This window comes from Sphingomonas sp. PP-CE-3A-406 (assembly GCF_003688625.1).
GTDB lineage: Bacteria > Pseudomonadota > Alphaproteobacteria > Sphingomonadales > Sphingomonadaceae > Sphingomonas.
Genome location: NZ_RCWY01000002.1, coordinates 339734 through 396441, shown reverse-complemented (window position 1 = coordinate 396441; position 56708 = coordinate 339734). Strand labels below are relative to the sequence as shown.

General features: G+C 66.5%; 55 protein-coding genes and 1 tRNA gene (2 of these 56 running past the window's edge). 25 read left to right on the top strand and 31 right to left on the bottom strand.

Going from position 1 to position 56708, the window contains the following annotated elements; translation table 11 throughout:
• Window positions 1-11, bottom strand: the 5' portion of a protein-coding gene (gene ubiB, locus C8J44_RS08310; protein WP_121904143.1) for a 2-polyprenylphenol 6-hydroxylase. Its footprint begins 1522 nt before the window's first position; the window shows 11 of its 1533 coding nt (coding positions 1-11); the start codon lies at window positions 9-11; the stop codon falls past the left edge of the window.
• A gap of 292 nt (window positions 12-303) precedes the next feature.
• Entirely contained in the window at window positions 304-1068 is a 765-nt protein-coding gene (locus tag C8J44_RS08305) for a class I SAM-dependent methyltransferase (RefSeq protein ID WP_121904142.1), read from the bottom strand.
• Between the two features lie 56 nt (window positions 1069-1124).
• On the opposite strand from C8J44_RS08305, the gene mutM reads away from it, so the two are divergent.
• The 3 genes from mutM (at window position 1125) to dnaA (ending at window position 4254) form a co-directional block, all read left to right on the top strand.
• Window positions 1125-1940 (top strand): bifunctional DNA-formamidopyrimidine glycosylase/DNA-(apurinic or apyrimidinic site) lyase, encoded by an 816-nt coding sequence (gene mutM, locus C8J44_RS08300; RefSeq protein WP_121904141.1) that lies wholly within the window; start codon window positions 1125-1127, stop codon window positions 1938-1940.
• Window positions 1941-2047: 107 nt separating this feature from the next.
• Complete coding sequence (rpsT, locus tag C8J44_RS08295) at window positions 2048-2311, top strand: 30S ribosomal protein S20 (protein WP_031394736.1); 264 nt, start codon at window positions 2048-2050, stop codon at window positions 2309-2311.
• Between the two features lie 449 nt (window positions 2312-2760).
• A complete protein-coding gene (gene dnaA / locus C8J44_RS08290) occupies window positions 2761-4254 on the top strand; it encodes a chromosomal replication initiator protein DnaA (protein WP_121904140.1) in 1494 nt (497 codons plus the stop codon).
• Window positions 4255-4499: 245 nt separating this feature from the next.
• Here dnaA and trpS read toward each other — a convergent pair whose 3' ends face one another.
• The 3 genes from trpS to secB are packed head-to-tail and all read right to left on the bottom strand — an operon-like array spanning window position 4500 to window position 7620.
• Window positions 4500-5507, bottom strand: a complete 1008-nt coding sequence (gene trpS / locus C8J44_RS08285; protein ID WP_121904139.1) for a tryptophan--tRNA ligase — start codon at window positions 5505-5507, stop codon at window positions 4500-4502.
• A 9-nt stretch (window positions 5508-5516) separates the two neighbouring features.
• Window positions 5517-7082 carry a murein biosynthesis integral membrane protein MurJ gene (gene murJ, locus C8J44_RS08280; protein ID WP_060526750.1) on the bottom strand — a complete coding sequence of 522 codons (1566 nt, stop codon included), beginning with the start codon at window positions 7080-7082 and terminating at the stop codon, window positions 5517-5519.
• A gap of 25 nt (window positions 7083-7107) precedes the next feature.
• Entirely contained in the window at window positions 7108-7620 is a 513-nt protein-coding gene (secB, locus tag C8J44_RS08275) for a protein-export chaperone SecB (RefSeq protein WP_056051217.1), read from the bottom strand.
• A gap of 174 nt (window positions 7621-7794) precedes the next feature.
• Between secB and C8J44_RS08270 the strand changes: the two genes are divergently transcribed.
• The 3 genes from C8J44_RS08270 to C8J44_RS08260 are packed head-to-tail and all read left to right on the top strand — an operon-like array spanning window position 7795 to window position 10413.
• A complete protein-coding gene (locus tag C8J44_RS08270; RefSeq protein ID WP_133030444.1) occupies window positions 7795-8439 on the top strand; it encodes a Tim44/TimA family putative adaptor protein in 645 nt (214 codons plus the stop codon).
• Window positions 8439-9800 carry a murein transglycosylase A gene (locus tag C8J44_RS08265; protein WP_121904138.1) on the top strand — a complete coding sequence of 454 codons (1362 nt, stop codon included), beginning with the start codon at window positions 8439-8441 and terminating at the stop codon, window positions 9798-9800. Before C8J44_RS08270 ends, C8J44_RS08265 begins: the two co-directional genes overlap by 1 nt.
• A 25-nt stretch (window positions 9801-9825) precedes the next feature.
• Window positions 9826-10413: a Smr/MutS family protein gene (locus C8J44_RS08260; protein ID WP_259466780.1), complete on the top strand. Its 588-nt coding sequence runs from the start codon at window positions 9826-9828 to the stop codon at window positions 10411-10413.
• 51 nt (window positions 10414-10464) lie between these two features.
• Here the strand turns inward: C8J44_RS08260 and dapE are convergent, their stop codons facing one another.
• The 10 genes from dapE to C8J44_RS08210 all read right to left on the bottom strand — a co-directional run bounded on the left by dapE (window position 10465) and on the right by C8J44_RS08210 (window position 18725).
• Window positions 10465-11589 carry a succinyl-diaminopimelate desuccinylase gene (gene dapE, locus C8J44_RS08255; protein ID WP_121904137.1) on the bottom strand — a complete coding sequence of 375 codons (1125 nt, stop codon included), beginning with the start codon at window positions 11587-11589 and terminating at the stop codon, window positions 10465-10467.
• Complete coding sequence (locus tag C8J44_RS08250; protein WP_121904136.1) at window positions 11586-12257, bottom strand: glutathione S-transferase; 672 nt, start codon at window positions 12255-12257, stop codon at window positions 11586-11588. The genes dapE and C8J44_RS08250 overlap by 4 nt, the downstream gene beginning before the upstream one ends.
• Before the next feature lie 10 nt (window positions 12258-12267).
• Window positions 12268-13281, bottom strand: a complete 1014-nt coding sequence (locus tag C8J44_RS08245; RefSeq protein ID WP_121904135.1) for a phosphatase PAP2 family protein — start codon at window positions 13279-13281, stop codon at window positions 12268-12270.
• A 153-nt stretch (window positions 13282-13434) separates the two neighbouring features.
• Window positions 13435-14868, bottom strand: a complete 1434-nt coding sequence (locus C8J44_RS08240) for a S41 family peptidase (protein ID WP_259466779.1) — start codon at window positions 14866-14868, stop codon at window positions 13435-13437.
• 85 nt (window positions 14869-14953) lie between these two features.
• Window positions 14954-15571 (bottom strand): ribosome biogenesis GTP-binding protein YihA/YsxC, encoded by a 618-nt coding sequence (gene yihA / locus C8J44_RS08235; protein WP_121904646.1) that lies wholly within the window; start codon window positions 15569-15571, stop codon window positions 14954-14956.
• Window positions 15572-15642: 71 nt separating this feature from the next.
• A complete protein-coding gene (gene yidC / locus C8J44_RS08230) occupies window positions 15643-17349 on the bottom strand; it encodes a membrane protein insertase YidC (protein WP_121904133.1) in 1707 nt (568 codons plus the stop codon).
• On the bottom strand, window positions 17346-17603 hold the full coding sequence (gene yidD, locus C8J44_RS08225; protein WP_121904132.1) for a membrane protein insertion efficiency factor YidD: 258 nt from the start codon (window positions 17601-17603) through the stop codon (window positions 17346-17348). The genes yidC and yidD overlap by 4 nt, the downstream gene beginning before the upstream one ends.
• Before the next feature lie 202 nt (window positions 17604-17805).
• Window positions 17806-18144, bottom strand: coding sequence for a ribonuclease P protein component (rnpA, locus tag C8J44_RS08220; RefSeq protein WP_404969191.1), 339 nt, complete (start codon window positions 18142-18144; stop codon window positions 17806-17808).
• 56 nt (window positions 18145-18200) lie between these two features.
• On the bottom strand, window positions 18201-18335 hold the full coding sequence (rpmH, locus tag C8J44_RS08215) for a 50S ribosomal protein L34 (protein ID WP_031393806.1): 135 nt from the start codon (window positions 18333-18335) through the stop codon (window positions 18201-18203).
• Window positions 18336-18422: 87 nt separating this feature from the next.
• Window positions 18423-18725, bottom strand: a complete 303-nt coding sequence (locus C8J44_RS08210) for a hypothetical protein (RefSeq protein WP_259466778.1) — start codon at window positions 18723-18725, stop codon at window positions 18423-18425.
• A gap of 124 nt (window positions 18726-18849) precedes the next feature.
• Between C8J44_RS08210 and C8J44_RS08205 the strand changes: the two genes are divergently transcribed.
• The 4 genes from C8J44_RS08205 (at window position 18850) to C8J44_RS08190 (ending at window position 21842) form a co-directional block, all read left to right on the top strand.
• The gene (locus C8J44_RS08205; RefSeq protein ID WP_121904130.1) at window positions 18850-20358 is read left to right on the top strand and encodes a YifB family Mg chelatase-like AAA ATPase; all 1509 of its coding nucleotides are present in this window, start codon (window positions 18850-18852) and stop codon (window positions 20356-20358) included.
• Between the two features lie 66 nt (window positions 20359-20424).
• Window positions 20425-20509: transfer RNA gene (locus tag C8J44_RS08200), tRNA-Leu, on the top strand.
• An 86-nt stretch (window positions 20510-20595) separates the two neighbouring features.
• Window positions 20596-21267 (top strand): cell wall hydrolase, encoded by a 672-nt coding sequence (locus C8J44_RS08195; protein WP_121904129.1) that lies wholly within the window; start codon window positions 20596-20598, stop codon window positions 21265-21267.
• A gap of 5 nt (window positions 21268-21272) precedes the next feature.
• Entirely contained in the window at window positions 21273-21842 is a 570-nt protein-coding gene (locus C8J44_RS08190; protein WP_259466777.1) for a septal ring lytic transglycosylase RlpA family protein, read from the top strand.
• 11 nt (window positions 21843-21853) lie between these two features.
• Here the strand turns inward: C8J44_RS08190 and C8J44_RS08185 are convergent, their stop codons facing one another.
• The 3 genes from C8J44_RS08185 to C8J44_RS08175 are packed head-to-tail and all read right to left on the bottom strand — an operon-like array spanning window position 21854 to window position 26152.
• Complete coding sequence (locus tag C8J44_RS08185; protein WP_121904127.1) at window positions 21854-22924, bottom strand: lipocalin-like domain-containing protein; 1071 nt, start codon at window positions 22922-22924, stop codon at window positions 21854-21856.
• On the bottom strand, window positions 22924-25476 hold the full coding sequence (locus C8J44_RS08180) for an FtsX-like permease family protein (RefSeq protein ID WP_259466776.1): 2553 nt from the start codon (window positions 25474-25476) through the stop codon (window positions 22924-22926). Before C8J44_RS08180 ends, C8J44_RS08185 begins: the two co-directional genes overlap by 1 nt.
• On the bottom strand, window positions 25466-26152 hold the full coding sequence (locus C8J44_RS08175) for an ABC transporter ATP-binding protein (protein ID WP_121904125.1): 687 nt from the start codon (window positions 26150-26152) through the stop codon (window positions 25466-25468). The genes C8J44_RS08180 and C8J44_RS08175 overlap by 11 nt, the downstream gene beginning before the upstream one ends.
• 170 nt (window positions 26153-26322) lie before the next feature.
• Between C8J44_RS08175 and C8J44_RS08170 the strand changes: the two genes are divergently transcribed.
• Window positions 26323-27489 carry an alpha-hydroxy-acid oxidizing protein gene (locus C8J44_RS08170; RefSeq protein WP_121904124.1) on the top strand — a complete coding sequence of 389 codons (1167 nt, stop codon included), beginning with the start codon at window positions 26323-26325 and terminating at the stop codon, window positions 27487-27489.
• A gap of 5 nt (window positions 27490-27494) precedes the next feature.
• Here C8J44_RS08170 and C8J44_RS08165 read toward each other — a convergent pair whose 3' ends face one another.
• Window positions 27495-28082: a DUF1989 domain-containing protein gene (locus C8J44_RS08165; protein ID WP_056051138.1), complete on the bottom strand. Its 588-nt coding sequence runs from the start codon at window positions 28080-28082 to the stop codon at window positions 27495-27497.
• Window positions 28075-28761 (bottom strand): guanitoxin biosynthesis heme-dependent pre-guanitoxin N-hydroxylase GntA, encoded by a 687-nt coding sequence (gene gntA, locus C8J44_RS08160; protein ID WP_121904123.1) that lies wholly within the window; start codon window positions 28759-28761, stop codon window positions 28075-28077. The genes C8J44_RS08165 and gntA overlap by 8 nt, the downstream gene beginning before the upstream one ends.
• Before the next feature lie 146 nt (window positions 28762-28907).
• Between gntA and C8J44_RS08155 the strand changes: the two genes are divergently transcribed.
• From C8J44_RS08155 to C8J44_RS08145, 3 genes are all read left to right on the top strand, one after another.
• The gene (locus C8J44_RS08155; protein WP_056051132.1) at window positions 28908-29627 is read left to right on the top strand and encodes a Crp/Fnr family transcriptional regulator; all 720 of its coding nucleotides are present in this window, start codon (window positions 28908-28910) and stop codon (window positions 29625-29627) included.
• Between the two features lie 107 nt (window positions 29628-29734).
• Window positions 29735-31876, top strand: a complete 2142-nt coding sequence (locus C8J44_RS08150; RefSeq protein ID WP_121904122.1) for a M3 family metallopeptidase — start codon at window positions 29735-29737, stop codon at window positions 31874-31876.
• Window positions 31876-33171, top strand: a complete 1296-nt coding sequence (locus C8J44_RS08145) for an MFS transporter (RefSeq protein ID WP_121904121.1) — start codon at window positions 31876-31878, stop codon at window positions 33169-33171. The genes C8J44_RS08150 and C8J44_RS08145 overlap by 1 nt, the downstream gene beginning before the upstream one ends.
• 121 nt (window positions 33172-33292) lie before the next feature.
• Here the strand turns inward: C8J44_RS08145 and C8J44_RS08140 are convergent, their stop codons facing one another.
• The 5 genes from C8J44_RS08140 to C8J44_RS08120 form a co-directional block, all read right to left on the bottom strand.
• A complete protein-coding gene (locus C8J44_RS08140) occupies window positions 33293-34666 on the bottom strand; it encodes a HAMP domain-containing sensor histidine kinase (protein WP_259466774.1) in 1374 nt (457 codons plus the stop codon).
• Between the two features lie 38 nt (window positions 34667-34704).
• Window positions 34705-35424 carry a response regulator gene (locus C8J44_RS08135; RefSeq protein ID WP_056051122.1) on the bottom strand — a complete coding sequence of 240 codons (720 nt, stop codon included), beginning with the start codon at window positions 35422-35424 and terminating at the stop codon, window positions 34705-34707.
• 69 nt (window positions 35425-35493) lie between these two features.
• Window positions 35494-36018, bottom strand: a complete 525-nt coding sequence (locus C8J44_RS08130; RefSeq protein WP_121904120.1) for an EF-hand domain-containing protein — start codon at window positions 36016-36018, stop codon at window positions 35494-35496.
• 110 nt (window positions 36019-36128) lie between these two features.
• Complete coding sequence (locus C8J44_RS08125; protein WP_121904119.1) at window positions 36129-36905, bottom strand: thioesterase family protein; 777 nt, start codon at window positions 36903-36905, stop codon at window positions 36129-36131.
• A gap of 90 nt (window positions 36906-36995) precedes the next feature.
• A complete protein-coding gene (locus tag C8J44_RS08120; protein ID WP_121904118.1) occupies window positions 36996-38579 on the bottom strand; it encodes a class I adenylate-forming enzyme family protein in 1584 nt (527 codons plus the stop codon).
• Here C8J44_RS08120 and C8J44_RS08115 point away from each other — a divergent pair.
• The 3 genes from C8J44_RS08115 (at window position 38560) to C8J44_RS08105 (ending at window position 41815) form a co-directional block, all read left to right on the top strand.
• Window positions 38560-39267, top strand: coding sequence for a glutathione S-transferase family protein (locus C8J44_RS08115; RefSeq protein WP_121904117.1), 708 nt, complete (start codon window positions 38560-38562; stop codon window positions 39265-39267). The genes C8J44_RS08120 and C8J44_RS08115 overlap by 20 nt on opposite strands.
• A 107-nt stretch (window positions 39268-39374) precedes the next feature.
• Window positions 39375-40121 (top strand): hypothetical protein, encoded by a 747-nt coding sequence (locus C8J44_RS08110; RefSeq protein WP_147453160.1) that lies wholly within the window; start codon window positions 39375-39377, stop codon window positions 40119-40121.
• A gap of 392 nt (window positions 40122-40513) precedes the next feature.
• On the top strand, window positions 40514-41815 hold the full coding sequence (locus tag C8J44_RS08105; RefSeq protein ID WP_121904115.1) for an MFS transporter: 1302 nt from the start codon (window positions 40514-40516) through the stop codon (window positions 41813-41815).
• Between the two features lie 11 nt (window positions 41816-41826).
• On the opposite strand, the gene C8J44_RS08100 is transcribed toward C8J44_RS08105, so the two are convergent.
• Window positions 41827-42231 carry a hypothetical protein gene (locus C8J44_RS08100; protein WP_121904114.1) on the bottom strand — a complete coding sequence of 135 codons (405 nt, stop codon included), beginning with the start codon at window positions 42229-42231 and terminating at the stop codon, window positions 41827-41829.
• A gap of 102 nt (window positions 42232-42333) precedes the next feature.
• On the bottom strand, window positions 42334-43578 hold the full coding sequence (locus tag C8J44_RS08095; protein ID WP_121904113.1) for a TetR/AcrR family transcriptional regulator: 1245 nt from the start codon (window positions 43576-43578) through the stop codon (window positions 42334-42336).
• A gap of 156 nt (window positions 43579-43734) precedes the next feature.
• Here C8J44_RS08095 and C8J44_RS08090 point away from each other — a divergent pair, with 156 nt between their 5' ends.
• From C8J44_RS08090 to C8J44_RS08065, 6 genes are all read left to right on the top strand, one after another.
• A complete protein-coding gene (locus C8J44_RS08090) occupies window positions 43735-45018 on the top strand; it encodes an acyl-CoA dehydrogenase family protein (RefSeq protein ID WP_121904112.1) in 1284 nt (427 codons plus the stop codon).
• Window positions 45019-45154: 136 nt separating this feature from the next.
• Window positions 45155-46237: a Zn-dependent alcohol dehydrogenase gene (locus C8J44_RS08085; protein WP_121904111.1), complete on the top strand. Its 1083-nt coding sequence runs from the start codon at window positions 45155-45157 to the stop codon at window positions 46235-46237.
• A 17-nt stretch (window positions 46238-46254) separates the two neighbouring features.
• Window positions 46255-47298, top strand: a complete 1044-nt coding sequence (locus C8J44_RS08080) for a phosphotransferase family protein (protein WP_121904643.1) — start codon at window positions 46255-46257, stop codon at window positions 47296-47298.
• A 119-nt stretch (window positions 47299-47417) separates the two neighbouring features.
• Entirely contained in the window at window positions 47418-48182 is a 765-nt protein-coding gene (locus tag C8J44_RS08075) for an SDR family oxidoreductase (protein ID WP_121904110.1), read from the top strand.
• Between the two features lie 15 nt (window positions 48183-48197).
• Complete coding sequence (locus tag C8J44_RS08070) at window positions 48198-48995, top strand: SDR family NAD(P)-dependent oxidoreductase (RefSeq protein WP_121904109.1); 798 nt, start codon at window positions 48198-48200, stop codon at window positions 48993-48995.
• A 118-nt stretch (window positions 48996-49113) separates the two neighbouring features.
• The gene (locus tag C8J44_RS08065; protein WP_107952266.1) at window positions 49114-49728 is read left to right on the top strand and encodes a superoxide dismutase; all 615 of its coding nucleotides are present in this window, start codon (window positions 49114-49116) and stop codon (window positions 49726-49728) included.
• A gap of 74 nt (window positions 49729-49802) precedes the next feature.
• Here the strand turns inward: C8J44_RS08065 and C8J44_RS08060 are convergent, their stop codons facing one another.
• The 4 genes from C8J44_RS08060 to C8J44_RS08045 form a co-directional block, all read right to left on the bottom strand.
• Window positions 49803-50414, bottom strand: coding sequence for a septation protein A (locus C8J44_RS08060; protein ID WP_259466773.1), 612 nt, complete (start codon window positions 50412-50414; stop codon window positions 49803-49805).
• Window positions 50415-50533: 119 nt separating this feature from the next.
• On the bottom strand, window positions 50534-51469 hold the full coding sequence (gene ftsY, locus C8J44_RS08055) for a signal recognition particle-docking protein FtsY (RefSeq protein WP_056051078.1): 936 nt from the start codon (window positions 51467-51469) through the stop codon (window positions 50534-50536).
• Window positions 51466-52713, bottom strand: a complete 1248-nt coding sequence (gene mtaB / locus C8J44_RS08050; protein ID WP_121904107.1) for a tRNA (N(6)-L-threonylcarbamoyladenosine(37)-C(2))-methylthiotransferase MtaB — start codon at window positions 52711-52713, stop codon at window positions 51466-51468. The genes ftsY and mtaB overlap by 4 nt, the downstream gene beginning before the upstream one ends.
• 71 nt (window positions 52714-52784) lie before the next feature.
• Window positions 52785-54356, bottom strand: a complete 1572-nt coding sequence (locus C8J44_RS08045; protein WP_121904106.1) for an EAL domain-containing protein — start codon at window positions 54354-54356, stop codon at window positions 52785-52787.
• A 362-nt stretch (window positions 54357-54718) separates the two neighbouring features.
• Between C8J44_RS08045 and ffh the strand changes: the two genes are divergently transcribed.
• Together ffh and rpsP are read left to right on the top strand one after the other, a co-directional pair.
• Window positions 54719-56275: a signal recognition particle protein gene (gene ffh / locus C8J44_RS08040; RefSeq protein ID WP_056051072.1), complete on the top strand. Its 1557-nt coding sequence runs from the start codon at window positions 54719-54721 to the stop codon at window positions 56273-56275.
• Between the two features lie 68 nt (window positions 56276-56343).
• Window positions 56344-56708, top strand: partial view of a 30S ribosomal protein S16 gene (gene rpsP / locus C8J44_RS08035; protein WP_107961785.1) — the 5' portion only. Its footprint extends 82 nt past the window's final position; the window shows 365 of its 447 coding nt (coding positions 1-365); the start codon lies at window positions 56344-56346; its stop codon lies off the right edge, out of view.

Sequence of the window (56708 nt, the reverse complement as noted above, 5' to 3'; positions counted from 1 at the left end):
GACGCGGTCACTGGGCGAACGCGCCTTGAGAAGGGCTTTGTTCACGCGAAGGCGCGAAGGCGCGAAGAGAGATTTGTTCACGCGGAGACGCGGAGACGCGGAGAGAAGGAAGAACTGGTTCGCGCAGAGGCGCAGAGGCGCGGGGGTGTTTGGCTTCGCCGCGGATGCGGCTTTTTATTATTGGCGAATGGCTAGCAAAGCGCTGACGCGCGCAAGACCTGGCGCCTTCGCGCCCACTTACTCTCCGCGTCTCCGCGCCTCCGCGTGAACCACTCTTCGCGCCTTCGCGCCTTCGCGTGATCACTAGATCTTCCAGCCGCTGTGGATCGCGACGAGGCCGCCCAGCAGCGGCTCGACCTTGGTCTGCACGAAACCAGCGTCTGCGATCATGCCCTTGAACTTGGGCATGTCGGGGAAGCGGCGGATCGATTCGATGAGGTAGCGGTAGCTGTCGGCGTCCTGCGCCAGAAGCTGGCCGAGCTTCGGGACCATCTTGTGCGAGTACGCATCGTACACCTCGGCGAACCCGGGCCAGACGGTGGTCGAGAATTCGAGGCAGTAGAAGCGTCCGCCACGGCGCAGGACGCGGTGGGCTTCGCGCAAGGCCTTGGGGATGTCGGTGACGTTACGGATGCCGAACGCGATCGTGTAGGCGTCGAAGAACTTGTCGGGGAAGGTCAGCGTCTCGGCGTTGGCTTCGGTCCAGACAAGACCGTCAATGCCGCGTTTCTGCGCGCGCTGCATGCCGACGTCGAGCATCTGCGGGTTGATGTCGGCGACCGTGATCGAGGCGCCCGACGGCTCCATGCGGAAGGCGATGTCGCCCGTGCCGCCGGCCATGTCGAGGATCTGCTCGCCTTCGCGCGGCTTTACGCGGCGGACGAAGCGGTCTTTCCACAACCGGTGCATGCCGCCCGACATCGCATCGTTCATCAGGTCGTATTTGCCTGCGACGTTCGAGAAGACGCCGCCGACGCGGGCGGTCTTCTCGGTGGCGGGGATGTCTTCGTAGCCGAAGGAGACGGTATCGGGCGTGAGTGCGGGCGCGGGCGCGATCAAGTCGTTCATATCCTGCGCTCTAGCCGCGCCTTGTGGCGCGAGCAAACGCAACCTAGCTGCAAACCGTGCCAGAATTACCAGAAGTCGAAACCACCGTGCGCGGGCTGGAGCCCGTGCTGAAGGGCCAGCGCCTGACCTCGGTCGAGCCGCGCCGCGCCGACCTGCGCAAAGCGATCCCGGTCGACCTGCGCCAGCGAATGACCGGGGCGACCGTGACGCACTTGAGCCGCCGCGCGAAATACGGGCTGATCGATACCGATCGCGGCGATACGCTCGTCTTCCATCTCGGCATGTCGGGGCGCTGGCGAGTCGATCCGAGCGAACTGCTCGCGCATGATCATCTGCTGATCGGCACCGAGGCGGGGCGGACGGTCGCGCTCAACGATCCGCGGCGATTCGGCTTTCTCGATCTGTGGGCGAGCGATGACATCGCCAACTACCCGCCGTTCCTCAGCATGGGGCCGGAGCCGCTCGGACCCGACCTGACGGCGGCGTATCTGCTGGAAGCGCTTGAGGGGCGGGGGGCGTCGATCAAGGCGATGCTGCTCGATCAGCGAATCGTCGCGGGGCTCGGCAATATCTATGTGTGCGAGGCGCTGCACATGGCGAAGATCGCGCCGAGCCGAACGGCGGGGCGGATATCGCTGTTTCGACTCGAGCGACTCGTCGAGGCGATTCGGACGGTGCTGACCGCCGCGATCCTGGCGGGCGGGTCTTCGCTCCGGGATTACGTCCGGCCGGACGGCGAACTCGGCTATTTCTCCAAGCAATGGCGCGTCTATGGGCGTGAAGGGGAGGCGTGCGAATGCGGTGCCGTCGTCAAACGGCGTACTGAGGGCGGGCGCTCGACCTTCTGGTGTGCAAAGTGCCAGCGCGGTTGAGCGTTTCGGTTGACGCACAGGAGCAAAGTGGGTAGGGCCGCGGCTTCGAGAGGGCGTAGGAGCAATCCGGCGCCCCTTTTTATTCATTCGAACATCCAGAGGGCTTCATGGCGAACACGCCGCAGGCGAAAAAGCGTATCCGTCGCAACGACCGTCGCGCGGAAGTGAACGGCAACCGCGTCGGCCGTATCCGTACCTTCATCAAGAAGGTCGAGGCCGCACTGGCTTCGGGCGACAAGGGCGCAGCGACCACCGCACTTGCGGCCGCACAGCCTGAGCTGCAGCGTGGCGTCGCCAAGGGCGTGCTGCACAAGAACACCGCGAGCCGCAAGTTCGCGCGTCTGACCAAGGCCGTGACCGGGCTCGCATAAGCGACCGATCACTGTCGAAAGCGGATCACCCGTCGGGACATTCCCGGCGGGTTTTTTGCGTCTGCGAAGGGAACCAAGTGCGGCGGTGCGTAACCCACGGATTCCCCGCGATTCGAGTGGTCCAAAGTCAAGTCATGGAATGATTGAATTCGCAAAAAATACGTAAACACAGCCACTTATAAAAATATCGACGCATTTCCGCGGCTTGATCAAGTCAACCCGCTTTATTTCGAAAATGTGACGCGTCGGGGTCTTGCCCGGATCGCCGATCGCTTCATAACGGGGCTCACAGCGACGGTGGTTTCCACCGCTGCATCAAACACACAGGGCGAAGATGCCGGATGACCCTTGGGGTCGTCGGGGGACCATTTTCTGTCGGGACTATATCACCCGCGCGAGCAATCTCGCGGGGTCGGAGAAGCGTGCGCGTGACGAAGTGGCAAGGATCAATGACGCACGCGACCGAGGCCGAGAAGGCCTGGGCCCGCGTGCGTGCATCCTTGCGCGAGTCGGCGGGGGCACGCCTGTTCGAGCAGTGGCTGAAACCGATCGAACTCGTTCCGGGTGACGATCGCGACACGATCCGCCTCGCGCTGCCGTCGGCATTCATGACGAATTGGGTCCGCAATCATTATGCCGACCGACTCGTGCTCGAATTCAAGCAGATCCTGCCCCACGTTCGCACCGTCCAGATCGAGACCCGGGCGCCGGGTCGCGCGCCCGTCGTGCTCGCGATCGAGCCGGTCGCCGATGCCATTCCAGCCAAGCCCGTCGCCGATCCGGTGCCGGTCGAGGCCAAGGCGGCTCCCAAGCCCGTCGCCGAGCCTGCGCAGGTTTCGATGAAGTTCGGCGTCGATCCTTCGCTGAAGCCTGCGCCGGCGCCGGTCGTGGCCTCCGCGCCGGTCGGCGTGCCGGCCGAGCGGCCGCCGCTCGACCCGCGCTATACGTTCGTGCGATTCGTCGTCGATCCGTCGAACAAGGTCGCGTTCAACGCGGCCAAGGTGCTCGCCGAGCCGGGCCCGGTCCGGTTCAGCCCGCTGTTCCTCCACAGCGGCACGGGGCAGGGCAAGACCCACCTCATGCACGCGATCGGTCACGCGTTCCTCGAGCATAACCCGAACGCGATCGTGCTGTGCATGTCCGCCGAGCGGTTCATGTACGACTTCGTCGCGTCGATGCGCGCGCGCGATACGCATGCGTTCAAACAGCGGCTGCGCGGTGCCGACCTGCTGCTGATCGATGATCTCCAGTTCATCGCCGGCAAGGATGCGACGCAGGAAGAATTCTTCCACACGGTCAACGAGATCATGGCGGCGGGCAAGCGGCTGGTGATCTCCGCCGATCGCTGCCCGCAGGCGCTCGAAGGTGTCGAGGCGCGGATCGTCAGCCGGATGTCGGTCGGTCTCGTTGCGGACATCAAGGCGCCCGACCTGACGCTGCGCCGGACGATCCTCGACCGGAAACTGGTCGACCTGCCTGACATGCGCGTGCCGACCGACGTGCTCGACCTCCTCGCGGCACGCATCCACGCGAACATCCGCGAGCTGGAGGGCGCGCTGAACCGGGTGGTGGCGTATGCGCAGCTGACCGGGGACACGATCGACCTCGACTTCGCGGTGGCGACGTTGGGCGAGGTTCTCCGTGGCGCGCAGAAGCGCGTGACGATCGACGAGATCCAGAAGCTTGTGTCGGCGCATTTCGAACTGAAGCCGCTCGACCTGATTTCGGCGCGGCGAGCTCGGGCTGTGGCGCGGCCGCGGCAGATCGCGATGTACCTGGCTAAGCGGCTGACGACGCGGTCGTTGCCGGAGATTGGGCGGAAGTTCGGCGGGCGCGATCACTCGACGGTGATTCATGCGGTGCGGAAGATCGAGGAACTGCGTGATTCGGACCGGGATATCGACGCTGCGGTGCGCGTGCTGATGCGTGAGCTGGAAGGCTAGGCTTTCCCTCCGTGTTCTCCCGCGGAGGCGGGAGCCCAGACTGGACCCCCGCCTTCGCGGGGGAACACGCTAGCGCGCGCGATATCGCGGCCTGTAGCCGCGTGGCCCGCCACACCAAAAACGTCCCCGGCACACCAAAAATCGCCGTCATCCTGACGAAAGTCAGGATCCAGAGTTACGGGCGCTGCCCTTTATGGCTCTGGATCCTGACTTTCGTCAGGATGACGGGACGGGGGGAGCGGTCCTTAGACCTGCAATCCCATCGCGTCCTGCGTCTGCTTGAGCACCGGTGCGGCCAGCGCGCGCGCCTTCTCCGCGCCCGCCTGCAACATTGCCGTCACCGCGCCGCGATCGTCGAGTAGCCGCACCATCTCGTCACGGATCGGACCCAGTTTCGCCACCGCGAGATCCGCCAGCGCAGGCTTGAACGCGCCGAAGCCCTTGCCACCGAACTCGCCGAGTACCGTCGCCACGTCGCTATCCGCCAACGCCGCGTAGATCGTCAGCAGGTTGCGCGCCTCGGCCCGGTCGCCCAGTTCGTCGACCGTCGCCGGCAAATTATCCGGATCGGTCTTCGCCTTGCGGAACTTGTCCGCAATCGTGTCGTCGCTGTCGATCAGCTTGACCACCGACTGCTCGGACGGGTTCGACTTCGACATCTTCGCCGACGCATCGCGCAACGACATGATCCGCGGCGCGGCCTTGCTGATCAGGGGGGCGGGGAGCGTGAACAGGTCGACGCCGTAATCGCCGTTGAACTTGGTGGCGATGTCGCGCGCGAGTTCGAGATGCTGCTTCTGGTCCTCGCCGACCGGCACGTGCGTCGCGTTGTAGAGCAGCACGTCGGCCGCCATCAGCACCGGGTAGTCGTACAGCCCGACGCTCGCGCCCTCGCGGTTCTTGCCCGCCTTGTCCTTGAACTGCGTCATCCGGTTGAGCCAGCCGACGCGGGCGACCGTGTTGAGCAGCCACGCCATCTCGCTGTGCGCGGGGACGCGCGCCTGGTTGAACAGGATCGACTTCGCCGGATCGATCCCCGCCGCGATCATCGTCGCCGCGACCTCGATCGTGTGCGACGAGAGCTCTGCCGGCGCGATCCATTCGGTCGGCGCGTGGAGATCGGCGATGAAGAACATCGACTCGCCGCCCTGCGCTGCGACATCGTCCTGCAGCGTCACCCACTGCTTCACCGCCCCCAGGTAATTGCCGAGATGGAGATTACCGGTGGGCTTGATGCCGGAAACGACGCGCATGGAGAAACCTTACTTGGAACGACGCAGAAGCGTGGAGATGTCGCCCAGCCGGAACGCGCCGGTGAGCAGGGTCGCGATCGCATAGACGACGCCACCGGTCGTCACCAGCACGAGCATCGCCCCCCAGCGCTGGATGCTGATGCCCGTCACGAACGGCTGGAACAGGTCGTTGAGGAAATACATCACGACGCCCATGATCAGCGCGGCGACCAGCAGCCGCCACGTCCGCCGGCGCAGCCGCGCGTCGGGCGTGAAGTGCCCGCGACGGACCAGAGTCCGGTACAGCATGGCGACGTTGACCGTGCTGGCGATCGCGGTGGCGAGCGGCGGGCCCATGTGGCCGAGCGGTTTGATGAAGGCGAGGTTGAGCACGAGGTTCACGACCATCGACATCGTCGCATAACGCACCGGCGTCTTGGTGTCGGAGCGCGCGTAATAGCCCGGCGTCAGCACCTTCACGAGGATGTACGAGGGCAGGCCGATCGAGAAGGCGGCAAGCGCCTGCGCGGTCGGCAGCGTCTGCGCGGCGGTGAACTTGCCGTGCTGGAAGAGCGCGGCGATGATCGGCCCGCCGCACACGATCAGCGCGACCGTCGCGGGCAGCGTCAGGAACAGCGCCAGTTCCATGCCGCGGTTCTGCGTGGTCATCGCCTCGGCGTCCTCGCCGCGGCCGAGCTGGCGCGAGATGGTCGGCAGCAGGACGGTCCCGAGCCCGATCCCGATCAGGCCCAGCGGCAGCTGGTTCAGGCGATCGGCGAAATAGATGTACGAGACCGAGCCCGCGGGCAGCAGCGCGGCGGCGAGCGCGGTCGACACGACGAGGTTGATCTGTACCGCGCCTGCCCCGGCGGCGGCGGGCCAGATCAGCGACATGAGCTTCTTCACGTCGGGGTTGAGCTGCGGACGCTTCAGCCGGAGTTTCACCCCGGACGCGCGGCACGCGTAGATCAGCCAGAGCAGCTGCAGCGCGCCCGAGACGGTGACCGCGATCGCCTGGTTGCGGGCGGTCAGCAGCGGCTGGTGTTCGTGGAACAGCAGCAGTGCGGCGATCAGCGTCGCGTTCAGCAGGATCGGCGCGGCCGCGTTGATCCAGAATTTGTGCAGCGAATTGAGGATGCCACCGAGCAGCGACACGAGGCTGATCAGCGGCAGATAGGGGAGCATGATCCGCGACAGATGCACGACATAGTCGAACCGCTCGGCGCTCGCGCCGTTGAAGCCGAAGGTGAGCAGCCACGTCAGCGGCCATGCCGCGATCTCGAAGAGCACGGTCATCAGGATCAGCGTCGGCAGCAGCACCGACAGCGCATCCTCGGCGAACGCGATCCCGTCGGGCAGGCCGCGGCCGGACTTGTCGCCGACCTTCCGGTTGAACATCGGGATGAACGCGGCGGAGAATGCGCCCTCGGCGAACAGCGCGCGGAACATGTTGGGAAGGCGGAACGCGATCAAATACGCGTCCGACGCGAACCCCGCGCCGACGAACCGCGCGAACAGCGAGTCGCGTACCAGCCCCAGGATCCGGCTGGCGAGCGTCAGCCCGCCGACCGATCCCAGCGCCTTGGTAAGGTTCATCGAATAGTGCTCCGCCTCCGGTCGATCAGGCCTGGCCGAAATCGCCGACGTTCGGCTGGACGCCCTGCTGCTCCGACTGCGTCAGGTACAGCTGGCCGAAATCGATCGGCTCGAGCAGCAGCGGCGGGAAGCCACCGTCACGCACCGCATCCGACAGCACGCGGCGCGCGAACGGGAACAGCAGGCGCGGCGCCTCGCCCAGCAGGAACGGCTGGACGTGCTCGGCCGGGATGTTGCGCAGCCCGAACAGGCCGGCATAGGAAAGGTCGACGATGAACGCGACCTGGCCTTCGCTCTCGGCGCGGACGTCGATCTTCAGCACGACCTCGTGCACCTCGTCGCCGACCTGCGCGGCGCCGATGTTGAACTGCACGTCGATCGCCGGCGGGGTCTGGTTCTGGTAGACGGCGGGCGCGTTCGGGTTCTCGAACGACAGGTCCTTGACGTATTGCGAGATCAGCCCGGCGGCGGGGATCGTGTCCTCGCCGTTCGCCAGCATCTGGTCGGGCGTCGTCACGCCGTTATCCTGGTCATCCATTCGTCATGTCCTTGAAGCTATGGCTAGGCCGTAAAATCGGGACCGAACCGGATCGCTGGCGCGTTCCCATCGGTCGAGCCGGTGCGATTAGCAGTGCCGGGGGGGTGTTTCAACGGGCGCGGGTTTGAATAACCACAGCTTTGGCCTATGTTGGACGCAAGATCGGAGGCACCGTTGTTTTACGTAGTTCTTCTCGCGATGGTGGCCGGGTTCCTCGCCATGCGTCTTTACAGCGTGCTTGGTAAGCGAACCGGGCATGAACAGCCGTTGCCGCGTGCGGCCGAAGAGCGTCCGGTGCCCGTGTCGGTGCCGCGGACGATCGATGCCGTCGCCGAGCCGCGCGACGTCGCCAACCGCAATATCGAGCCGCAGGCGGAAGCCGGGCTGCGCGCGATCGTCGCAGGCGAGCCGGGCTTCGACGTCGGCCGCTTCCTCGAAGGGTCGCAGGCCGCGTACCGCATGATCCTCGAGGCGTTCTGGAAGGGCGACGAGGATGCGTTGGCCGATCTCGCGATCGACGACGTCCGCGCCGCGTTCGTCGAGGCGATCGCCGCGCGTCGCGAGGCAGGCGAAGTGCTCGACAACCGGCTGGTGTCGATCGAGCGCGCGGTGATCGCCGATGCGAGCGTTTCCGGGCGCGACGCCCAGATCACGGTACGCTTCGATGCGGACATCGCGGCGGTCACGCGGGACGCGGAGGGCGTCGTCCTCGCCGGCTCGCTGACCGACGCCGTCGAGACGCATGACGTCTGGACGTTCGCGCGGACGCTGAAGAGCAGCGATCCGAACTGGAAGCTCGCGGACACCGACGAAGCCTGATGCGCGATCTCAGGGGGGGCGGGCTCGCGGGCCTGGGACTGGCGCTGCTGTTGAGCGCGTGCGTCGGCGGCGTCGAACCGCCCCGATCCGGGCCGGGGCCGATCGACCGTCCGACTGGGCGGCCAGCGGAGCGACCGAGCGAACCGGTCCGCGTCCATCCCTCGCGCGATACCGGGGCTTCGCCAAATATCCGCGGGATCCAGATGCCGGCGCGGATCGTCGGTGCGGTGCCTATGCTGGCGGCGCCGGTCGTGCCTGCGATCGAGCCCTTGAATGCCGCTGCGGCCGGCGTGGTGCCGGGACCGGCCGTCGCCACGCTGCCGATCGACGACAGCCAGGCGCAGGCGGCACTTGCCGCGTTCGTGACGAGCTGCCCATCGCTGATGCGCCGAAACGATTCCTCGGGTCTGACGCGCGGTACGGATTGGCAACCGGCGTGCGCCGCGGCGGCGTCGACCGATCGTCGCGATGCGCGGGCGTTCTTCGCGCAATGGTTCGAGGCGGCGCAGATCGGTGACGGCAAGGCGTTCGCGACGGGCTATTACGAACCCGAGATCGCCGGGTCGCTGGAGCGCCGCGATGGTTATGCGCCGATCTATGGTCGCCCGAACGACCTGATCGACGTCGATCTCGGCGCGTTCTCGACCGCGCTCAAGGGCAAGAAGGTTCGCGGTCGCGTCGATGGCAGCAACCTCGTGCCCTATTTCGACCGGACCGCGATCGAGCAGGGCGCGATTTCGGGGCGTGCGCCGATTCTCGCCTGGGCGCGCGATCCTGTCGAACTGTTCTTCCTCCAGATTCAGGGGTCCGGGCGGTTGCGGCTGCCCGACGGCGAAATCCTGCGGATCGGCTATGCGACACAGAACGGCCGCGATTATACCGGCATCGGTGCGCTGATGAAGTCGCGCGGGCTGCTCCAGCCGGGGCAGACCTCGATGCAGGGCATCGTCGCGTGGCTGCACGCGCACCCCGCCGACGGGCAGGCGATCATGCGCGAGAACAAGAGCTTCGTGTTCTTCCGCGAACTGGAAGGGGCACCGCTGGGGGCACTCGGCTTGCCCGTCACGGGTCAGGTTAGCGCCGCCGCCGACGTCAAGTTCGTGCCGCTCGGCGCGCCCGTGTTCCTGTCGCTCGATCGTCAGGACGCGAGCGGCCTGTGGATCGCGCAGGATACCGGCGGCGCGATCAAGGGCAGCAATCGTTTCGACACCTTCTGGGGTGCAGGCGCGGCGGCCGAAGCGACCGCTGGCGGCATGGCCGGACGTGGCACCGCGTATCTGCTGCTGCCGATCGGGACGGTCGCGCGGCTGAACGCTCAGGGTAATGGGGCGCGATATGGCGGGCCGACCACTCAACCCTGACGAAGCCCAGCTTTGGGCGAGGGTAATGCAGACTGTGCGACCGATGCGCGTGGTCGCCGTGCGGATTCCCGAGCGCGCGCCGCCTTTGCCGCCCCCGCCCAAGCCGATCATCGGTCCCAACGGCAAGATCGTGCCCGCACCGCCTGCGCCGATGGGGCGCGTGAAGCCGCTCGTTCGCACCGTCGTGACGCCGTACGCGGCAAGGGCGGGGGGCGGTGCGGGGGCCAAGCCTGTCGTCGCGCGGCCGGCGGCCAAACCGATCACCGCCAACACGCTCGATGGCGGCTGGGACAAGCGGCTCACGCGAGGTGTGGTGAGTCCCGACAGTTCGATCGATCTGCATGGGCACACGCTAGCGTCCGCGCATGCGCTCCTCGACGTCGGGCTGGGCCGGGCGATCGCACGTGGCGACCGCGTGTTGCTGCTGGTCACGGGAAAGCCGCCCCGACCCGAAAGCGAACGCCCGCACGCCAGAGGTGCTATCCGGTCCGCGGTCGCCGACTGGCTGGCAGGTTCCCGCCACGCGGATTCGATCGCGGCGGTCCGCGGCGCGCATCCGCGGCACGGCGGGCAGGGCGCGCTGTATATCGTCCTGCGCCGCGGCCGGGAGTAAGCGAGTGCATTGATCCTCCCTGGCCGGAAGGATCGAACGAGAATAGCCGACTTAGGCCAGCGCGCGCGCGATCACGTCCGCATAGATATCCGTCAGCGTCCGCAAATCCTCGACCGCGACCGCCTCGTCGACCTTGTGCATCGTCGCGTTGATCAGCCCGAACTCGACTACCGGGCAGAGCTTCGAGAGGAAGCGCGCATCGGAGGTGCCGCCGGTGGTCGACAGTTCCGGGGTGATCCCGGTTGCGCCCGCAATGGCCTCCGACAACAGCGTCGAGAACGCCCCCGGCGCGGTCAGAAACGCTTCGCCCGACACCTTGCCCGTCACCACGACGCCGGGCGCGTGACGCTCGGCGATCGCGCGGATACGGTCGATCAGGTCCGCCCCGCGGTGGCGGTCGTTGAACCGGATGCTCAGTCGCGCGGATGCCTTGGCGGGAATGACGTTGTGCGCGGGGTTGCCGACGGTGATGTCGGTGACTTCGATGTTCGACGGCTGGAACCAGTCGGTCCCCTCGTCGAGCACAATGGCTTCGATCTCCGCGAGGATCGCGATCAGCCGCGGGATCGGATTGTCGGCGAGATACGGGTAGGCGACGTGACCCTGGCGCCCCGGCACGTCGATCCAGATGTTGACCGAACCGCGCCGCCCGATCTTGACCATGTCGCCGAGGCGCGCGGTCGAGGTCGGTTCGCCGACCAGGCACAGGTCCGGCACGATCCCCCGCGCCGCCATCCGCTCCATCAATGCCACGGTGCCGTAAGTGGCGGGGCCCTCCTCGTCGCCGGTGATGATCAGCGACAGCGTGCCGGCCGCGGTCCGGCTTGCGGCCGCGACGAAGGCGGCGACCGCGCCCTTCATGTCGACCGCGCCGCGTCCGTACAACAGTCCACCGCGAACCTCGCCGGACCAGGGCGACCCGGTCCAGCCTTCGCCGGGCGGGACGACGTCGACATGACCGGCGAAGGCCAGATGGCGAGGGCCGTCGCCGCGCACCGCGAGCAAATTCTCGACCGGACCGTCGGGCGCCTCGCCGCTCATGAAGCGATCGACCGCGAAACCGAGCGGGACGAGCGCGGCTTCCAGCACATCGAAGACGGTGCCGCGCGCGGGCGTGACGCTATCCGCGCGGAGCAGCGCCTGTGTCAGCGCGACCGGGTCGATAGCCCCGTTCATGCAGGCGTCGGGACCGACTGCTCGAATTGCTCGAGGACCCATTCCTCTTCCTGCGCGGCCGCGATCCAGTCCTGCATGAACGGGTGTTCGAACATCGCCTGCATATAGCCCGTTGCAAAGCGTGCGATCGGCAGCTGATAGGTGACGATGCGGGTCACGAGCGGCGCGAACATGATGTCCGCCGCGCCGAACTGGCCGAACAGGAAATCGCCGCCGCCACCGAAGCGTGCGCGCGCCTGCGCCCATAATTCCATGACCCGCTGCAATTCGACCAGCACGTCGTCGTCGGGTTGCTGCGCGGGGAACACCTGGCGGACGTTCATGCTGTGCTTGCGACGCAGCGCGGCAAAGCTCGAATGCATCTCGGCGGCCATCGACCGCGCCATCGCGCGTGCGGCGTCGTCCTCGGGCCAGAAGTGGTCGCGCCCGACCTTGTCGGCGAGATAGTCGACGATCGCCAGGCTGTCCCAGACCACCGCGTCACCGTCCCACAGGATCGGCACCTTGCCCGACGACGGCGCGAACTCGTCGCCCGAGCGGCGCTTTTCCCAATCGGCGTCGTACATCGGCACGACCACCTCTTCGAAGAGCAGCCCGGATTGTTTGCAGGCGAGCCAGCCGCGAAGCGACCAGGACGAATAGGCCTTGTTGCCGATGATCAGTTTCATGGCAGCGGTGCTAGCCGCGTCGGCGGGCGGGGGCAACGTCGGGCGTGGGCACGACGCCAGCGCGTTCAGGCGGCATGATCCGGTGGAGCACAACGATGGCGGCCAGCGCCACGACCGTGCCGAGAATGATATCGATCAGATAATGCGTGCCTTCGACCGGCGTCGACAGCAGCATCGCGGCGTTGATCGCGACGACCGGCCAGCGCAGCCTCGGCAACCGCCATGCGGCGTTGATGTAGAGCGTCGCGGCGGCGGCGTGGAAGCTCGGCGCCGAAACGATGCCGCGCAGGTGCCCGAGATCGACCACGCGCACGCTGTGATCGCGCAGCGCCGGGATCAGTCCCTGCTGCCACTGCTCGCTCTCGGGCATGTAGGCGATCGGGCCGTGCCACAGATACGAGAACGGACCGATCGCCGGCATGAACGCGTAGAGGATCAGCGTGCCGATCGCGGTCAGCCAGAACGTCGCGAGGAAACGGTGCGCGGCCACGCGGTCGCCGGTGAAGGCGAAGGTCGCGAACAGGATGACGGGTGTCAGGTAGATGCTGCGATACGCGGCCAGACCGAGCGATTGCAGGATCGGCGTCGCCGCGACGAGCCGATACCAGGCGAGCCAGTCGAACTGCAGCAGCGCGTCGATCCGCTGCAGCGCGGCGTCGTGGAAACCGTGGGTCATCGCCGCGACCGGATAGCTCGCGACCGCGCCCATCAACGCCAGCAGCGTGAAGACACCGTAATATTCTGCACAGTCGGCGATCGCGCGGGCATGGCGCCAGGGCCGGTCGCGGAGGCCGAAGCGCACGCCAAACAGGCCAATGCCGCTGACGTAGAACGGCATGTTGTCCGCGTCGTACGGATCGATCGAGAGACCGGCGATGCGCATCATCACCGTCAACAGCGCCAGGCTGAGGATCATGCCGCCGCCGATCCACCATCCGTAGTCGGGCAGGCTGGCGTTCGCTGGCACGGTCGTGCGGTACTCGGCGGCGCGCGGCCGGGTGGCTGTAATGGAAACGTCACTCATGGTCGGCGAACGCGTATCACATCGGGAAGAACAAGCGACCCCCGTCGGCCGGATCAGCTTTCGCTTGGCTGAACGGGATCGAGCGGACCCCGGCTCACCGGCGGGACGTCGCCTGTTGCTATGCAGGCGACGGCCCCGGTATGCGCCCCCTTGTTAGAACGAGCCGGGCACCATCCGTTGCGCGGTGGTCGGGGCGGTGGGGATCAGCAGGTCCTTCCGCGTGCTCGCGGTGGTCCGTGCCGATTGCGCGCTGACATCGCTGGTGATCGCCGAGCATGTGCGTCCTGCGAGGAAGTCGAGCGCGCGACGCGTGGAGGCTTCCCGCGAATCGCCGAGCGGATAGCCGATGTCGTCGTCCGCACGGCAGGTCGCCTCGACGGTCGACGCCAGACCGTCGAAATAATTGCCGTTGCGCGCCGCGTTCTGCGTCGCGAACGCGATCACGCGGAGACGATCGTCGCAGGCCGGTTTGTCGAGCGCGATCTGGCCGACCGGCTTGCCATAGGTGTTGGTGCCGATCAGCGCGGCATTGGCGTGGAGATAGGGCGTGAACGCGTTGATCACGAGTTCGCTCGCCGACGCCGTCCCCCCGCTGCCGATGAACGCGATCCGCGTCGGCGCAATCGATTCGGGCTGGGGCGCGAAAAAGCGGGTGGTGTTGTTCGACGCCTTCTCGGTGCGGAACGTCGTGTAGTCGAACACTTCCGACGTCGATCGGCCGCCGCCGAGCAGGTCGCCGAGATACTCGGCGGTCCCGACCAGCCCACCGCCATTGTAGCGCAGATCGACGATGACGTTGGTCACGCCCTTGGCGCGGAAATCGGCGAACGCAGCCTTCAGCGCGGGTTCGGCGGTCGAGATGAAGGTGCGGAGGTTGATGTAGCCGACGCGCTGCCCGTTATCGTCGATGATCTTCGCGCCGTACCGCGTCGACACCGGCAGCAAGGTGAAGTCGGCCTTGGCAACCGTCACGTTCCGGGCTCCCGCAGCATCGGACACGCGGAACACGCGCGCCGTGCCGGTGGTGTCGGGACCCAGGGCCGTGGTCAGTCCTGCGGTGCCTTCGGCGGCAATGATCGCGCTGACCGTACGGAGATTAGCTGCCGTCGTGCCGATCGCCAGGATCTCCGTGCCGCGATCGATTCCAGCCGCAAGTGCGGGCGCCCCCTCGAACGATTCGGTCGCGAACAGCCGCTGGCCGGTCTGGTCGAGCGCGAACCGGATGCCGAACCCCGCACTCGATCCCGACGTATAATAGGCGGTCTCTTCCTTGATCGACGTCAGATACGTGAAATACCGATCCTTGCGCTGCGCCCGCGCGGTGGCGGTCAACGCATCGATGTAATCGTCGACCGTGCTGTACGCCGCGGGGCTCAGGGTTGCGGGCAACGTGTCCGGGAAGAGATACCATTCGCGCAATTGTGCGGCGGCCCAGTCCTGGCGCTCCCGTAACGAGCAGCCCGCAGTCGCGGTTGGCGTCGGCGTCGCGGCTGTACTGCCCCCCGTCGAGACCGAGCCGCTATCGCTACCCCCGCAGCCCGACAGCATAGCCGCCATCGCCAGCATCGCCCCTGCACGCATACGCATCCCGCATTCTCCCCTTTGACGGGGCGTTACGGAGTTTGACGAACGGTGTCAGGCGGAATCAGGCGATCGATCCGCAATCGTTCTTTTAGCTGACCGCTTCGACCACCGCGGCGCGGAGTTCGGCGATACCCATGCCGTATTCGCTCGACGTCACGAGGATGTCGGGATGCGCGGCCGGACGCTTGCGCGCCTCGATTGCGGTGCGTTCGGTGACGTCGACGAGTTCGGACGCCTTGATCTTGTCCGCCTTGGTCAGCACCATGCGGTAGCTGACCGCGGCCTTGTCGAGCATCTCGAGGATCTCGCGGTCGACGTTCTTGATGCCGTGGCGCGAGTCGATCAGCACGAGTGCGCGCTTGAGGACGTCACGCCCGCGCAGGAAGTCGTTGATCAGGAAGCGCCATTTCTTGACGACGTCCTTGGGCGCCTTGGCGAACCCGTAGCCGGGCATGTCGACCAGCCGGAACGCGAGCGGCGCGCCGACGTCGAAGAAGTTCAGCTCCTGCGTGCGGCCCGGCGTGTTGGACGTGCGCGCCATCGAATTGCGCCCGGTGAGCGCGTTCAACAGCGACGACTTGCCGACGTTCGAGCGACCCGCGAACGCCACTTCCGGCACCGACGCGTCGGGCAGGAACTCGAGCGTCGGCGCCGACTTCAGGAAGCCGACATGCCCCGCGAACAATTTGCGCGCATGCTCGAGCATCTCGGGCGTGAACGGTGCGTCGGTCGGCTCCAGGTCGGGGCCTAGGTCCGCGCCGGGGTTCGGTACGTCGTTCACTTGGTCACCGGCACTTTCAGGCCCGGATGGCGGGCGTAGAGCAGCTTCTGCTGGATGATCGTCAGGCAGTTCGAGGTGATCCAGTAGACCTGGAGGCCGACCGCGAACGGCGCCATCACGAACATCAGCACCCATGGCAGCAGCGCGAAGACCTGCTTCTGCGTGTCGTCCATCGGCGTCGGGTTCAGCTTGAACTGGAAGTACATGCTGATGCCGAGGATGATCGGCACGACACCGATCGCGATCATGTGCGGCGGGGTGAAGGCGAGCAGGCCGAACAGGTTGAGCGGCGTCAGCGGATCGGGCGCGGACAGATCCTTGATCCACAGCACGAAATGCTGATGGCGCATTTCGATCGTCAGCATCAGCACCTTGTACAGCGCGTACATGATCGGGATCTGGAGCAACGTCGGGGCGCAACCGGCGAGCGGATTGACGCCCTCGGCCTTGTACAGCGCCATCGTCTCCTGCTGCAGGCGGACCTTGTCGTCCTTGTGCTTTTCCTGGAGCGCCTTGGCCTTGGGCTGGACGGCGCGCATCGCCGCCATCGACTTGAACTGGCGCTGCGCGATCGGGAACAATAGGCCGCGGATCGTCACGGTCAGCAGGATGATCGCGACGCCGAAGTTGCCGATCGTGCGGAACAACAGGTCCAAGTAATAGAAGATCGGCTTCTCGACGATCCGGAACCAGCCCCAGTCGATCGCGTAGTCGAGCTTCGCGACGCCTTCCTTGTCGGTGTAGCGATCGAGCAGCCGGACTTCCTTGGCGCCCGCGAAGAAGCGCGAGGTCTGCGTGATCGCCTGGCCGGGTGCGAGCTGCTTGGGCTGGAGCGCGTAATCGGCCTGGTACGCCTTGTTGGCGCCGGCGCGGAACTGGCCGTCGAACGACTGCGCCTGATCGGGGATGATCGCGGTCAGCCAGTATTTGTCGGTGAAGCCAAGCCAGCCGCCGGTCGTCGTGAACTTCTGCGTGGCGGCGTCGATGTCCTTGTAGTTCGGGCGGTAATGCGCGCCGCCATTGTCGACCGACATCGGCCCGACATGGATCGTCATCGACGACGGATCCTTCGAGATGCCGACGCGGTTGACGAGGCCGTAGGGCGCGACGGGGACGGGCGCGGTGCCGGCGTTGAGGACGGTCTGGCGGACCGTGAACATGTAATCCTGGTCGACAGCGATCTGGATGCGGAAGCGCTGCCCGGTCGCGTTGGTCGCGTCGAGCGTGACCGGTGTGGTCGGCGTCAGCGTGGTCGCGCCCGAGGGCGTCCAGACAGCGTCGGCGGCGGGCGGGGTCAGGCCCTGCGCACGCCAGCCGAAGCTCGCAAAATACGCGTCGGGTGCGCCGGCCGGCGAAAGCAGGCGGATCGGCGGCGAGTTCTTCGCGACCGTCTCGTCATAGCCCTTGAGCACGAGATCATCGATCCGCGCGCCCTTCAGGTTGATCGAGCCCGACACGCGGGGCGTCTCGATACGGATACGCGGCGTCTCGGCGATCACGGCGGCGCGATCGCGGACTGCGGCGGCACCGTCCGCGGCCGGATCGGCGGCGGGATTGGCGACGGCCTTGGTCTTGCCGGCTTCGATCTTCGTGACCGGCGGATTCGCGGTCGGGAAGAACTTGCCCTGGATCATCGGCCATCCGAACAGGATCAGCGCCGCGATCACCGCGAACAGCACGAAATTCTGCTTGTCGTCTTTCACAGGGCGGCGTCTTTCAGTTTCTTGTCGTTATCGGCGACTGGGTCAGGGACCGGGTCAGGTCCGTACCCGCCCCACGGATGGCAACGCGCGATACGCTTCGCCGCCAACCAGCCCCCCTTGAGCGCGCCATAGCGCCCAACAGCCTCGATTGCATAGGCGGAACACGAAGGATCGTAGCGGCAACTCGACGGCAGGACGAGCGAAGGGCCGAGTTGCCATGCGCGGGCGATGAGGATGAGGAGGCGGGCTAGCATGATGTCAACGCCGCCAGATTGCCCTCACATTGTTCTCCCGCGAAGGCGGGGACCCAGTCTGGGCTCCCGCCTTCGCGGGAGAACAAGGAGCGGGCGAGGCGCAGCGAACAACGCTCGTCAGCGGACAATCCCAAACCTGTTACCACCCCGGCGAAGGCCGGGGCCCAATTGGGCGACATCAATAACGAGGCGCGGCCCGTAATCACGGCCGCTTTCCCATTTGGGCCCCGGCCTTCGCCGGGGTGGGGGTTTGCGTCGGTGTGGCATTATCTGGTTGAGGCGTAACCTTGCGGAAAGCCTTGCCGAGCTCGGTCCGCAACAAAGCGTAATCCCGCTCGACGCCGCCGTTGCGCCCGATCAGCACGTGATCAGCCCCAGCAACGCCGCGCTCCGCCAACAGCTCACGCGCCAACGCCCGCAACCGCCGTTTCATGCGGTTCCGGACGACGGCGTTGCCGATCTTCTTGGTGACGGTGAAGCCGATTCGCATCGTCTCGTCACCATCGTCGCGGGGGCGCATGAGCAGGACGAATCCCGGCATCGGTGCGCGCTTCCCCGCATTCGCCGCGAGAAAATCGCGGCGCTTATCTAGAATTGTTAGGCCGACAGCTTCTTGCGACCGCGTGCGCGGCGTGCGTGGATCACTGCCCGGCCGCCGACCGTCGCCATCCGTGCGCGGAAGCCGTGACGGCGTGCGCGTACCAGGTTGCTCGGCTGAAAGGTCCGCTTCATTGGTCATTCCCTAGGTCATCAAATAGAAAACGGCCGCCACGGGGACGGCCTTGATGGCTGGGCGCTTACGGAAAGGGACGCGACAAGTCAATTCACACCGGCCTTGGCAGCCGAGCTTTTAGCCGCCTTCGCCCGCTCGTGCCGGCGCATCGCGCTCTGCCGCCGCATCATCCGATCGACGAAATGCCCGGTCCTAGGCCAGCGCCGCTTCAGCCGCGCCCATTTCAGCCGCGCCCAGCGCGAATTGCGCAACACCAGCACCATTCCGCCGGCGAACAGGAAAATCCCCGCCGGCCCCGGCAGCGGCGCGAGAATCGGCGCACTCAGGATCAGCAGTATCCCGAGCAGCAACTGGCCGAAGCGGAGAACGGGGGAGCGGACTGCTTTCACGGAAGGCATGTGGGTCCGGTGTATTAGGATGGCAAGACGGTGGGGCGATCGGTGCGACCCGTCCTTGCAGACATGGCAAATCGGGTATGAATAAGGCGTGACGTCGTGTCGCGGGGGAGCGGGCATGGCGGCGATCGTAGCGACGGTGGCGTATCTCGGGCTCGAAGCGCGCGCGGTCGAGGTGCAAGTCCAACTGATTCCAGGACTTCCTGCGTTCAACGTCGTGGGCTTAGCCGACAAGGCGGTCGGCGAAAGTCGCGAACGCGTGCGGGGTGCGATCGCCGGGATGGGCCTGTCGCTACCGCCGAAACGCATCGCGGTGAACCTGTCGCCCGCCGATCTGCCGAAAGAAGGATCGCATTTCGATCTTCCTATCGCGCTGGCGTTGCTCGCGGCGATGGGCGTGGTCGATGCCGAAGCGCTGGCGGATTATGTGATCGTCGGCGAGCTTGGCCTCGATGCGCGGATCACCGCATCGCCGGGTGTTCTGCTGGCGGCGCTGCATGCATCGGAAGTGGGGAAGGGGCTCGTCTGTCCGGCGGCGCAAGGATCTGAAGCGGCATGGGCAGGCGAGATCGAGGTCATCGCCGCGCCTGATCTGCTTTCGTTGCTCAACCACTTCAAGGGCCACGGCCTGCTCAGCCCACCCAAGCCCGGCATTGCGGAACAGTCCGATCGCGGTCCGGACCTGCGGCAGGTGAAGGGGCAGGAGACCGCCAAGCGCGCGCTGGAGATCGCTGCGGCCGGATCGCATAATTTGCTGATGGTAGGCCCGCCCGGTTCCGGCAAGTCGCTGATGGCGTCGTGTTTGCCCGGTATCCTGCCACCGCTCGACCCCGCCGAGGCGCTCGAAGTCTCGATGGTGCAATCCGTAGCTGGCACGCTTTCCGGCGGCCGCCTGACCCGCACGCGGCCGTTCCGCGCGCCGCACCATTCCGCATCGATGGCGGCACTTACCGGCGGCGGCCTGAAGGTGAAGCCGGGCGAGGTCAGCCTCGCGCATCTTGGCGTGCTGTTCCTCGACGAACTCCCCGAGTTCCAGCGCGCCGTGCTCGATTCGCTCCGCCAACCGCTGGAGACCGGCACGGTCAGCGTCGCGCGGGCCAACGCGCACGTAACGTTCCCTGCTCGCGTGCAATTGATCGCAGCGATGAACCCGTGCCGATGCGGCCACCTCGGCGATGCGAGCCTGGCCTGCGCGCGCGCCCCGAAATGCGCCGCGGATTATCAGGCGAAGGTCTCCGGTCCGCTACTCGACCGAATTGATCTGCACATCGACGTCCAGGCGGTCAGCGCCGCCGACCTGATCCTCCCGCCGCCGACCGAAGGTTCGGCCGAAGTCGCCGCTCGCGTCGCCGCCGCCCGTGCGATCCAGGCAGACCGGTATCGAGACCACCCGGTTCGCACGAATGCGGAGGCTGACGGCGCATTGCTCGACGCCGTTGCCACGCCCGACGAAGCCGGCCGCAAGCTTCTCGCCCAAGCCGCCGAAGCGATGCGGCTGACCGCGCGGGGCTACACGCGCATCCTCCGTGTCGGCCGCACCATCGCCGATCTCGCCGGCAGCGAGACCGTCGGCCGCATCCACATCGCCGAGGCGCTCAGCTACCGCCGCCAACCGCCGAGAAACTGAACGGCCACAATTCCTCGTCAAGACAGCTTGCGGCGGACGAAAGCTTCGTCTAGCCAACCCGCCGCTGCCCCTGTGGCGAAATTGGTAGACGCGACCGACTCAAAATCGGTTGCCGCAAGGCATGCTGGTTCGATTCCGGCCAGGGGCACCATTTCTTTCTGACGATCACGCTTCGACCCTTGGGCGGGCGTCACACCGGTCGTTCCCTTGCGAAAATTTCGCCGGTAAGGACGCGGGATGGCGAAGCGACCGGTCCGATATGTCTCGTCGCGACGGCGCAAGCGATCCGGGCTGAGGCCATCGTCCGAGCATTGGCTCCTCCTGCTCGGCGCGGTCGTTGCGTTCGCGGTCGTCATCGGATGGCTGACCGATGTGCCCTGGCCGACCGAAACCACCACGGGCAACCGAAAACCGCGGCTGACGATGGCGCAGGCGCGGGCCTCGAATGCGCTCGTCCCGATCGCGACCGCCAAGCGCCGGGCGGCGACGCCATTCCGCTTCCGCGGCGGTCCTGCCGCGCGGCTCCAGGCGACCGAATGCCTCGCGACCGTCGCGCTGTACGAGGCCGGCGACGACCGCGACGCGCAGCGCGCGGTCATCCAGGTCGTGCTCAATCGCGTCGGCGCGGCGGGATTTCCCAAGACGGTGTGCGGCGTCGTCTATCAGGGCGCGAACCGGACGACCGGGTGCCAGTTCTCGTTCAGCTGCGACGGGTCGCGCACGCGGCGGCCCGAACATGACGGCTGGGAGCAGGCGCGTCGCGCCGCGCGTCGTGCGCTGAGCGGCTATGTCTATGCGCCGGTCGGCCGCGCGACGCACTATCATACCGACTGGATGGTGCCGTATTGGCGCAGCTCGCTCGTCAAGGTGGCGACCGTCGAGTCCCATATCTTCTATCAACGGCGATGACCTGCATGCACAGATTTTCGACACCGCTGGCGAGGGTCGCCTGCCTCGCCGTGTTCCTCATGACGGGGTGCGCGGGCGGATCGTACCGCCCGGTCAGCGACGCGCAGGTCAAGCTCGGCGGGCCGTATCGGGTGCGCGGCACGACCTATGTCCCGGCGGCGGACCCGAGCTACGACGTGCTGGGCTATGCGAGCTGGTACGGCAGCGAATCGGGTAACCGGACCGCCAATGGCGAACGTTTCCGTGCCGAGTGGCCGACCGCAGCGCATACCACGCTGCCGCTGCCGACCTATGTCGAGGTCACCGCGCTCGATACCGGGCGGCGGATCATCGTCCGGATCAACGATCGCGGACCGTTTGCCGGTCATGCGCGGATCCTCGATCTGTCGCGCGGCGCCGCCGAACTGCTTGGCGTGCGCGCCAGCGGTCTGGCTGCGGTGCGGGTGCGCCGCGTCGAACCGTCCGAGAAGGATCGCGCGCGGTTGCGCAAGGGGAAGGCGGCACGGGAATTGCCGCCGATTTCCGAGCATGATCGCTTGAGCTTCCGGTCGCAGCTTTCCGCGGCGGGCTTCTAAGGCGCGCGGGGCTACATCGCCAGCGCGCGATCGTAGCCGGTGAGTTCGAGATACCCCCGGCCGCCACGCGTGCGCACCGCACCCTCCCAATAGACCGGCAATCCGCTGCGGCGCGCGTCGAGTTCCTGTGCGGCGAACATCGGCGTCAGGCGCCAGCGCTGGATCCGATCGGCGACACGCACGCTAAGCTCCTGCGCCACCGGATAGGTCGCGCCGGTCGCCTTGCTCCGCCATGTCGCGAGCGGGCGGAACGCGACGTCGTTGGGCCCGAACACCGTCGTCGTGCCATCGGCGCGGCGCAGCGACCCGCCCGTCCACAGGATACCGCCCCCCTTGCGGCGGATCCGGAACGCCATCAGTGCCGAGCCGTCGTCGAAGTTGAGCCCGGTCCAGTCCCACCCTTGCGCGGTCGGGGCGAGATAGTTCGACGACCATTCGCGATCGAGCCACGCCTCGCCGCGCACCGCGACTGCCCGTCCGCCGCGCATCACCTGCCCGGTCACCCGCAGATGCGGGATCGAGTAGTAATAGCTCGCTTCCTCGGGGCGCGGCCCTTTCTGGCTATAGCCGCCGCGACCCTGCGGCAGCGGCGGCTGCGTCGGCTGGAGATCGAGCGCCAGACCGAAACCGTCGGCGGTCACGCGCGTCGTCCAATGCCCGTCCTTCGCGCGCAGCATCTGCCAGTCGCGGATCGCGACGTCGGCATCGCCGGTGCGCGCCTGCGCCAGACCGAAGCCGGCGCGCGCGGCGCGCTCGCCGTGCAGCAGCCGGCCGGTCGCGGGATCGGACAGCGCGGCGTGCGCGAACAGCACCTGGTTCGGCGCGAACCGGCTCGGATTGCGCGCGTTGCCCGGCGGCCGCGTGCGGAAGAAGGTGACCTGAAAGCCGAGATTCTCGCCCGCATCGGTCTTCAGCCAACCGGTGACGTACCACCATTCGGTGCGAAACTGCGGATGCGCGCCGTGATCGGCCGGGAAACGCAGGACGATGCCGGGCCGGACGACGGGGTAGGGCGTCGCAGGCGGCGCGGCGACACCGACAGTCGCGATCAAGCCGACCAACAACGGCAGCGTGCGGCGCATCACCAATCCTCCCGTACCGATTGCACCGCGCTGTTCGCGGTCGCGCGGCGTCCTGCGAGCACGGCGGTGATCGCGGCCGCCCCGGTCAACGCCGCGGCGACCCCGAGCAGCGTCTCGTAGGGAATTCGCGTCGTCATCGTCCAGTTGAACGACTGGGGATTGATGACGTGGATCAGAACCTGCGACAGGATCAGCCCGAGCCCGATCCCGGCGAGCGCACCCGTCAGCCCGACGATCGCGCCTTCGATCGCCAGCATCGCGGTCAACTGGCGCCGCGTCAGCCCCAGATGCCGCAGCATCCCGAACTCGCGTTCACGCGCGATCGTCTGTGCCGACATCGTCGCCGCGACGCCGGCAAGCCCGACCAGAATCGCGACGGCTTCGAGCAGATAGGTCACCGCGAAACTCCGGTCGAAGAGCGTCAGCGCGAGTTTCCTGAGCGTCGCCGGGCGACCGACCTCGACCTGATCGCGCAGGCTTGCGGGCAAGCGCGCGGTCATCGCATCGGCGACCTTGCCGATATCCTCGCCGGGCCTGACCATTGCCGATATCTCGTCGCGGCCATCGTCGCCGGTGAGCCGCTGGTAATCGCCTTCGTCGATCAGGACCGCGCCCGCCTGCCGCCCGTAATCCCGCCAGACGCCTGCGACCACGAACCGCGTCCGCCCTGCGATGGGCAGCGTGATCGTCTCGTCCGGATCCCAGCCGTACAGCCGTTGCGCGGGTTCTGAGACCCAGACGGGTAGCGCGTTGGGGGGCAAGGCCGATCCCTTCGCGATCAGGACCAGCAGCGGATCGCGACCGCCGCGTTCGGGCCGCGCGATCAGGCTGATCGGCGGGCGATCGGGGGCGATGGTCAGCGGGATCTGGCGGCTGAAGGCGAGCCGTGCGACGCCGGGCGTGGTGGCGAGACGCGTCCGTATCGCCGGATCGAAACTCGCGCCCGCGGCCGTGCGCAGATACAGATCGGCACCCAGCACCTGCCCGAGCCATTCGTCGACCGCGCCGCGAAAGCTGGTCACCATCGTCGCCATCGCGATCATCAGCGCGGTCGACGCGACGATCCCGCACAGCGCGGTCGCCGCCTCGCCAGGCGCACCGTGCAGATGGCGGATCGCCAGCATCCCGGGCACGCTGCCGTGCGTGCGCTTCGCCAGCGGGGTGAGCAGCGTGCGCGCGAACCACGGCACGCCGGCGACGCCGCCCGCGAGCATCGCCGCCATCCCGGCGAAACCGAACAGCGGCAGGCCGTCGATCGCTGGGAGCATCGCCACGCCGCCGCCGCCCAGCAACAGCGCGGCGGCGGGCCGCCACGGCACGGCACGGCGCGGGTCGAGAACGTCGCCGGCATTCTTCAACGCGGCGGCGGGCGCGGCGCGGGCGGCGGCACGTGCTGGGAGCGCGCTACCCAGAACAGCGGCGAGTAGCCCGAGTGCGAAGAAGCCGAGCGCCGCTCCCGGCTGGAACACGACGTGCGCCGCGCCGCCGCCGAAATAGCCCGCGCCGAGATCGCCACCGACCCAGTGCAGCGCCGCCCAGGCGAGGCCATAGCCAGCGGCGAGCCCTGCCGATGCGCCGACCAGACCGATTGCCAGCCCTTCGACGACCACCGCCGCGACGATCCCGCCGCGCGGCATGCCGAGCGTCCGCAGCAACGCGAACGCGCGCTGGCGACGGACTACCGACAGCGACTGTGCGGAATAGACGAGGAAGCCGCCGGTCAGGAGCGCCACGAGCGCCAGCATGTCGAGATTGACCCGGTACGCGCGCGACAGCGAGTCGCCCTGCGCGTTCTGCGTCTGCGCGCTGGAGAGGACCGCATCGGCGGGCAGGATCGCGCGCAACGCCGACTCCGCGGCGGGCCGATCCGCCAGCGCCAGGTCGATCCGGTCGACCCGGCCGAGGCGCCCGAACCGCCACTGCGCGGCGGCGATGTCGATCACGGCGACCGCGGTTGCGGCATCGGACGCGGGCAGCGTGCCGGCGATGCGCAGCGGCACCGACCGGCCGTTCGCGGTCACAACGATGCGTTGCCCGACCGCGGTCCGGGCCTGCGTGAGCGCGGCCCGCGACAGGAACACCGAGTCCTCGTCGAACGGGGTGTCGTTGGACTCGTCCTGTCCCGGACCCGGCGGACGCACGCCGATCAGCGACGGCGTCACCATCGCCGCGCGGATCACGTCGACCCCGAGCAGCGTCAGCCGGGTCTTGCTGATCCGGGCATCCAGCGTGACGACCGGGCTCGCATCGGCGACGCCGTCGGCGCGTGCCACGCGCGGATAGAGGTGTTCGTCGATGCCGAGTGGGCTGGTCGCGCGGACCGATAGCTCGGCCGCGCCGCTGACGCCGCGCATCGCCCCATCGAACGCCGCCAGCGCCGATCCGTTGACCAGATGCACCGCGAAGCCGAGCGCCACACCGACCAGAATCGCGACCGCGGTCAGCAGGAAGCGGGCAGGGTGGAACCGCCACTCGCCGCCGATCAGCCAGCCGAGCGCGAGGCGGCTCGAGCGAAGGCCTGGTTCACCCCGTTCGCCTGGCTTAAGCGCCACGATGCTCCACCAGCCCGTCGCGTCCGAGCGTCAGCACGCGGTCTGCGATCGCCGCGGTCGCTGCCGAATGCGTCACCATGATCCCCGCCGCGCCGTTGCCGCGCACCGCGTCGGCGAACAGCGCGAGCACGCGCGCCGCCGTCTCGGGGTCGAGATTGCCGGTCGGCTCGTCGGCGAGGATCAACGCAGGGCGATGGACGAGCGCTCGGGCGATCGCGACGCGCTGCAATTCGCCGCCCGACAGATCGCGCGCATAGCCATCGCCGCGGCCGTCAAGCCCGACCGCGTCGAGCATCGCTTCCGCGCGCGCCTTTGCCGCACCGGCATCGGGCGCAATCAACGCGAGTGGCAGCGCGACGTTCTGCTGCAACGTCACATAGGGCAGGATGTGGAAGGCCTGGAACACGAAGCCGATCCGCTCGCGCCGCAACCGCGTCCGCGCGGTTTCGTCGAGCGGACCGAGCACCACGCCGTCGATCGCGACGCTGCCCTCGTCGGCGTCGTCGAGTCCGGCGAGGATGTTGAGCAAGGTCGACTTGCCGACCCCGGATTCGCCGATGATCGCAACCAACTCGCCGCCCGCGACCTCGAGGTCGAGATGCTCGAACAGCCGCCGCGGCCCCGGCACCGATTTGCCGAGCGCCTTGACCGACAGCAGGGGCGCGGGTTCGCTCATGACCCAAGCCGTGCAGGAGGAGGGCGGGTCGGGCAAGTCCGATTTCGCGGATATCGCTGGATCCTGTTCATCGATGTTACCGCCCCGGTATTTCATGCCGGTATTCCGCCGCTTGCCCGCGCGGCTCCGCTCCTGCACGATCGCCGTAACGAGAAACGCGAGAGGGTCCGATGGCGCAGTACGGTGATTTCCAGAACGCGATCTATGGCGCGGGTCTGCGCGGTGTCGTGCCGAAGCTGCCGGTCGATTTCGCAACGCTCGAACGGCGCGCGAGTGCTGCGCTGCCGCCCGCGGTGCTGTCGTATCTCCAGGGTGGATGTGGCGACGAGTTCACGCAGGACGAGAATGCGCGCGCCTTCAGTCATTGGGGTCTCGTACCGCGGATGATGGTCGATTGCCGGACGCGTGATCTGTCGGTCGAGCTGTTCGGGATGACGCTGCCGACGCCGCTGTTCATGGCTCCGGTCGGGATCAACGGCATCTGCACGCAGGATCAGCACGGCGATCTGGCGGCCGCGCGCGCCTCGGCGACGACCGGCGTGCCGCTGATGGCGTCGACATTGTCGAACGATCCGCTCGAAACCGTGGCGCAGGCGCTGGGCGATACGCCGGGCTTCTTCCAGCTTTACACGCCCAAGGACGTCGGGGTCGCCGAGAGCCTCGTGCACCGCGCCGAGGCGGCGGGGTACAAGGCGATCGTCGTGACGCTCGACACCTGGGTGACAGGCTGGCGGCCGCGCGACCTGAATGCGGCGAACTTCCCGCAGCTACGCGGTCATGTGCTGATGAACTACTTCTCGGACCCCGCCTTCCGCAAGCTGCTCGCCAAACCACCCGAGGAGGATCCGGCGGCGGCGATCGGCGCATGGGCCGCGACGTTCGGGCGCGTGCTGACCTGGGCGGACATGCCGTGGCTGCGCTCGCTTACCAAATTGCCGATCGTGCTGAAGGGCATCTGCCACCCCGACGATGCACGGCGCGCGATCGAAGAGGGCGCGGACGGGATCTACTGCTCCAATCACGGCGGACGCCAGGCGAATGGCGGGATCGCCGCGATCGACATGCTCGCCGATGTCGTCGCTGCCTCGGGCTCGACGCCGGTGCTGTTCGATTCGGGCGTGCGGTCGGGCACCGATGTCGTGAAGGCACTCGCGCTCGGCGCCACCGCGGTCGGGGTGGGCCGCCCCTATACCTACGGTCTGGCGCTCGATGGCGCGGACGGTGCGGCGCATGTCCTGAAGTGCCTGCTCGCCGAGGCCGACCTGCTGATGGCGGTCAACGGATACCCGAGCATCGCCGACGTGCGCGCGGCCGGCGCCGTTCGCCAGCCGCGCTGAGCCGCTCAGTCGATCCGGTACTGGATCGGCTTGAAACTGCCGCCGTTCGATTGCAGCGCCGAGCAGGCGGTCATGCCAATCACCAGGTCCATTGCCGCGCGGAAGACGATCGTGTCACCGGCCTTGCTCAGCGGCGGCTCAACCGTGAACGTGCCCGTCTCGCCATTGATCGGCACGTTCATGAAGCAGTTGAAGGCGACCGGGATCTGGTCGGGCTCGATGTCCCAAGGCGCGAGCGCCTCCGCGAGATTGCCGAAACAGCCGCGATGCGGATCGGTGTCGCCATAGATGATCGCGAACGTTTCCTTCGAGCACGGCGTCAGTAGAAAGTCGTGCCGCCCGACATCGTCCGAAACGATCTCCAGCATCACGTTGCTGCGGTTCGAATAGAGCAGGTCGCCGGTCGTCAGGTACAGCCGGCTCGCATAATCGAGCGTCCGCCCAGACGAGATCGCCTCGCGCACGTCCGCGCGGTTATAGGCGAGCAAGTCCGACACCTGGCGGCCTTCCGGATCGATCACGGTCAGAGTTTGCCCCTTGTCGAGCGTGAACCCTGCCCCCGAGCGCGGCGGGATCGTCTTGATGTCAGCCACGGGCTTCGCCTCTCTTGAAAGGGCATTTCCAGGATTCGTCGACGACGCGTCCGCTATATTGTCGCGCTTCGCTCGATTCGCCGTGGCGCGCCAGCATCGGGTTCATCGAGCCGGCATATTCCAAATCACGCGCGAGGATCGACGAACGCAACTTGTCGTAACGCTGCTGGTCGCGCAGCACCTCGAACTGATCGTGCAGGTTGAACACCATCGCCGGGGTCTCGAACTTGCGCGCCGGACGGCTGGCCTTAGGGTGCAACCCGATCACGAAGAACGCCTCGCCGGCGAAGCTCAGCGAGAAATGCGGGTCTTCGGGATCGCTGCTGACCGACGGATCGGGGCGGTAGCCCAGCCACTCGTCCTTGTCGCTAAGTGACTGAGCGCGGGCCCAAAGATGTGCCTCGAACTCTTCTTCGGACAGCAGGGCGGGCGCCTCGAACAGGATGATGAGCGTCCGGAAGATCGCGCGGTCTTCGCGGTATTTCCGCACCGTTTCACCCAGCGCGGGAGAAATTCTCATGTCATCCCAAGCAGATCGGACGTCCCGGGCGACCAGGATATCCATCTGTCCCTTGGCGAGCGCCGATTTGGCGCCAACGCATGGAAACTGCGGCGCCTGCACCGTTTCGATGAACTTGCGTGCGAGCGGATGATCGTTCTGGAAGATTGGCTGGTACATGGTCGGGGAGGAACCCGCGAACCGCCGCAATGTTTCGCATCCGGCATAACCTTTGATATTGATCAGTACGAATCCCGATCTGTTCTTCTATCGCGCACGGCGGTACGAGGCCGGGCGGTACGAGGCCGGGTGGTGAAGGGGTGTCGATGATCTCGGAAAAGTTTCTCATGGGGCGCGGCCGCCATGAGCTGAGCAACGAAGAAAAGCAGGTGCTGGAAGACGGTATCGAATCCGTGCGGCAGGTGCCCGCGCGCAAGCAGATCGTCCGCGCGGGCGATCTGATCGAGACGAGCACGCTGCTGATCGAGGGCTTCGTGTGCCGCTATATGGACGATCGCGAAGGCCAGCGTCAGCTGGTCGCGGTGCATGTGCCGGGCGATTTCGTCGACCTCCACGCGTTTCCAATGAAGCGGCTCGATCACGACATCGCCACGCTGGGGCCGGTGAAGATCGCCTGTTTCGAACACCGCACGCTCCAGACGATCACCGAACGCTATCCGCACCTGACGAAAAAGCTCTGGTTCAGCACGCTGCTCGATGCGGCGATGCACCGCGAGTGGATCTTCCGGCTCGGGCGGCTCGGCGCCGAAGGGCGGATCGCGCATCTGTTCTGCGAACTGAACGCGCGGCTCGAAATGATCGGGATGGCCGAGGACGGACAGTTCATGCTGCCGATGACGCAGCCGGATCTGGCGGAGGCGACGGGGTTGACGGGAGTCCACGTCAACCGCGTGCTGCGGGTGCTGCGCGAGCGCGAATTGCTGACGTTCAAGGGCGGGCAGGTCTGCATTCTCGACCAGCAGAAACTTGCCAAGCTGGCGGAGTTCGAACCGCAATATCTATACGGCACGCACACGGACGGGTGAACCGGAATAGTGTCGCGGATCGGCGAAGATCGCGCCCGATCCTGCGGCAGGGTTCCGCATTGTGACTTTATCACTATGCTACCCGGGACATCGACCGGGAGATCCATGTGCAGTTTCTATACTTCGCCGCCAGTGCCGTCGCGCTGATGGCGTCTACCTCCGTCGTCGCGCAGCTTGCGCCCGCCGCCCAGCCACCGACGACCCCTGCCACGAACCCCTTGCTCGCGGACTGGACTGGTCCGCTGGGCGGGGTGCCGCCGTGGGACAAGGTTCGCCCCGATCTGTTCCCGCAGGCGTTCGAGACGACGCTGGCCGAACGCGCCGCGGACTACCGCAAGATCGCCGACAATCCGGCCAAGCCGACCTTCGCCAACACGATCGTGCCGATGCAGCTTGCTGGCAAGCGCTACGGTCAGGTGATGACGCTGTTCGGCGTGATGACCGGCAACATGAACACGCCAGCGTATCAGAAGCTTGACCGCGAATGGTCGCCCAAATTCTCCGCGGCATCGGATGCGATCACGTTCGACAAGCCGCTGTTTGCACGCATCCAGGCGATCTACGCAGGCCGCAATTCGAGCGGGTTGAATGCGCAGCAGATCCGGCTCGTGACGCGCATCTACGACAGCTATGTGCGACAGGGCGCAAAGCTGACCGACGCGCAGAAGGCGCAGCTTTCGCAGTATAACCAACAGCTCGCGACCGCGTTCTCGACGTTCGGCGAGAAGCTGCTGGCCGACGAGAGCAAAGCCATTTCGGTCACCGACGAGGCTCAGCTCGCAGGGCTTCCCGACAGCGTGAAGGCAGTGGCAAAGGCCGCTGCGACCGAGCGGAAGCTGCCGGGCTTCGCGATCGTCAACACGCGGTCGGCGGTCGATCCCGTGCTGACCTACGCCACCGATCGCGCGCTCCGTGAGAAGGTGTGGCGCGCGTTCGTCAACCGTGGCGACAATGGCGATGCCAACGACACGAACGCGACGATCGCGCAGATCGTCAAGCTCCGCGCCGACCGCGCGCACCTGCTCGGGTTCAAGACGCATGCCGACTGGCGGATGCAGGACACGATGGCGAAGACCCCCGCCGCGGCGATGAACCTGATGATGCGCGTCTGGCCCGCCGCCAAGGCGCGCGTGGCCGAGGAAGTCGCGGACATGCAGAAGGTCGCCGGCACCTCGCTGACGATCGAGCCGTGGGATTACCGCTTCTACCAGGAGAAGGTGCGTAAAGCCCGGTACGACCTCGATCAGGCGCAGCTGAAGCCGTATTTCGAGCTCGGCAACATCATCCAGGGTTCGCTGTACGCCGCCAACCGGCTGTACGGGCTGAACTTCAAAGAGATCACCGGCACCGTGCCCGTGTTCGAGCCGAACATGCGCGTGTGGAGCGTCACCGACAAGACCGGCAAGGACGTCGGGCTGTTCTACCGCGACGATTTCGCGCGGACCGGCAAGCGATCGGGCGCTTGGGCGAACACGTATCGCGGGCAGCGGGGCTTAGCGCCGGCGCAGCTTGTGCTGTCGTCGAACAACAACAATTTCGCACGAGGTGCGCCCGGCGAGCCGATCCTGATCAGCCTCGACGATGCGCAGACGCTGTTCCACGAGTTCGGCCATGCGATCCACGCGATGCTCCAGAACGTCTATTATCCGGGGCTCGCGGGCACGCCGCGCGACTTCGTGGAATATCCGAGCCAGGTGAACGAGCATTGGCTGCTGACCCGCGACGTGCTCGACAAATATGCGCGGCATTACCAGACCAAGGCGGCGATGCCGCAGGCGTTGCTCGACAAGATCGAGCAGTCGAGCAAGTTCAACGAAGGCTTCAAGACCGCGGAATATCTGTCGTCGGCGATCGTCGACATGAAGATCCACACCGTGCCAGACGGCGTGATCGATCCGGACAAGTTCGAGGCCGCGACGCTCGCCGAGATCGGCATGCCGAAGCAACTGGTGATGCGCCACCGCGTGCCGCAGTTCCAGCACCTGTTCGCGTCGGACAGCTATTCGGCGGGCTATTACAGCTACCTCTGGTCCGAGACGATGGACGCCGACACCTTCGCGGCATTCGAGGAGGCGGGCAGCCCGTGGGACAAGCCGACCGCGGACAGGTTCGCGAAGATCCTGCTGTCGACCGGCAACGAGACCGATCGTGCGGAGGCGTATCGTGCGTTCCGCGGGCGTGATCCCGACGTGAACGCGCTGCTCAAGAAGCGCGGCTTTCCGACACAAGCTCCGCAGGGGACGAAGTAATGGCTAGCAGCACACTCCCGCCGGAAAAGAACCACCGGCTGAAGTCGATCCTCGGCGGGTCGGCGGGCAACCTCGTCGAATGGTTCGACTGGTACGTCTATTCGGCGTTCGGGCTGTATTTCGCACCGGTGTTCTTCCCCAAGGGCAATGCGACCGCGCAGTTGATGAGTGTCGCCGCGGTGTTCGCGGTCGGCTTCCTGATGCGGCCGATCGGCGCTTGGGTGATGGGCATCTATGCCGATCGCCACGGGCGCAAATCGGGGCTGACGCTGTCGGTGACGCTGATGTGCGCGGGCTCGTTCCTGATCGCGATCACGCCGGGCTTCGCGACGATCGGCTGGATTGCGCCGGCGTTGCTGATCCTCGCGCGCCTGATGCAGGGCCTCAGCGTCGGCGGCGAATATGGTGCCAGTGCGGTGTACCTGTCGGAAATGGCGGGCAAGTCGCGGCGCGGCTTCTTCTCCAGCTTCCAGTACGTCACGCTGATCGCGGGGCAGTTGCTCGCGCTCGGTGTGTTGCTGCTGCTGCAGTCTACGCTCGACACGGCGCAGCTCGACGCATGGGGCTGGCGTATCCCGTTCGCGATCGGCGGCGTGCTCGCTCTCGTCGTGTTCCGCATTCGTCGCGGGCTGCTCGAGACCGAGAGCTATCAGAACGCCAAGGCTGACGGCACGCCCAAATCGAGCGGGTGGCTGCTGTTCAGCAAATACCCGCGCGAGGCGTTCACCGTGTTGCTGCTGACCGCGGGCGGTACGCTCGCCTTCTATGCGTACACCACGTACATGCAGAAGTTCCTGGTCAACACGAGCGGGTTCAGCCGCGAATCCGCGACGCTGATCATGACCGCGGCGCTGGCACTGTATGCGGCGTTCCAGCCGGCGGCGGGCGCGTTGTCGGACCGGATCGGGCGTAAACCGCTGATGGTCGGGTTCGGCATCGCCGGCGTGTTGTGCACGGTGCCGATCTTCACCGTGCTGGAGACGGCGACCAACCCGTATCTGGCGTTCGGGCTGGTCGTGGCCTCGCTGTTCATCGTGACGGGCTACACCGCAATCAACGCGGTGGTGAAGGCGGAACTGTTCCCCGCACATGTCCGCGCGCTGGGCGTGGCGTTGCCGTACGCGCTGGCGAACACGATGTTCGGCGGCACCGCCGAGTATGTCGCGCTGTGGCTCAAGAACGAGGGCATGGAGCGCGGCTTCTACTGGTACGTGACCGCGATGATCGGCGTGTCGCTGATCGTGTACCTCCGCATGAAGGACACGCGCACGCACAGCCAGATCATCGAGGATTGAACTTACTGCTCCCTCTCCCCTGCGGGGAGAGGGCTGGGGTGAGGGGCTGTTCCAGGCGCAGCATTGCTTGGCTGCCCCTCACCCCGACCCTCTCCCCGGAGGAGAGAGGGAGCAGAAGAAGTTAGCGGGGCAATTCGATGATCGCGTCGAGGCCGCCGCCAGCCTGATCTGACGGCGCACGGTTCACCAGGCGAATCTCTCCACCGGCCTCGCGCACGATCGCGCGGGCCAGCGCCAGCCCCAGCCCGATTCCCCCCGTCTCCCGGTTGCGCGAGCTCTCAAGCCGCGTGAAGGCGTCGAACACGTCGCCCATCCGGTCCTCGGGAATGCCCGGGCCTTGATCGGCCACCACGATGGCGACGGACCGCGCTCCAGCCTCAACCCGCACCTCCGCCGAGACGCCATACTTCACCGCATTCTCGATCAGGTTGCGCACCGCGCGGCGCATCAGCGACGGCCGCAATCGCATCCGCAAGCGGTCCGCCTCGACGAAGCTCACCTCGCTGCCGATGTCGCGAAAATCCTCGACTACCGCATCGACCAGCGCCGCCAGATCGACATCGGTCGGCGGCTCGCTCGGCCGTCCCAGCCGCGCCAGCGACAGGATGTCGTCGAGCGTCCGGTTCATTTCCGCCACCGTGTCGATCATCTTCGCGCGATCTGTATCGTCCTCGACCGACTCGATCCGCACGCGCAGCGCGGCGAGTGGCGTCCGCAGGTCATGCCCGATCGCGCCGAGCATGCGGTCCTTCTCGTCGAGCATGCCCGTCACGCGCAGCCTGAGCGCATTGAACGCGGTGATCAGCGCGGCGACGTCGTCGGGCCCTTCCGCCGGCATTGGCGCGCCGGGTTCGCCCGGTCGGAACCGCTCTGCCGCAACGCGCAGGTCGCGCAACGGCCGTGACAAGCGGCGGACGATCCACAGCACCGGCAGCAGGACGATGATGTAGAGGATCGCGGTCTGGCTCAGCAACGCGAACAGCAGGCGCGCACCGGGTTGCGGCCACGGCGCGGTGATCGTCAGCCAGCCGCGGCCGGGCTGTTCGACCGCGATCAACAGCGTGGCGCCATCGCGCTCGCCACGGCGGATCCCCGCACGGCGACGATTATCGCGGTCGCTGTCGTCGTCGAGCGTCGAGGGCTGAAGCCCGGTATCGATCCGCCCGACCGTCACGCCCTGATCCGCGAGCTGGCGGCGAAGTTCGGCGGCGACTTCGGGATGGCCCTCGTTTCCGGCGTTTCCGGTCCGTCGGATCGGATCGGCGGGAAGACGGCGGACGCGGCCGCGGTCCGCGGTCAGGGGACGCCCGCCATGCGCCTCGCGGTCGAGCGCATCGGCGATCCGGGTCGCGACGGGGCGGGTCGCCTGTGAAAGACGGAACTCGATCCGATCGCGCAGGACCAGACCGAAGTTGATCGCCTGCGCGACGAACAGCGCGAGCGCGATCAGCAACGCCATCTGCCCGGCCAGATTTCGCGGCCAGGGGCGGGTCATGAGCGTAGGATCACGGGCGGGTAATCACAGGCGGGCGATCACAGACGGGTCACTTCGGCGGCCAGCGTATAGCCGCCACCCCAGACCGTCTTGATCAACTCGGGCGTCTTGGCATCGGTCTCGATCTTGCGCCGCAACCGGCTGACCTGGTTGTCGACCGCGCGATCGAACGCCGCGGCCTCGCGTCCCTGAGTCAGGTCGAGCAACTGGTCGCGGGTCAGCACTTGGCGTGGCCGCGTGACGAGCGCCAGCAGCAGATTATACTCGCCCGTCGACAGTGGCACCGACACGCCCTCGCGGTCGACCAGCGCGCGTTCGCCCGATTTCAGCACCCAGCCGGCAAAGGCATAGGCGTTCGCCTCGGGCGCGTGCTGGCGCGCACCGCCCGCGGTCGCACGCCGCAGGATGACCTTGACCCGCGTCGCCAGCTCACGCGGCGAGAACGGCTTCACCACGTAATCGTCCGCGCCCATTTCGAGCCCGATGATCCGGTCGGTCTCCTCGGTGCGCGCGGTCAGCAGGATCACCGGCACGTCGCTGGTCGCGGCGATATGGCGGCACAGCGACAGCCCGTCCTCGCCCGGCATCATGATGTCGAGGATGACGAGATCGATCGCATACGCCGTCAGCCGCGTCCGCGCGCTCTCCGCATCGCCCGCCTGCGTGACGCGAAACCCCTGTTTGGTGAGGTACGCGGCCAGCGGCTCGCGGATCGAGCGCTCGTCGTCGACGAGCAGCAGATGCGGCATATCTCCCATCGGGGCAGTGTCTAGCATGGCAGCTGTCCAGGGGAAGCACCGGGACCCGATGCCTCCCCCCTTTCCGAATTATTGCGCGGGTGCGGGCGAGGGTGCGGTTGCTGGCGCGGCCGGGGTGACGCCCTCGCGACGTTCGCGGCGGTCGACGTGGCGCATCTCGGCGGCGTTGGCGCGCTCTGTCGCGTCGATCGTGCCGTCGTGATTGGCGTCGATCCGGTCGAAGCGCTTGAGCGCGCGCGCTTCGAACTCCTCGCGGGTGACGCTGCCGTCGCCGTTCGGATCCATCCGCCGACCCATTCCGTCATGCTTGCGACCGCCTGGCGCGGGCACGTCGCGACCGCTGGCTACCATCCGGTCGTGCAGCGCCGCACGATAGGCCTGCATCTCGCCACCGCTCACCCGGCCGTCATGGTCGGTGTCCATCTGCGCGAACCGCGCGTCGGCCTGCGCGATCGCTTCCGCGCGTGTGGCGATGCCGTCGTGGTTCGCATCCTGCCGCATCGGCGGGCGCGAAGGGGCGGGGGCGGTCTGGGCGCTGGCGGCGGACGTGATCGCGCTGGCGGCGAGCATCAGGGTGAGGACGGTCTTGCGCATGTCGGACTCCGGCTGTGGGGGAAGTTCCCATCGAATGCCGTCGGTCTAAACCCCGGTTGTCGCAGGGTTTTGCCGTCGGGCGGCCAATGTGTCGCAAGATGTGCCGGATATCAGGCGAAGATCGCGACGCTCTGCATCTGTTCCGCGACCGGCGTGCCGTCGGCGTTCCAGATCGCCATCTGTTGGCTCGAACTGCCCTGACGCGTGTAATCGGTGGTCGCGCGGAGCAGCCACCAGCCGTCCTGCGTCACCGGCTGCGGCCCGAGGATGTTGAGGAGCCACGTCATCGAACTGAGCGGGGCGGGGCCGCCGAGCAGCTTCAACGCGGCAGGCGGCAGGCAGTCCGCGATCGCGATCAGCTCGACCATCGGATCGAGCCCCTCGCGCTCGACCAGCCGCGCCCAGCGGAGCCACTCGGCGGGCCCGACGCTGTCGTCGCGACGATCGAGCAGGTCGAAATTGCGCGAGAACGCGACCGCGCTGTGGCCGCGGAAGGTCTGCGTGTCAGGCTCCGGCATCGGGAAGTCGGGCGCGCTGCCAGTCTGGTGATCGACGCGCGACTCCACCGCGCGCATGAACACGAACGTCGCGCGCAACCCGAGCCCTGCCTCGCTCTCGACATCGGCCTGGACGAACGCCGCGTTGCGCCCGCGCCGCAACCGCTGCGCCCGGATCGTGATATCGCCCGACAGCGGCCCGATGAACGACACCTGCGCCGACCGCAACGGCGGCAGGTCGACGTCGGATTTCTGCGCGGCGTGGAGCGCCAGCGCCGCGGAGAAGCCGCCATAGGCCGTGCGGCCTTGCGTCCAGTTCTCCGGCACGGTGCCGCGCCAGCCGCCCTCGATCGGCTCGAGCGCGTCGATCGCCTGTTTGAGACTGGTCACTGTAATCCTTTCAGTCTTCGTCATCCTGGGCTCGACCCAGGATCCGGAGCCAAGCATCGCAGCATTCGTGGCTCTGGATCCTGACGTTCGTCAGGATGACGGGAGGGAGGCGGCCAGCCGGTCGCGGAGCTCGCGCTTCAGGACTTTGCCGATCGCACTGCGGGGTAGTTCGTCCGCAACGTGGAGCGCGGACAGCCGCTGCGTCTTGCCGAGTTGACCGTTGACCCAAGCGAGGATCGTCGTTTCGTCCTCAGCCGCGCCAGCTCGGGCCACGTAGAACCCCACCGGCGTTTCGCCCCAAGCCTCCGACGGCACCCCGATTACCGCGCAGTCCGCCACCGCGGGATGCTGGGCGAGCACCGCCTCCAGGTCCGACGGATAGATGTTGAACCCGCCCGAGATGATCAGGTCCTTCTTCCGGTCCATCAGCGTGAGAAACCCGTCCTCGTCGAACCGCGCGACATCGCCGTGGCGGATGTAGCGGTTGCCGTCCGCGTCATGCCATTCGGCGTCGCGCGTCGCCTCCGAGCGGCCGTGATAGCCGTTCATCATCGCCGGGCTGCGGCCGACGACCTCGCCCATTTCGCCTGGCGCGACCTCGCTGCCGTCGTCGTCGATCAGGCGGATCTCGTGGCCCGGCATCGGCTGGCCGACGGTGTGCAGCTTGGTCGGATTGGCGGTCGCGTTCAGCGCGCAGCTCGCGCCGCCCTCGGTCATGCCGTAGAATTCGACGAGTACGCCCGGCCAGCGCGCGACGACGTCGGCCTTCAGCGTCGCGGAGAACGGCGCGCTGGTGCTGGTCTTGAAACGAAACGTCGACAGGTCGAAGGCGTCGAAATCGGGGAGCGCCATGATCCGCTGATATTGTACCGGGACCAGCATCGTATGCGTCGCATGGTAACGCTGCGCGAGTTCGAGATAGGCGCGCGCGTCGAACTTGCCCATCAGCACGACGGTACCGCCCCAGCCGAGCGTTGGCAGGAAGCTGACCAAGGTAGTGTTCGAATAGAGCGGGGTGGCGATCATCGTCACGGCGGTGTCGAACCCGGCGGCGGTATTGCGCGAGATATGCGCCCAGCGCATCGCGTGGCTCTGGACGATGCCCTTCGGCGTGCCGGTGGTGCCGGAGGAATAGATGATGTTGAACGGGTCTTCGGGCGCGATCATGACGGGGGTTGGCTTGATCTCTGGAGGAGTGAGCCACGCATCAAAAGATTGTTCTCCCGCGAAGGCGGGAGCCCAGACTGGGCTCCCGCCTTCGCGGGAGAACAAGACGGGGCGGGCTGCCAGCATTTGCCCTTCCAACGCCCGCGCATTCTCCGCATCGAGGAACACCAGCGGCGCACCACTGTCTGCAATCATCGCCGCGATCGCCGCCGGCGTCGCCGATGGCGCGATCGGCGTCGCGACACACCCCGCACGTACCGCACCAAGGAATACCGCCGCATACTCCGTCGTCGGCGCCGCGACGATCGCCACCGCGGTCCCCGGCGCCATCCCATCACGCTGCAACGCCGCCGCGACCCGGTCCATCATCGCGTCCAGCGTCCGATAGTCGATGCTGCCCTGCGCATCGGCGACGGCGGTACGATCGCCGCGTTCGAGCGCATGCGCACGGATCAGATCGGGCAGGGTGGCAAAGCCGGTGGCGAGCATGTCTGCGGCGGTTGTCATCCGCGCATCGCTAGGCGAACGCGTTCGGCAATGCCATACGGTATATTCGAAAACCGGACTCGAGGAGACGCCGTTGCTGTTCTACGATAGCGCGCTGCCAGCGCCCAATCCGCGCCGCGTCCGCATATTTCTGGCTGAAAAGCATATCCGCGTACCGATGGCGCAGATCTCGATCCCCAAGGCCGAGCACAAGGCGGAAGCGTTCCTGTCGGTCAATGCGCTCGGCCAGACGCCCGCGCTCGCGTTCGACGATGGTCGGGTACTGACCGAAAGCGTTGCGATCTGCCGTTATTTTGAACTGTTGCATCCCGATCCCCCGTTGTTCGGCCACGGCGCGCACAACATCGCCGAGATCGACATGTGGACGCGGCGGATCGAACTCCGGCTGATGACTCCGCTGTCGATGGTCTGGCTGCACACGCATCCCTGGACCGCGCGGGTCGTCCAGCCGCAATATACCGAGTTCGGCGAGAGCCAGCGCCCGCGCGTGCTCGCGGCGATGGCGGAATTCGATCACGCGCTCGACGGTCGCGACTGGCTCGATGGCGAACGCTATACGATCGCCGACATCGTTCTGCTCACGACGATCGACTTCGCCAAGTTCGTCGGCATCGCAATGCCCGACGATCTGGCGCACCTGAAGGTCTGGCATGCGCGTGCGTCGGCGCGCCCCAGTGCGAGTGCGTAGAGCTATCTTGATGCGAACAGGCTGGATTAACCAACTCGTTTGACGAGATCGCAGTCATCGCGACCTAAAACCCTCGGCAGGCTGATTGCACAGTTCGGGGAGCATCGATGAAAGCGGCGTTACTAATGGGAGCGATCTGCGCGCTGCCGACGGCGGCATTGGCCGAAGATGTGCGGCCCGGTGTCGCGTCTGTGACGGTCGCCCCGGTTTCACAGATCGTCGTGCCCGCGCATACCGAGATGATGTTGCGGCTGGACGAGGAAATCGGCTCCGACCGCGCCCGTGTCGGCCAGCCGGTCGCCGTCTCGGTGGCGCGCGATGTCATCGTCGACGGTCTGGTGGTGATCCCACGCGGCACCGCGGGAACGGGCGCCGTGACCTATCGCACCGGCAAGGGCGCGTTCGGCAAATCGGGCAAGGTCGACATCGAGCTAAGGTCGGTCGACGTCGGGGGACGCATGGTCCCGGTGGTCGGTCGCTATCACGCCGCAGGCGACGGCCGGACCGGCGAGACGATCGGTACGATCCTGATTGGCGGCGTCGTCGCCGGCGCCTTCGTCACGGGTCATCACGCGATCTTCGAGGAGGGCCGCGAGTTCACCGCCTTTACCGGCGCCGCGACTCCGATCGCCCGCCCTACCGTTCGGATGGCGCGGTTCGTTCCGCCCGTCACGACGCCCGCTATGCGCAACGCCATGTTCGAGCGGGTGGGGGCGAACGGACCGCTATTTGGGGATGCTGCTCCTAAGGTCGCGCCCGCCTACGTCGCCTATGGAACCTTGGCGCAGCGTCTCGCTGCCGCGCAACCCGTCCGTGGCGGTGATCCGCGTCTGGGGTGGACGATCAGCGACTGACGAGCCGGCAGGCGTCCGGCACGATGCGATCGGTCTGGCCCTTGTGCGAAAAGACCCTTTGCAATCCCGGTTTTCTGTGCGAGGGAGCTGCATACCCGGTATTCAGATTGCCCGGACGGTCCGCTCCATCGTCGATGGACCGACGAGCCCGGCCACGAGGTTGGAGAGGGGATAAGGCGGAAGAGCGACCCACGGAGGTCGCATCTTCCGCCGTCCTTCTTCGTATCCCATCGTTTCGAGCAGACGCGTCAAAACCCCCGCCAGCGGCCCGTGCTTCAGCCCATTTTGCGCGTGCCGTGGTGGTCGCTAGCCACGCCATGATGCAGGTTTAGCTTGTCTGGTACGCGACCAATGCCTTAGCCTCGGGCAATATTCGATGTCGAGGTATCGTAATGGCAGTAGCGTATCAGTCCCATCCCGAGATCGCCGACGCGTTGGCGATGAAGCGACGGGGCCTGACGCTCGCGCTGCTCACCTTCACCTATTTCTTCAGTTACATGGACCGCCAGATCCTCGCGATCCTGCTCGAGCGGATCAAGGCGGACCTGCTGCTGACCGATACGCAGCTCGGGTTGCTGTCCGGACTCGTCTTCGCGATCTTCTATGCGACGCTCGGCATTCCGGTTGCGCGACTCGCGGACCGGACCAGCCGCCGCAACATCATCGCCGCCAGCCTGACGATCTGGAGCGCGATGACCGCGCTGTGCGGGCTCGCGCAAAACTTCACGCAGCTGATGCTCTTCCGGATCGGCGTCGGTATCGGCGAGGCGGGGTCGAGCCCGCCCAGCCATTCGATCATCGCCGACCTCTATCCGCCCGAGAAACGTGCGAGTGCGATGGCGGTGTATTCGCTCGGTGTGGTGCTCGGCGCAGGCTTCGGCACGCTGATCGGCGGCGTTGTCGCTCACTCGTACGGCTGGCGGATCGCGATGATGACCGTTGGCTTGCCGGGGATTGTGCTGGCGCTGCTCGTCCGCCTGTTCATGGTCGAGCCGCGCCGCGGCCTGTCCGACGCTGCCCGCGCGGTGGCAACACCGATGCCGAGCGTCGCGCAAGGGTTCGCGTCGATGTGGGCAAGTGCCCCGGCGCGGCATCTGGTGGTCGGCGTGACGCTCACGTCGATGATCGGTTACGCGCTGACCGGCTGGGGGCCGAGCTACATCCAGCGATCGCTTGGCATCTCGATGCTTGACATCTCGCGGTATATCGCGCTGCCGGGGGCGCTGTTCGGTGCGGTCTCGGCGCTGGCGGGCGGCAAGATCGCCGACGTGCTCGCCAGGCGTCACGGACTCCACGTCCAGGCCTGGGTGGTGCTGGTGATGAAGGGCCTGTCGCTCCCGTTCGCGCTCGCCTTCTACCTGATCGACGCGCCGGTGATCGCAATCGGCAGCTATTTCGTGTCGTTGATTTTCGCGAACTCGTATCTCGGGCCGAGCTTCGCGCTGATCCAGCACCTCGCGCCGTTGCAGATCCGTGCGATGTGGGCGGCGATCACGCTGTTGGTGATCAATCTGGTCGGGCTGGGACTCGGGCCGACGCTGGTCGGCTGGCTCAGCGATCTGCTGAAACCCGGGTTTGGCGAGGATTCGCTGCGGTATGCGCTGATCATCATCGTGCTGATGACGCCGTGGGCGCTGTTCCACTATTGGCGCGCCGGGGTTCTGCTGAAGCGCGCGGAGGATGCTGCGAGGTAACCGCCTCGTCGTCAGGCCGGCGGGGAGGCGGCGGCCGCGGCAGGGTGAGCCAACGCATCCGCCAACAGCCATGTCATCGCGCTTGTCCGGTCATCGAACACCGCCATGTCGTCGCGCACCGCGACGATCCGCTTCACCTGCAGCCGCGCGAGCTTGCCGTCGGTGAACAAGGCGACTTTCCGCGATTTCAGCGGGATGGTCAGAGCCACGCGCTGGAGCATCGCCACCACCTCCTGGGGCTGGATCGCGGACCGCGAGAAATTGCCCAGCAGCATGTGACGCTTGCCGGTCGCCAGCACGCGCCGTGCCTCGCCGTTCAGATCACGGAGGAAGCCCTCGACATGCGGGATCGTCCAGAATCCGGACGCCTCGACCTCGATGATGCCGGTGTCGAGATCGGTCGTGATCGTGTGCATGACGCCCTCCGTGGAGGTGTCGGGATCGGCCGCTCGGCGTTAACGGCGCGTAACCAAACCGTTACGAGTGCGATTGTCGCCGCGCCTGTGACGCCGTGCGGATCAGCCCTTCGCCATCCGGTCGTCGAACAGCCCGAACATAAGCGTGGAGGCGTACATCGCGATCGCCCGCTCGCGTGGCATCGTCGACGCCCATTTGCGCATGTCGAACGCGGCGTTCTGGAGCGCCATCAACGCCTGCGCCGCGATCAGCGCATCGACCGCGCGGATCGAGCCTTCGCCGATCCCGTCCATCATCATGCCGGCATAGCGACGCGCGATGCCGTTCGAGCGATCGACCATCGCGTTGCGCACGCCGACCGGCAGGCCGCTCAGGGCGGTGGTACGCAGCAGCGGCCCGCGCTCGGCGAACTGCACGTCGAGCAACGTCGCAACGGTGCTCGACAGCTTGTGCCAATAGCTCCCGCCCTCGGCCTCGCCGCGGCTCTGCGCATCGGCGATCGTGTCGAAGCTGCGCCGGTAGCACGCGATGACGAGGTCGTCCTTCGCATCGAGATGGTGGTAGAAGCTGCCCTTGGTGACGTTCAGCTCGGACGCGATCTTCTGCACCGATGCGCCGCGATAGCCGAGCTCGTTGATCAGGCGCGTCGCGGCGAGCAGGAACGCCTCGCGTCCCGGCTCCGCCTCGTCATGGCTGAGATCGAGCAGGGTAGGGGACCATTTGGCGTCCTTGCCCGCGATGCCGTGTGCGAACACGTCCATCAGCCGTTCCTCGACCCGGCCGTACTGGTCAGGCTCGTACCGCGTCAGCCAGATCGGCAGCCAGAAGGTGTTTTCCAGAAGCACGTGCGCGCGTGCGCCGTTGAGATCGGTCTGCGCGCGCGACGAAGTCGGCCCCCACAACAGGCGGGTGCGGCGAAACACCTCGCGCCAGCCCGCCATCAGCCGGCCGCGCATCGGCTCCTCGGTGGCGCGCAGATCCGACAGGACCGCGAACGCCTTCTCCTCGCCGCGCTGAATCCGCCCGAGCCGGTCCATGTTGAGCGCGAGATAGCGCCGAACACGGTCCTCCGGCGTCGCTTCTTCCGCCGCGACGTCGAGCATCGCGATCAGCGATTCGAGCGTGTTCTCGAATGCGGCCGCCGCGAGGTCTTCCTTGCGCTTGAAATAATAGGTAACGCTCGTCGTGTTGAGCCCGACGCGCCGCGCGACGTCCGCGAACGTCATGCCCTTGGCACTCTGCTCGTTGATCGCTTCTGCCGCCGCGGCGAGGATCGCGTCACGCTTCGCACGGAAGCGCTTGGTGCCCTGTTCGCTCTCGTCGCTGGCCTCTGCGGGAACCTTCATCGAAACACCCTAACAGCTTCGATTTGAAGATACAGTGCTTTTTAGGCGGTTTCAGGGCGGACTTGAAAACATGCTTTCCGGGGCCCTCCACACGCTTTACCGAATGTGCGGTATGGTCTACCTCGCCTTCAAAGCGATGACGATTGGAGAGCCCGCATGGATTTCAGCTTTAGCGAACGAGAGACGTATTTCCGGGATCGGGTCCGGGATTTCATCGACCAGAATATCCGCCCGCGACAGGCCGATTACGACCAGCAGGCGCATGAGGGCGAGCGCTGGAAGGTGATTCCGGTGATCGAGGAGATGAAGGAGAAGGCCAAGGCGGCGGGCTTGTGGAATTTCTTCATGCCACCGCATTCGGGCCAGACCCACGTCGACGATTCGTTCGAATTCGAAGGCACGCAACTGACCAATCTCGAATATGCGTTATGCGCGGAGGAGATGGGCAAGGTCGGTTGGGCGAGCGAGTGCTTCAACTGTTCGGCGCCCGATACCGGCAACATGGAGGTGTTTCACCGCTATGGCACGCGCGAGCAGAAGGAGGCGTATCTCGGGCCGTTGATGCGCGGCGAGATCCGCTCGGCGTTCCTGATGACCGAGCCTGCGGTGGCGTCGTCGGACGCGACCAACATCGAGACGTCGATGGTTAGGGACGGCGATCATTACGTCATCAACGGGACCAAATGGTGGTCGAGCGGCGTCGGCGATCCGCGCTGCAAGATCGCGATCGTGATGGGCAAGACGAGCTTCGAGGGCTCGCGGCACCAGCAACAGAGCCAGATCCTCGTGCCGATGGATACGCCCGGTGTGACGATCAAGCGGATGCTTTCCGTCTATGGCTATGACCACGCGCCGCATGGGCATGGCGAAGTCGTGCTGGAGAACGTCCGGGTGCCGGTCGAGAACGTGCTGCTCGGCGAGGGGCGCGGGTTCGAGATCGCGCAGGGGCGGCTCGGGCCGGGGCGTATCCACCATTGCATGCGCACCATCGGTGTCGCGGAGACCGCGATCGAGGCCATGGCACGCCGCCTGCTCGACCGGGTCGCGTTCGGCAAGCGGATCGCGGACTTCTCGGTCTGGGAGGAGCGGATCGCGACCGCGCGGATCGACATCGAGATGACCCGGCTGCTCTGCCTCAAGGCGGCGGACATGATGGACAAGGCGGGCAACAAGTCCGCGCAGATCGAGATCTCGATGATCAAGGTCGCCGCGCCGAACATGGCGTTGCGCATCCTCGACGATGCGATCCAGGCGCATGGCGGTGGCGGCGTGTCGGGCGACTTCCGGTTGGCGCACGACTGGGCGGCGATGCGGACGCTGCGGTTCGCGGATGGTCCGGACGAAGTCCACAACCGCTCGATCGCGCGGAACGAGTTCGGGAAATACGGCGACTTCCGCAAGGGTGGCGTGTCGAGTGGGGATGTCGGGGTGAGCCGGTAGACCCATTCCCCCGTTCGCCCTTCTTTCTTCGTCATCCTGGGCTCGACCCAGGACCCAGAGCCACACGGGTGACGCTCTTGGCTCTGGGTCCTGAATTTCGTCAGGATGACGGTCTTGTTTCGGAGCGCACCTACCCATGAAAGCCGCAGTCCTTTTCGAAGCCAACACCCCGCTCAGCATCGAGGATGTCACCATCTCGAAGCCGACGGCGCACGAGGTTCTGATCCGCACGGTCGCGGTCGGCGTGTGCCGGTCCGACCTGCATTTCGTCGACGGCGCCTATCCGCATGCGATGCCGACCATTCCGGGGCACGAGGCTTGCGGCGTAGTCGAGGCGGTCGGCGACGAAGTACGCGGCGTGAAGGTTGGCGACCATGTCGTCACGTGCCTGTCGGCGTTCTGTGGTCATTGCGAGTTCTGCGTCACTGGGCGGATGTCGCTATGTATCGATGCCAGCGTGCGCCGTCCCAAGGGCGCGGCCCCCCGCCTCATGCTCGGCGACCGGCCGATCGCGCATATGCTCAACCTGAGCGCCTACGCCGAAATGATGCTGGTCCACGAACACGCCTGCGTCGCGATCGACCGCGACATGCCGATGGACCGCGCCGCGCTGCTCGGCTGCGCGATTACGACGGGGGCGGGAGCGGTGTTCAACACTACCGACGTGACTCCGGGCGAGACGGTATGCGTGGTCGGCTGCGGCGGGATCGGGCTCGCGGCCGTCAACGCGGCGAAGATCGCCGGTGCGGGGAAAATCATCGCGCTCGATCCAGTCCCCGAAAAGCGTGCGATGGCCGAAAAGCTCGGCGCGACGCACAGCATCGACGCACTGTCGGACACCGCCGCGGACGAGGTCGTCGCGATCACCAAGGGCGGCGTGCACCATGCGATCGAGGCGGTCGGGCGTGCGCAATCGGCTGCAACCGCGGTCAAGGTCCTGCGCCGCGGGGGCACCGCAACGATCCTCGGGATGATGCCGCTCGGCGAGAAGGTCGGGCTGTCGGCGATGGACCTGCTCTCGGGCAAACGGCTGCAGGGCGGCTTCATGGGCTCGAACCGCTTCCCGGTCGACATTCCGCGGCTGGTCGATTTCTACATGCGCGGGTTGCTCGATCTCGACACGATCATTGCCGACCGGATGCCGCTGGAGCGCATCAACGACGCGTTCGACGAACTCCGCCGCGGCGACACCACTCGCAGCGTGATCACCTTCTCGTGAGCGACGCATCGACCAGCATGGTCGGCACGATCGCGGTCGGCGACAAGGACCGCCTCGACCTCGACACGCTTGGCGCGTGGATGACCGCCAACGTGCCCGGCTATGCCGGCCCGCTGAGCTACGCGAAGTTCGCCGGCGGCCAGTCGAACCCGACCTACCGCCTCGACACGCCGGATCGCGCGTACGTGCTGCGCCGGAAACCGTTCGGCCCGATCCTGCCGAGCGCGCACGCCGTCGACCGCGAATATCGTGTGATTGCCGGGCTGCATCCGACCGGCTTTCCCGTGCCGCGCCCCTACGGCCTCTGCGAGGACGCGGCGGTCATCGGCTCGGCGTTCTATGTCATGGAGATGGTCGAAGGCCGGACGATCTGGGACGGCGCGATGCCCGGCGCGACTCCGCCCGAGCGCACTGTGCATTACGAGGCGATGGTCGACACGCTTGCCGCGCTCCACAACACCGATTACGCGGCGGCGGGGCTCGGCGAGTACGGCAAGCCCGGCAATTATTTCGAGCGCCAGGTCGGCCGCTGGACCAAGCAATATCGCGCCGCCGAGACCGAGCATATGGAGTCGGTCGAACGCCTGATCGAGTGGCTGCCGCGGACGCTGCCCGAGCAGACCCGGACATCGATCGTCCACGGCGACTACCGCATCGACAACATGATCTTCGCGCCGTCGGAGCCCAAGGTCATCGCGGTGCTCGACTGGGAATTGTCGACGCTGGGCGATCCGCTGGCGGACTTCTCGTATCTGCTGATGAGCTGGGTGACCGAACCCGAAGGGCGCTCGGGCGTGCTCGGCATGACCGGGCCGGAGACGGGCATTCCGACGATCGAGCAGGTTGTAGACCGCTATTGCGCCGCCACCGGCCGTGATGGCGTCCCCGATCTCAACTGGTATTTCGCCTACAACCTCTTCCGCCTGACCGGCATCGTCCAGGGCATCAAGAAGCGCATCATCGACGGCACTGCGTCGAGTGCGCAGGCGGAGAAGACGGTGGCGAAGATCCACGGTCTGGCGGACGCAGCCTGGGGGTTGGCGGTGAAGGCGGGGGCCTGATTCCTCTCGCGCTTGCGGGAGGGGTTAGGGGAGAGGCTGACCTAGCTCCGGTTTGAAACGTTGCGGAAAGATCGGGCCCTCCCCCGACCCCTCCCGCAAGCGGAAGGGGAGAAGCAAGAATGTCGCAATTCGACCTGACCGGCATGGTCGCTATCGTTACGGGATCGTCGCGCGGAATCGGCCTCGCCTCCGCGCGGGATTTAGCAGAACACGGCGCGAAGATCGTGATATCCAGCCGCAAGCAGGACGCTTGCGACACGGTCGCCGCCGAACTCAACGCCAGGCATGGCGACGGCACCGCGATCGCGGTCGCCGCCAACATCTCCGACAAGGCCGGCCTCCAGCACCTCGTCGACCAGACCCGCGCCCAGTTCGGCCGGATCGACATTCTCGTCTGCAACGCCGCCTCGAACCCTTATTACGGCCCACAAGCCGGCATTGCCGACGACCAGTTCCGCAAGATCCTCGACAACAACATCGTCTCCAATCACTGGCTGATCCAGATGGTCGCGCCCGAGATGCTTGAGCGCCGCAGCGGCAGCATCATCATAATATCCTCGATCGGCGGCCTGCGCGGCTCACCTGTTATCGGCGCCTATTGCATCAGCAAGGCCGCCGACATGCAACTCGCGCGCAACCTCGCCGTCGAGTTCGGCCCGTCCAACGTCCGCGTGAACTGTATCGCGCCGGGCTTGATCAAGACCGACTTCGCACGAGCCTTGTGGGAAGACCCGCAGCGGATCGAGGCAGCGAACACCAGCGTGCCGCTCCGCCGGATCGGTGAGCCGGAAGAGATCGCGGGCGCGGTCGTCTTCCTGGCGTCGTCGGCAAGCAATTTCATGACCGGCCAGACGATGGTCATCGACGGCGGCGTCACGATCTAACCGAAGGACCATGCGATGCGCTTTACCGACAAATCGATCATCGTCACCGGCGCAGGCTCCGGCATAGGCCGCGCCGCCGCGCTCCTGTTCGCGAGCGAAGGGGGCAGGGTCGTCGTCGCCGACAAGACCGAGGGCGCGGACGAGACCGCACACCTGATCACGCAGGCTGGCGGCACGGCGAAGGCGATCCGCATCGACGCCGGGCTCGAAGACGACGTGATCCGCACGATCGCGCTCGCGTGCGACAGCTTCGGCGGGCTCGACGTGATGTTCGCCAACGCGGGCATTTCGGGCGGCATGGCGAACCTGTTCGACACCGACGTCGCGCTCATCACCGAAGTGTTGCGCGTGAACCTGATCGGCCCCTTCCTCGCGATCAAGCACGCCGCACCGCGCATCGCCGAACGCGGGAAGGGCGCCATCGTCCTCACCGCCAGCGTCGCCGGCATCCGCTCCGGCGCCGGCTCGCCCGCCTATTCCGCGTCGAAGGCCGGCGTCATCAACCTAGCCGCCGTCTCGGCGCAACAACTCACCGGCTCGAACGTGCGCGTCAACGCGATCTGTCCGGGGCTGACCGAGACCGGCATGACCAAGCCCGTGTTCGATTACGCGCGCGAGGCGAACAAAATGGACCGCGTCGGCCGCCTCAACCCGCTTCACCGCGGCGCGCAGCCCGAGGAACTCGCCAAGGTCGCGCTGTTCCTCGCCTCCGACGATGCCAGCTACGTCAACGGCCAGGCGATCGCGGTCGACGGCGGTCTCTCGTCCAGCCATCCGGTCACCCGGCAGGAATACGGCAAGACCGCCGCCTGACCGATGATGCTGTCGGGTCGCGGCGTTTCGGCCGCTGGATACGCTTGCGCAACGACTTTTGCGGGACCATTTGCGACGTGCGGACGTTGAGCGTCCGACCCCATAAAGGAGAACCCCCATGGCTTTCGAACTCCCACCGCTGCCGTATGCCTATGACGCGCTTGAGCCGGTGATCGACCAGGAAACGATGAAGTTTCATCACGACAAGCATCACGCGGCGTACACGGCGAAGCTGAACGAAGGCGTCGAGAAGGATTCCGCGTTGGCGGGCAAGTCGATCGAGGACATCCTCGGCATGATCTCGTCGCAGCCGCCGCTGGTCCGCAACAATGGCGGCGGTTTCTGGAACCACGACTTCTTCTGGAAGACGATGGCGGCCAAGAACGGCCAGGCACCGTCGGGCAAGCTCGCCGAGGCGATCGATCGTGACTTCGGCAGCCTCGACAAGCTGAAGGAAGAGTTCAACACCAAGGGTGCGGGGCAGTTCGGCTCGGGCTGGGCGTGGCTGATCGCGGATGCGAGCGGCAAGCTGAAGGTCACGAGCACGCCGAACCAGGACAACCCGCTGATGGACGACGCCAAGGAGCCCGGCACGCCGCTGCTCGGTAACGACGTGTGGGAGCACGCCTATTACCTGACGTACAAGAACGATCGTCCGGGCTATCTGAAGGCGTGGTGGGACATCGTGAACTGGGACGTCGTCGGCGAGCGCTACGCGAAGGTCGCGGGCTGAACCAAGCTAAGATTGTTCCCCCGCGGAGGCGGGGGCCCAGTCTGGACTCCCGCCTTCGCGGGAGAACAAGAAAGTTACCCTTCGGGCGGCAGGTCGGTCACGGCTTTGTCGCCCGTTTGCAATCCGTGCTTCAGCAGCATCGGAATGTTGGCGAACGCGAAGAGCAGCGTCAGCGGGATCGCGCCCCAGAGCTTGAAGCCTACCCAGAAATCCCAGGTCGTGTTGCGCCACACCGCTTCGTTCAGCACCGCCATGAACACGAAGAATACCGCCCAGTTGCGCGTCAGCTTGCGCCAGCCATCGGCGGACAGACCGGGGTAAGCGGTTGCGAGCAGCGACTGGAGCAGCGGGCGACCGGTAACGAGACCGAACGTCAGGATCGCCGCGAACATGGCGTAGATGATCGTCGGCTTCATCTGGATGAAGCGCTGGTCGTGGAAATAGATCGTCAGCCCGCCGAACACGACGATCAGCGCACCCGACAGCCACAGCATCGGCGAGATATGGCCCGCCTTGACCTTCGACACGATCATCGCGGCGATCGTCGCGATGATGAACGCGGTGGTCGCGGCGACGACGCGGACGATCGGCAGGCCGGGGGTGAGAAAGTTCACCGCGAAGAAGACCGCAAGCGGGCCGTAGTCGACCGCCATGCGGAGGCCGGGGGATAGGGGGGGCTTGGTCACTGGAATATCCACGAAATACGGTAAGATGCCGTTCGTGCTGAGCGTAGCCGAAGGACATTGCCACAAGCTGACCAGTCCTTCGACTTCGCTCAGGACGAACGGGGGAGGCGGGGCAGGCGTTACTTTCGAACGCTCTCCACTCCCGCGATGATCCGGCTCACTTCGTTTGCATCGAACGGGCGCAGGTCGGTCATGCCCTCGCCGATGCCGATCGCGTGGATCGGCAGGCCGTATTTTTCCGCCGCCGCGACCAGCACACCACCGCGGGCGGTGCCGTCGAGCTTGGTCATCACGAGGCCGGTGACGCCCGCGACCTCCTTGAAGACCTCGATCTGCTGGAGCGCGTTCTGGCCGGTGGTGGCGTCGAGCACCAGAACGATGTCGTGCGGGCTCTCGGGGTTGATCCGGCCGAGCACGCGGCGGATCTTGGCGAGTTCGTCCATCAGTTCGCGCTTGTTTTGGAGACGGCCGGCGGTGTCGACGATCAGCACGTCGATGCCCGTCTCGGTCGCCTTCTTGACCGCGTCCCATACCACGCCGGCTGCGTCGCCGCCTTCGGGGCCGGTCACGATCGGCACGCCGACACGCTCGGCCCAGGTGCGGAGCTGGCCGATCGCGGCGGCGCGGAAGGTGTCGCCGGCGGCCAGCATCACGCCGTAATCCTGCTCCATCAGCAGATGCGCGAGCTTGGCGATCGTGGTGGTCTTGCCCGAGCCGTTGACGCCGATGACGAGGATCACCTGCGGGCGCGGGAAGGCGTCGATCTCGATCGGTTTCGCGACCGTGGCGAGCACCTTCTCGACCTCCTCCGCGACGATGACGCGGATGCCGAGCTCTTCCATGTTGCGTTCGAAACTGCCTTCGGACAGGCGGCGGCGGATGCGGCCGGCGGTCTCGGGGCCGAGATCCGACGCGATCAGCGCTTCCTCGATGTCGTCGAGCGTCGAATCGTCGAGCCGCGCGCCGCCGAGACCGGCGAGGTTGCCGACCAGCCGGTCGGAGGTACGCTTGAAGCCGCCGATCAGCTTGTCGTGCCAAGTTGGGGTGGTGCTCATGATGGTTCTCGTGTTGCGCTGAGGCGGTCGGACGTGGCGCCGGTGATCGTGATGCGGACGATGTCGCCGGGTATGGCGGGTTCGTCCAGCAGGACTTCTGCGAAATTGCCGATGTGCCCGCGGTCGCCGGGGCGTTCGACGAGCAGATCCTGCGATGTGCCGACCAGCGTTTGCAGCCACCGCGCGCGTGCCGTCTCGCCGGCGTCTCTTAAGAGGGCGGCGCGCTGGCGGCGAACTTCGGGTTCGACCTGCGGCATGCGCGCGGCGGGGGTGCCGGCGCGGGGCGAGTAGGGGAAGATGTGCGGGTGGACGATGTGGCAGTCGTCGATCAGCGCGCGCGTGTTGGCGAACATCGCTGCGTCCTCGGTCGGGAAGCCGGCGATCAGGTCCGCGCCTATCGCGATGTCGGGGCGGGCGGTCTTGAGGCGCTCCACTAGGGCGACGCTTTCGGCGCGCGAATGGCGGCGCTTCATGCGTTTGAGGATCATGTCGTCGCCGGCCTGGAGCGAGAGGTGGACGTGCGGCATGATCCGGCGCTCGGTCGTCAGCAGCGCGAAGAGGCGGTCGTCGATTTCGATGCCGTCTAGCGAGGAGAGACGCAGGCGTTCGAGCTTCGGGACGTGGTGCAGGATGCGCTCGACGAGGTGGCCGAGCGTCGGCGCGCCGGGGAGGTCGGGGCCGTAGCTGGTGAGGTCGACGCCGGTCAGGACGATCTCGCGGTGGCCTGCATCGACGAGGCCAGCGATCCGCTCGACGACCGCGCCGGCGGGGACCGAACGGCTTGGGCCGCGGCCGAACGGAATCGCGCAGAAGGTGCAGCGGTGGTCGCAGCCGTTCTGGACCTCGACGAAGGCACGGGCGTGAGCGGAGAAGCTGGCGGCGAGGTGGGGTGCGGTCTCGCGGACCTGCATTATGTCGGAGACGACGACTTTTACATCAGCCTTCCAAGCTGAATGCGTAAGTTTGTCCGCATTGCCGATGACACGGTCGACTTCGGGCATCGCGGCGAAGCTCGCGGGGTCAATCTGCGCGGCGCATCCAGTGACGACGATCTGGGCCTCGGGACGGTCGCGCTTGGCGCGGCGGATCGCGACGCGCGTCGCCTTCACCGCGGCGTTGGTGACCGCACAGCTGTTGACCACGACCATGTCCCGCCCGGCGACGAGCGCGCGGATGGTCTCGCTTTCGGCGATGTTGAGGCGGCAGCCGAGGCTGATGACCTCTGGCGCGGGGGCGGGTGACATGCGCGCGATTTAGGAGCCGTTAGGGGCGAAGTCCACGCCTTGTGGTTCGGGTCGGGCCCGGCTGCCGTCGATCAGCCCGCCAACCTTGGCGCGATACCGCGCTGATGCGGCGCGCTGATATCCGGCCGTTGCGCCAGCAGTCGCTTTTCCGCGAGCAGCCGGCGCACCTGCGCAGCGCACAGCGGTCGTCCGTACAGATAGCCCTGGCCCTTTGCGCATCCCATGCCGCGCAGTCGCTCTTCGATTGCGGCGTTCTCGATTCCCTCGGCGGTGGTCGGCAGGTTGAGACTGTCGCCGAGCCGGACGATCGTGTTGACGATCGCCATGCTGTCGGGATTGTCGAGCATCGAGCCGACGAAGCTCTTGTCGACCTTGATCCGGTCGAACGGCAGTGCGCGCAGATGCGCGAGGCTCGAATAGCCGGTGCCGAAGTCGTCGAGGGCGATGCGGATACCCTGGTTCTTCAGGCTGCCGACGATCGACTGCGCGAGCGGCAGATTGTCGAACAGCGCGCTTTCGGTGATTTCGATCTCGAGCCGGCTGGCGGGAAAGCCGGTCTCGACGAGCGTCTTGATGATCTTCTGCGCCAGCCACGCGTCGCGCAACTGCACCGGTGAGATGTTGATCGACAGCGACAGGCCTGCATCCCAGTCGCGCGCGGCGGTGAACGCCTGACGCATGACCGACAGCGACAGATCGCCGATCAGGCCGATCCCCTCCGCGATCGGAATGAAAACTTCCGGCCCGACCGCGCCGCGCGTCGGATGCTCCCACCGGGCGAGCACTTCGAACCCGGTGATGCAGCCGGTGGTCAGATCGACCTGCTGTTCGAAGAACGGCACGATCGCATCGTTGGGGACCGCCACGCGCAACCCGGCCTCGAGTTCGCCGCGCAACTGGACGGATCTCTCCATCGCGCCATCGAACCAGGCATGACGATTGCGCCCGGCGACCTTGGCAGCATGCAACGCCATGTCCGACGTCCGCAACAGCGCGTCCATCGACGTGCAATCGATGTCCGAGCGGGCGATGCCGATCGAGGTGCTGACATGGACTTCGGTCTCACCGATGAGAAACGGTTTCGACAGGTCCGCGATCAGTCGGTCGGCGATCCGGTCGACGACCCCGGGATAGGCGGCATCGAATACCACCGCGCAGGCGAACTCGTCGGCGTTGAGGCGTGCGAGCAGGCTCGATCCGGGGACCAATGCGCTGATCTTCTCGGCAACCAGCGTGAGCAGCGCATCGCCGATGGCATAGCCGTGCACATCGTTGACCGTCTTGAAGTGATCGAGATCGATGGTCAGCAGGGCCAAGGCCTTGCCCCGGCGCAGCGATCCGGTGAACAGCGCTGCGCCTTCCTCGATCAGGCTTCGGCGGTTCAGGAAGCCGGTCAGCGGATCATATTGCGACAGCAGCTTCGCGCGCTGATCCGCATCCGACAGTTGCGACAGTTCTTCGGCGAGGCCGCGATACCGGAACCAGCCGAACAGGATCAGCGCGACGTTGAGAAACATGGCCGCGATCAGCGTGCGATCGATGACGGCGTTGCCGCCCTTCAAATGCTCGATCGCTTCCAGCAATACGCCCCCGCCGGTGCCGATGAACAGCAGCAGTGCGGCGCCCGTGAGCGCGCCGGTCATGAATTCCCGGCTGATGAGGCGAAGCGAACGGGTCGTCGCCGGCGGTAAAATCATCGATAAAACGGCCTGTAGGGTCCTTGGTCCATCCGATGTGCTCCGTGAGATATGTAGGACAGGTTAAGGTCCGCGGCGTTGCGCCGGGGCGTTGATATGCTGCGGTGAAGGGAACGCGCAGGACCCCGTACGCTGTCGGCGAGACTTCGGAATCACGCCTGCCTTGCACTTCGCGACCGTTTCCCGTAGGTGGCGGCCCACGTTCCGTTACGGGGCGCATTGGACGAGCATCCAAGGATGCACGCTGGCCGGCGAGGTTTCGCCCGCCGGCGCTTTTGCGTTTGGTAACGGTGTATGGGAGTATTTCGATGTTCGAAAGCCTGAGCGATCGACTTGGCGGCGTCTTCGACCGCCTTCGCGGCCGGGGTGCGCTGACCGAAGCGGACGTGCGTGCGGCGATGCGCGAGGTGCGCGTCGCGCTGCTCGAAGCCGACGTCGCGCTGCCCGTCGCCCGCGAGTTCGTCGAGAAGGCTACCGAGAAGGCGATCGGCCAGAACGTCCTGCGTTCGGTCACGCCGGGACAGCAAGTCGTCAAGATCGTCAGCGATGCGCTGGTCGAGATGCTCGGCTCCGATGCCGTCGAGCTGGAGCTGGGCGTCACGCCGCCGGCCGTCATCATGATGGTCGGCCTCCAGGGCTCGGGCAAGACGACCACCACCGCCAAGATCGCCAAGCGGTTGGCGGCGGGGCAGGCCAATTTCGGACAGGCCGGTCGTGAGCGCAAAAAGGTGTTGATGGCGTCGCTCGACGTCAATCGCCCGAACGCGCAGGAGCAGCTGGCGACGCTTGGCACTCAGATCGACGTCGCGACGCTGCCGATCGTGCAGGGCCAGCAGCCGGTCGATATCGCCCGCCGCGCGATGCAGGCGGCCAAGCTCCAGGGCTATGATGTCCTGATGCTCGATACCGCGGGTCGACTTCATGTCGACCAGGCGTTGATGGACGAGATGAAGGCGGTCGCCGACGTCGCGAACCCGGCCGAGATTCTGCTCGTCGTCGACTCGCTGACCGGCCAGGACGCGGTCAACGTCGCGCAGAACTTCAGCGACCAGGTGCCGCTGACGGGTATCGTGCTGACCCGCATGGACGGCGATGCCCGCGGCGGCGCGGCGCTGTCGATGCGCGCGGTCACCGGCAAGCCGATCAAGTTCGCAGGCACCGGCGAGAAGCTCGATGCGCTCGAGGCGTTCCATCCGGAGCGCGTCGCCGGCCGTATCCTCGGCATGGGCGACGTCGTCAGCCTGGTCGAGCGCGCTGCTGAGTCGATCCAGGCCGAAGACGCCGAGCGGATGGCCGCGAAGATGGCCAAGGGTCAGTTCGACATGAACGACCTGCGTGCCCAGCTGGCGCAGATGCAGCGGATGGGCGGGCTCGGCGCGCTGGCGGGGATGATCCCCGGCATGAAGAAGGCGCAGGGCGCGGTCGCGTCGGTCGGTGGCGAAAAGGTGCTGGTGCACATGGACGCGATGATCGGATCGATGACGATCAAGGAGCGCAACAAGCCCGAACTGATCAACGCCAAGCGCAAGATCCGCATTGCCAAGGGCTCCGGGACGACTGTCCAGGAGGTCAACAAGCTGCTGAAAATGCACCTCGAAATGTCGACCGCCATGAAGAAGATCAAGAAGATGGGCGGCATGAAGGGCATGATGGCGATGCTCGGAAAAGGTGGTCTTGGGGGCGGCCTTGGCGGGATTGGTAACGCGATCGGCGGGCCGCAGATGGGCGATATGCTCAACAAGGCTGGCGCTGGTGGCCTGCCGGGCGGCGGCGGCGGTATGGGCGGCGGCGGTCTGCCGGGGCTTGGTGGCCCCAAGATGCCGCAGATGCCTGCCGGTTTCGACGATTTTCTGAAGAAGAAATAACCTCCTTATCCAACCACGACACCTCGGCTTTCGCTCGGGGATCTATCTAGAAAACCAAGGAAAATATCATGGCAATCAACATTCGCCTCGCGCGCGGTGGCTCCAAGAAGCGTCCTTACTACAAGATCGTCGTTGCCGATGCGCGTTCGCCGCGTGATGGCCGCTTCATCGAGAAGATCGGCAACTACAACCCGCTCCTCGCCAAGGACAACGAGCAGCGCGTGCAGCTCGACGCTGACCGCGCGAAGCATTGGCTGAGCGTCGGCGCGCAGCCGACCGACCGCGTCGCGCGCTTCCTCGACCAGGCTGGCGTGCTCGAGCGTTCGGCGCGCAACAACCCGAACAAGGGCAAGCCCGGCGAGAAGGCCACCGAGCGCGCTGAAGAGCGTGCGACCAAGGCGGCTGAAGCTGCCGAGGCCGAGGCCGCTGCGAA

Coding starts and splice junctions, on each gene's coding strand:
- murJ (WP_060526750.1), bottom strand. CDS start 7,082: ATGAACCTTACCAAGGCGCTGGGATCGGTCGGCGGGCTGACGCTCGCC.
- C8J44_RS08260 (WP_259466780.1), top strand. CDS start 9,826: ATGCAGACTGTGCGACCGATGCGCGTGGTCGCCGTGCGGATTCCCGAG.
- C8J44_RS08190 (WP_259466777.1), top strand. CDS start 21,273: ATGCACAGATTTTCGACACCGCTGGCGAGGGTCGCCTGCCTCGCCGTG.
- ftsY (WP_056051078.1), bottom strand. CDS start 51,469: ATGAGCACCACCCCAACTTGGCACGACAAGCTGATCGGCGGCTTCAAG.
- C8J44_RS08120 (WP_121904118.1), bottom strand. CDS start 38,579: ATGACAACCGCCGCAGACATGCTCGCCACCGGCTTTGCCACCCTGCCC.
- C8J44_RS08045 (WP_121904106.1), bottom strand. CDS start 54,356: ATGACCGGCGCGCTCACGGGCGCCGCACTGCTGCTGTTCATCGGCACC.
- rpmH (WP_031393806.1), bottom strand. CDS start 18,335: ATGAAGCGGACCTTTCAGCCGAGCAACCTGGTACGCGCACGCCGTCAC.
- C8J44_RS08185 (WP_121904127.1), bottom strand. CDS start 22,924: ATGCGCCGCACGCTGCCGTTGTTGGTCGGCTTGATCGCGACTGTCGGT.
- C8J44_RS08250 (WP_121904136.1), bottom strand. CDS start 12,257: ATGAAACTGATCATCGGCAACAAGGCCTATTCGTCCTGGTCGCTTCGC.
- dapE (WP_121904137.1), bottom strand. CDS start 11,589: ATGAACGGGGCTATCGACCCGGTCGCGCTGACACAGGCGCTGCTCCGC.
- C8J44_RS08170 (WP_121904124.1), top strand. CDS start 26,323: ATGGCGCAGTACGGTGATTTCCAGAACGCGATCTATGGCGCGGGTCTG.
- C8J44_RS08195 (WP_121904129.1), top strand. CDS start 20,596: ATGGCGAAGCGACCGGTCCGATATGTCTCGTCGCGACGGCGCAAGCGA.
- C8J44_RS08100 (WP_121904114.1), bottom strand. CDS start 42,231: ATGCACACGATCACGACCGATCTCGACACCGGCATCATCGAGGTCGAG.
- C8J44_RS08135 (WP_056051122.1), bottom strand. CDS start 35,424: ATGGGAGATATGCCGCATCTGCTGCTCGTCGACGACGAGCGCTCGATC.
- C8J44_RS08070 (WP_121904109.1), top strand. CDS start 48,198: ATGCGCTTTACCGACAAATCGATCATCGTCACCGGCGCAGGCTCCGGC.
- C8J44_RS08305 (WP_121904142.1), bottom strand. CDS start 1,068: ATGAACGACTTGATCGCGCCCGCGCCCGCACTCACGCCCGATACCGTC.
- rnpA (WP_404969191.1), bottom strand. CDS start 18,144: ATGCCGGGATTCGTCCTGCTCATGCGCCCCCGCGACGATGGTGACGAG.
- yihA (WP_121904646.1), bottom strand. CDS start 15,571: ATGCTCGAGCATGCGCGCAAATTGTTCGCGGGGCATGTCGGCTTCCTG.
- mtaB (WP_121904107.1), bottom strand. CDS start 52,713: ATGTCACCCGCCCCCGCGCCAGAGGTCATCAGCCTCGGCTGCCGCCTC.
- secB (WP_056051217.1), bottom strand. CDS start 7,620: ATGGATGACCAGGATAACGGCGTGACGACGCCCGACCAGATGCTGGCG.
- C8J44_RS08085 (WP_121904111.1), top strand. CDS start 45,155: ATGAAAGCCGCAGTCCTTTTCGAAGCCAACACCCCGCTCAGCATCGAG.
- C8J44_RS08130 (WP_121904120.1), bottom strand. CDS start 36,018: ATGCGCAAGACCGTCCTCACCCTGATGCTCGCCGCCAGCGCGATCACG.
- trpS (WP_121904139.1), bottom strand. CDS start 5,507: ATGCGCGTCGTTTCCGGCATCAAGCCCACCGGTAATCTCCATCTCGGC.
- C8J44_RS08075 (WP_121904110.1), top strand. CDS start 47,418: ATGTCGCAATTCGACCTGACCGGCATGGTCGCTATCGTTACGGGATCG.
- C8J44_RS08080 (WP_121904643.1), top strand. CDS start 46,255: ATGGTCGGCACGATCGCGGTCGGCGACAAGGACCGCCTCGACCTCGAC.
- C8J44_RS08095 (WP_121904113.1), bottom strand. CDS start 43,578: ATGAAGGTTCCCGCAGAGGCCAGCGACGAGAGCGAACAGGGCACCAAG.
- C8J44_RS08265 (WP_121904138.1), top strand. CDS start 8,439: ATGCGCGATCTCAGGGGGGGCGGGCTCGCGGGCCTGGGACTGGCGCTG.
- C8J44_RS08140 (WP_259466774.1), bottom strand. CDS start 34,666: ATGACCCGCCCCTGGCCGCGAAATCTGGCCGGGCAGATGGCGTTGCTG.
- ffh (WP_056051072.1), top strand. CDS start 54,719: ATGTTCGAAAGCCTGAGCGATCGACTTGGCGGCGTCTTCGACCGCCTT.
- C8J44_RS08115 (WP_121904117.1), top strand. CDS start 38,560: ATGTCTGCGGCGGTTGTCATCCGCGCATCGCTAGGCGAACGCGTTCGG.
- C8J44_RS08240 (WP_259466779.1), bottom strand. CDS start 14,868: ATGCGTATGCGTGCAGGGGCGATGCTGGCGATGGCGGCTATGCTGTCG.
- C8J44_RS08105 (WP_121904115.1), top strand. CDS start 40,514: ATGGCAGTAGCGTATCAGTCCCATCCCGAGATCGCCGACGCGTTGGCG.
- gntA (WP_121904123.1), bottom strand. CDS start 28,761: ATGTACCAGCCAATCTTCCAGAACGATCATCCGCTCGCACGCAAGTTC.
- C8J44_RS08245 (WP_121904135.1), bottom strand. CDS start 13,281: ATGAGTGACGTTTCCATTACAGCCACCCGGCCGCGCGCCGCCGAGTAC.
- C8J44_RS08145 (WP_121904121.1), top strand. CDS start 31,876: ATGGCTAGCAGCACACTCCCGCCGGAAAAGAACCACCGGCTGAAGTCG.
- C8J44_RS08155 (WP_056051132.1), top strand. CDS start 28,908: ATGATCTCGGAAAAGTTTCTCATGGGGCGCGGCCGCCATGAGCTGAGC.
- C8J44_RS08090 (WP_121904112.1), top strand. CDS start 43,735: ATGGATTTCAGCTTTAGCGAACGAGAGACGTATTTCCGGGATCGGGTC.
- C8J44_RS08205 (WP_121904130.1), top strand. CDS start 18,850: ATGGCGGCGATCGTAGCGACGGTGGCGTATCTCGGGCTCGAAGCGCGC.
- C8J44_RS08110 (WP_147453160.1), top strand. CDS start 39,375: ATGAAAGCGGCGTTACTAATGGGAGCGATCTGCGCGCTGCCGACGGCG.
- C8J44_RS08175 (WP_121904125.1), bottom strand. CDS start 26,152: ATGAGCGAACCCGCGCCCCTGCTGTCGGTCAAGGCGCTCGGCAAATCG.
- dnaA (WP_121904140.1), top strand. CDS start 2,761: ATGACGCACGCGACCGAGGCCGAGAAGGCCTGGGCCCGCGTGCGTGCA.
- yidD (WP_121904132.1), bottom strand. CDS start 17,603: ATGCTAGCCCGCCTCCTCATCCTCATCGCCCGCGCATGGCAACTCGGC.
- rpsT (WP_031394736.1), top strand. CDS start 2,048: ATGGCGAACACGCCGCAGGCGAAAAAGCGTATCCGTCGCAACGACCGT.
- C8J44_RS08065 (WP_107952266.1), top strand. CDS start 49,114: ATGGCTTTCGAACTCCCACCGCTGCCGTATGCCTATGACGCGCTTGAG.